Raw genomic sequence first — 57,671 nt, forward strand, 5'->3', positions numbered from 1 at the left:
AACGTAAATCCTCAGCAAGACGTTCATCTTCTATTTGTTGCTTAATTTCATCCGTCAATAACCATGCATAAGTTAACTTATAGTCATTATCTTTATCATGATAAAATTGACTGTCAGATGATCGATATAATGAGATAAAAGGCAACCAAACAATAGGAAACTCTAGCCCTTTTGATTTATGAATTGTAATAATTTTAACTAAGTTTTCATCACTCTCAAGACGTTGCTCGTGATTTTCTAAATTAAGATCTGGACTGACTATTTGTTTAGTCAACCAACGAACTAAAGCATGAGGACTGTCTAATTCATCTGCAGCTTCTTGAAGCAATTCTCCTAAATGCATTATATTCGTTAAAGTTCGTTCACCATCTTGACGTGCTAAGATATTTTCAGCTAAATGACGTCGTTTCATCATTCGGCGTAACATGACTAAAACGCCATAATGTAGCCAAATAGCTTGGTATTGCTTAAATTCTTCAACCAAACTTTCCCACTTATCTTGGTCATCTGTAATTTGCTCAAGTTCAGTCATTGTTTGACCGAACAGTGATGTCATTAAGGCTAAGCGCAGTGTTGATTCGTTTTCGGGCATTAACACTGCTTGCAATAGGTTAAGTACATCTTTTGCGTCCGTTGATGAAAAAACACTACTATGATTTGATAAGTAAACACTTTTAACGCCCAACGATGCTAATTTTTGTCTGATGATTTCAGCTTCACGTCCTGTACGTACTAAAACAGCAATATCTGCCGTCATTACCGGACGTTGTTTTTCCTCATTATCCACTAGTATTGAAGAACTCGACAATAAAGTCACAATCTGCTTCGCACAACAACTTGCCATATATTCTTGATAATCAGCATTTGTTGAAATTTCCTGTGGTAATAGATAAGCCGTTAATGCGGAGACTTCTTCATTATTTAATAACAATGCTTTTTTTTGATTTCTTTCTGCCACCTGCATTGGTAAAAAAGGAATCTCATCAAACACAAATGGGTTATCATGATTAGCAAATAGCTGATTAACCGCATTCACCATTGTTGCAGAAGAACGATGATTTACATCCATCGTATAATGATTTTCATCCGTCGATCGTTTAGCTTCCAAATAAGTAAAGATATCAGCACCACGAAAACTATATATAGCTTGCTTTGGGTCACCAATAAATAACAATCCACGATCGGACTGCTGGCTATCATAAATTCGATTAAATATTTGATATTGTAATGGATCGGTATCTTGGAATTCATCAATTAAGGCAACACAATATTGTGACGCAATACTTTTCGCCAGTCGTTTGCCATTTTTTACAAACAGAGCTCGATTAAGTTGCCAAATAAGATCATCAAAACTTATAGCGCCATTTTTTAGTTTTTCCTTATAGATCCCTTTTTGAATGATACCAACAATATCCATTAAGATTTGACTACGTAAATTAAGGGGTTGTTGATAAAGTGACTCGATTTTTTCGAAAATAGAGTGACAAGGAGCACTTTTTACATCTTTGGTTTTTTCGTTTAATACTGATTGACGAAACTTTTCAAGTTCATTAGGTAATTCAAACGTTTGTGTTGCTTTGTTTGCCCATGTCGATACTTTATTTAACCAATTGGGTAAATTCCGGCTACTATAAGATTGTTTACTCACACCAGATTGAGTAATAATTTCGCTCAAATCAGCAACAGCAATCAACCAATCTTGTTTAATCTCTTCTATTTTTTTATGATTTTTTTCATAAAAAGCTTCAATCGTTGCTCTGATATCTGGATTTGATTTATCATCATCCTCGACACCTAATCCCAAATAAGGGTTAATATCTCTCAATAATGTGGCAGGATCTTTCCAAGTATCAATAATAAGATAAGCAAGCGATTTATCTAATGGCGTGAAATAATGACGCCAAAAGTATTGTACTACACGTAATTGCAATTGATATTCATCGGCTACTAACTTTTGTTCGAATAATACTCCAGATTCAAATGCATGGCTGGTTAATATTCGTTGGCAAAAACTATGAATAGTATAGATCGCCGCTTCATCCATTGCCTGTTGGGCATCAGTAAGCTTTTGCACTGCTGACTGGCGATCATCAATTAAATCAATTAATTTTTGATAAATAGGATCTTGATGATGCCCTTGGATTAAACCAAGTCTTAATTCTTGTATATTTTGACGAATACGTGAGCGTAATTCTTGCGTCGCGGCTTTAGTAAAAGTTACAACAAGAATTTGGCTAACATCAAGAGGCTTTGGATAACTATTTTGCCCAATACCAAGTAATAGCCTTAAATAGATAAAGGCGAGTGAATAAGTTTTACCCGTTCCTGCCGATGCTTCAATTAAACTTCTACCGGTTAAAGGTAAATCAAAAAGGTTAAGTTTTTTTACTACGCTTGATGAAACCATTCAAGCTTTCCAGAAGCATCTAATGATAGCTCCACACAAGCAATTGCAGCAGTTGGAAACATAGGTGGCGAAACATGCGGACAAAGTTCATTAACAAGATATCCCACTAATGGTAGATGTGAGACAACAATTACATTATTAACACCATTGGTTACTAGCATCGTTAATGTATCAGCTATATAAGATGCACTACCGCCTGGAACTAAGAATTTATCGGTTGTCACTTTTGCAACACTGACCTGTGATGATAATTCTGTTAACGTCTGTTGTGCTCGTAAATAGGGGCTGACTAAACCTAAATCAAAATGGAAATTTTGCTCTTTAAGCCAAATTCCAGCTTGTTTTGCTTGTTCAATACCATAATCAGTCAAGGTTCGACTTGCATCGGATGAAGCAGAAAATCCTGCTTCACCATGTCTCATAATACAAACTTTCATCAATCTTTTATTAGCGTAATTTTAATTGGAAGATCATGCATTCTGCACCGCAGCAAAAAGTAAATGTTGCAGATAATTTAAAACCATCATTAACTTTTTCTATATTACTATTAATTTCACAAGGTTCCGTTTCAACTGTTTTGGCAGCTTGTGTCAATGATGCTAATTTAGCTTGGGCTTCTGATTCTGTTGCAAAGACATGCTCATACTCAGCGCTGCAATCTTCATTGTCAATAATAGTACCAACATCTACACAACAACACGCTGGGGTTTCATTCGCTTTACATTTGTTTAAAGAATCTGTCATGCTATACCTCTATTTACCGATTAATTTTCCATATAGTATACTCTTAATCATAACTAAGGGCAAAATGTAAAAAGCTTTATCATAACTCAAACTTTTGGGGTATATTAGAACCTTATTTCTATTTTTCTCAATCAATTAAATAATATAATGCAGCAAAATAATCACGTCCGAAAAATGGCGATTTTAGTTGCCGCAACGTTCTTCATGGAAAATCTGGACGCGACGGTAATCACCACTGCAATACCTGCAATGGCAAAATCATTTTTAACTAATCCACAAGATTTATCTATTGGTATTAGCGCTTATATGTTAGCGCTTACAATTGGTTTACCTGCAAGTGGCTGGATAGCAAATCGTTTTACAGCGTATCGGACTTTCTCCATTTCGATTGTATTATTCATGTTAGCGTCAATATTGTGTGCTTTATCGACCAGTCTGACCATGTTTACCATCGCAAGGTTAATTCAAGGATTAGGTGGATCTTTAATGGTACCAGTAGGCAGAACTGTTGTATTAAGTCGAACCGAAAAACAGCATCTGGTTAGCACAATTTCGATTCTAGTTTGGCCCGGCTTAATTGCGCCATTGATGGGACCAATTATTGGTGGATTCTTTGCTCAATATCTCACTTGGCATTGGATATTTATTCTTAATATTCCCTTAGGTTTTATCGCTCTGTTTTTCGCTCATCGACTGTTACCCAAAGAGCAACCTGAAAAGCGTACATTTGATAGTGTGGGCTTTATCGCTTGTGGTTTAGGCTTATTACTGTTTGTTTATGGGCTAGAAATGGTTTCTCATTCAAATCATAGCCTCTGGCTGGGTCTTGCCATTTCTTTTGTCGGTAGTTTAGTATTAATCTTTGCCTATTATCATCTTACGCATACGCAGTGCCCATTAATCAGCCTGTACGCGTTTTCAAAACGCACATTTAGAATGACCTTTTTTGGCGGTTCATTAATACGAATTGGTTTAAACAGTGCACCATTTATCTTACCTCTTATGTTTCAAGTCGGCTTTGGATGGTCGCCATTAACCGCTGGTTCGTTACTACTTTCACTATTTGCAGGCAATATTATCCTTAAAACCGTTAATACTCCATTAATACACAAGTTTGGATTCCGTAAAATTCTTATCGTTAATGGTTTGTTACTGTCATTTAGTTTTGTATTATGTGCTCTTTTCACACCAGAAACACCAATCATATGGATTATATTGGTTCTATTCTTTTCAGGTGGTGCGCGTTCTATCCAATTTACCACAATCACAACACTTAGTTTTTCAGAAATTGATAAAAACGAAATACAAAGCGCCAACATCTTATCAACCATTTTTCAACAATTAAATAACGTACTGGGTATTGTTTTAAGTGCGTTATTTCTATTTATTGCTTCCAGCTATAATGGGCATAGCCAAACGGGTTTAATGGTTGAAGATTTTCAATTAGCGCTGTTTATGGTGGCAGGAATGACTTTACTGGCGATGATTGACTTCATTACTTTACCTAAAAATGCAGGCAACAATCTAAAAGAAAAACAATAAAAAAAACCTCTACCATAAAGATAGAGGTTTGCAACAATCAAAACTAAAAAGTATTAACACTAAAATGTATTAAAACTTAGGCGCTGCTGGACGACCACGTTTTTTAGGTGAACTTTTGTTATCACCAGCATCAGATTTAGTACTTTTACGACTACGCTTAGTTTCCGAAGTATTACCACTAACTAAGCTCATTTTCATCGGTTGGTTAAGTACTCTTACCTTTTCAAAATGTTTTAAGATATCTTTTGGCATACCTTTTGGTAACTCAACAGTTGAGTAAGTTTCATAGAGCTTAATATTACCAATGTAGCGACTACTGATATCTGCTTCATTTGCAATTGCACCAACAATATGACGTACTTCAACACCGTTTTCTTTACCCACTTCAATACGGTACATATCCATTTCACCAACATCACGGCGTTCTCGACGTTTTGGCGTTTCACGATTATCACCACGTAAACGGCGCTCTCCTCCACGATTATCGCGATCGCGCATTTCACGAGACGGCTTAAATACCGGGTCTGGTGGTAAAATTAATGGACGTTCACCTTGAGCTAATTTTAATAACGCTGTAGCAATCGTTTCAAGATCAGCACCACTATCAGCTTGTATTTGCGCTAACAAGGTTTGATATTGTGGTAAATCACTACTTTCAAGTTGTTTTTGAACTTGTTCAGTAAACTTCGCTAAGCGACGCGCTTCAAGCAGATCTTTTGATGGTAAGCCCACTTCTGGAATAGTTTTCTTAATTGTTTGCTCAATATTTTTAAGTAAACGACGTTCGCGGCTATCAACAAATAAAATTGCACGACCGGCACGACCTGCTCGCCCTGTTCGTCCGATACGGTGAACATAAGATTCTGAATCTAAGGTGATATCATAGTTGATAACTAAGCTGATACGCTCAACATCTAAACCACGAGCTGCAACGTCGGTTGCAATTAAAATATCTAAACGACCATTACGTAATCGATCTAATGTTTGTTCACGTAATTGTTGTGTCATATCACCGTTTAAAGCAGCACAGCTGTAACCATGTTTTTCGAGCACTTCTGCAACATCTAAAGTCGCTGATTTTGTACGAACAAAAATAATTGCCGCATCAAAATCTTCAGCTTCTAAAAAGCGAACAATCGCTTCATTTTTTCGCATACCACGAACAAGCCAATAGCTCTGTTCAATATCTGGTGCAGTTTGGTTAGTGCCTTTGATTTGTACTTCTTTAGGATTATGCATAAATCGTTTAGTAATACGACGAATTGGCGCAGGCATTGTCGCTGAAAATAGTGCTGTTTGATGATCTTCAGGAATTGTCGCCATGATGCTTTCAACATCATCAATAAAGCCCATTCTTAGCATTTCATCAGCTTCATCTAGCACTAATCCTTTAAGATTAGAAAGATCTAACGTTTTACGATTTAAATGATCAAGTAAACGTCCTGGTGTACCGACCACAATTTGAGGTCCTTGCTTTAATGCTCTCAATTGAACGTCATAACGTTGACCACCATATAATGCTAATACTTTTATTCCTTTCATATATTTTGAATATTCTGTGCAAGCATCAGCAACTTGAATCGCAAGTTCACGCGTTGGCGCTAAAACTAAAAGTTGTGGTGCTTTTAGGTTTGCATCAATATTCATTAAAAAAGGAATTGAAAATGCAGCGGTTTTACCACTACCTGTTTGTGCCATACCCAATACATCGTTACCTGCTAATAATAGAGGAATACATTCAGATTGGATTGGTGATGGTTTGCTAAAACCAAGATCATTTAATGCGTTAAGGATATCCTCAGATAAACCAAGGTCAATAAAAGAAATTTCTTTTGTCATGTAAACTCGCTTAAAAATTTTGAATATACAAACTTACTTTTGGTTAACCAAATTAAGCATTTTGATCAACGAATGACAGTAATCGTTAAATTATTACTGTTTCAAACAAAGAAAGTTTATATAAATTTATGCCAGCTCACTAAATTGAAAATTTACAACTCACCCCAATAACTAACTGCCGATATTGACTCAACTACAATCCAATGTATATAAAATAAATAAATTTAAAGTTAAATGATATTTATTTAAAAGATGATAAAACTAACTGTATTATCAAATGTTGAGAATATATTTTTTGGCAAATCAGAACTACGCTATAACAATATTTTCACTTTTAAACTGGCATGACCCATGTTACTTTTCATTTTCTTCAAGTAACTTCATTTCATAGAGCGCCTGTTGATGTTCAACAAAGTTATAAATATTATTAGCTAAAGCATATTTAAATAACATTTTAGCACGCTCGTTATTACCTTTACTTTGATAATATTTACCTAAATAAAAGTAGGCTTCGCAAAGACGTTCGGCTAACTGCCGGTTACTTTCAACGCCTTGTTGAAGATTTTGCATTAACTTAGATTCATTAATCTTACCTAAATAAAATGCAATAATATCGCTACTATAAATCGTTTTATCATTTATTAGATCATAACGTTTTTGTAGCTTATTTTGTGCAGCTTCATTATCTATCTCTCTGTCAATCAAATAAAGCCATAAAATTCTGATCGGTTCATTCACATCAAATTGATAGAATTGATATGCATCGCGTTCTGCTGATTGATAATGGCCAGTACGGTATAAAGTAATGGCACGATTTAAATAAGCATAAACATATGTTGGATCAAGTTCAATTGTCGTATTAAAGGACATTAAGGCATTGTCAAAATCCCCTTCACGTAAAGCATAAGTTCCCATGAAATTATAAATGTCTGGAATTTCAGGATTGAATTCCATCAAATAACTAAAATCACTTTGTGCAAATGCTTTAAAGCCTAGTGAATCGTAGACAACGCCACGTTGAAATATAAGCTGTATCCGCGTTACTGCCTCAATATCTTTTTGAGATAACTGTTGACTAATCTGTGCAATTTTCAATTCATCATCATACGAAACTTGCTCAGGAACAGCAAGTAAAGGCTGAGAATTAGAACAACCTGACATAAGAATAATCGCTAATGAAAAGCTTAGAATTCTCATCAGGTTGAACTGTCTCATCTTAACTCCTAGTGAATAATTTTTTATTCGGAAGTTTGAGCTGTTTCTGTCGTTGGTTCAACAGCATCTTTCATGCTCAAACGAATTCGACCTTGTCGATCAATTTCTAAAACTTTAACATTCACTTCTTGTCCGACTTTTAGATAATCAGAAACTTTTTCAACGCGATGGTCGGCGATTTGTGACACATGGACAAGACCTTCTTTACCACCGATAATTGAAACGAAAGCACCAAAATCAACAATTCGTGTTACTTTACCTGTATAAATTTTGCCAAGTTCAACTTCAGCAACTAAATTGTTAATGCGCTCCATTGCATCTTTCGCTTTATTACTGTCTGAAGCAGCAATTTTAACAGTACCATCATCAGCGATTTCAATGGTAGTGCCGGTCTCTTCGGTCAAGGCTCTAATGGTTGCGCCACCTTTACCAATGATATCGCGAATTTTATCCGGATTGACGTTCATAGTATAAATACGCGGTGCAAATTCTGAAATCTCTTGACGAGGTTTATTAATCGCTTGTTCCATCACACCTAAAATGTGTAAACGAGCGCCTTTTGCTTGATTAAGCGCAATTTGCATAATTTCTTTAGTGATACCTTCAATCTTGATATCCATTTGCAATGCACTCACACCTTCACGAGTACCCGCTACTTTAAAGTCCATATCACCAAGATGATCTTCATCACCTAAAATATCCGATAAAACAACAAATTTATCACCTTCTTTCACTAGACCCATTGCGATTCCAGCTACAGATGATTTAATTGGTACACCCGCATCCATAAGAGCTAATGACGCACCACATACAGAGGCCATTGAAGATGAACCATTTGATTCTGTAATTTCAGAAACGACACGAACAGTGTAAGGGAACTCTTCAATGCTTGGCATTACTGCTGCAACACCACGTTTAGCTAAACGACCATGACCAATTTCACGACGTTTTGGCGAACCAACCATACCCGTTTCACCAACTGAATATGGAGGGAAGTTATAATGCAATAAGAAGCGTTCTGTGTATTCACCAGTTAACTCATCAATAATTTGAGCATCACGTTCAGTACCTAAAGTGGCTGTTACTAATGCTTGAGTTTCACCGCGAGTAAATAGTGCACTACCGTGAGTTCTTGGTAATACATTTGTACGAATATCAAGCGCACGAATCATATCTTTTTCACGACCATCGATACGTGGTTCACCAGCAATAACGCGTTGACGAACGATTTGACTTTCTAAATCAACAATAATATTGATGACTTTGTTTTCATCAAGTTCTTCGTCTTGTGCTTTAAGGGCCGCAAGCACATCTTCTTTAATTGTATCGATTTGAGCATAGCGCGCTTGTTTTTCAGTAATTCGATAAGCTTCACCTAAGCGGTCTTTTGCTAATTCAGAAACGGCATTATAAAGCGCTTCATCTTTAACTGGTGCAACCCAATCCCATTTTTCGCAATTAGCTTTGGCGACAAACTCATTAATATTATCAATGACAACTTGTTGTTGGTCATGACCAAATACGACCGCTGCTAACATTTGATCTTCAGTTAATAAATCAGCTTCAGATTCAACCATTAATACCGCACTTTTAGTACCAGCAACCACTAAGTCTAAACGGCTTGTTGCTAGCTCTTTTACTGATGGATTTAAAACAAATTCATCATTAATAAAGCCCACACGTGCAGCACCAATTGGTCCATGGAAAGGCACGCCAGATAAGCATAGTGCAGCAGAAGCACCAATCATCGCAACCAAATCAGGGCTAACATCTGGGTTAACTGATACGACTGTTGCAATGATTTGAATCTCATTAACAAAACCTTCTGGAAATAATGGACGAAGTGGACGGTCGATTAAACGAGCAATTAAAGTTTCACCTTCACTTGGGCGACCTTCACGTTTAAAAAATCCACCTGGAATACGTCCAGCAGCATAAGTACGTTCTTGGTAGTTAACTGTTAAAGGGAAAAAGTCTTGACCTTCTTTAACTTTTTTATCAGCAACAACAGTTACAAATACAGCCGTGTCATCCATATTAACCATTACGGCAGCAGTTGCTTGACGAGCCATAATGCCTGTTTCTAAAGTAACGGTATGACGGCCATATTGAAATTTTTGATATGTCGGATTAAACAAAATAATGTCCTCTTGTAGTAATTTTGTTGAAGTTTAATATTTTGATAGAGAGCAGCACAACTTAAGTTATGATACTGACTTCAACAATGTGGGGATAATCAACAAAAGATTATTTCACTGTCACGACTAATGACAAATCTATAAATTATAGAGCTCTCATTAGTCGCGCGAAACATGAGATATAATCTTTTACTTTTGAGCTCAGCATTATATCAGAGCCCTAATTTTTCACAACGAAAAAGAGGCCTAAGCCTCTTTTCAAGTAGATTATAAATTAGCGACGTAAACCTAATTTTTGAATCAATTGGCTATAACGATCGAAATCTTTACGACGTAAATAATCTAATAATTTACGACGGCTAGATACCATGCGTAACAAACCACGACGGCTATGGTGATCTTTCTTATGTTCAGAAAAATGACCTTGTAAGTCATTAATACGTGCAGTTAAAAGTGCAACTTGAACTTCAGTTGAACCAGTGTCGTTAGTACCACGACCAAAGTCGGCAACGATTTTCGCTTTAGCTTCTACAGTTAGAGACATAATAAACCTCTTAAATTAACATAAAATATGGAATGACCGATCTCTAATTCAGACACTCCTCGATATTCATATATTAGATATATGAATCGTGCGCAATTATACTAGAATTTACTGAAATAGCAATTTGATTTGTTCCTTTTGCATTGGTATTACTTGAGAGTAAAGCCATATTCTTCTTGAATGAGTTTTTTAAGTGCTTCAATGTAATTTTGTGCCGACATACTCAATTGTACTTTTTGAGATGTGATCCATCCTACTAAGATTTTTTCTTTGACTTTGAGCGGTATAGATAAAATATCAGAGCCATTTAAATCCGTGCTCAATACTCCCGTGCTTATAGTATAACCATTTAGCCCATGTAGTAAATTGAACAAAGTTGCTCTATCACTAACATGAATACTTTTTTTATGGTATTCCGTACTCAAAATCTCTTCCGAAAAATAAAACGAATTATACTCACCTTGTTCAAACGATAAGTAAGGATACTCTTCTAAATCATTTAACGTTAGCGATTTCATATCAGATAAAGGATGATTAGTACTGATAAATACGTGAGGATCTGCTTCAAATAATGGGTTAAACGTTAGCCGATGTTCTTTCAATAAACGCAAGATCACCTTTTGGTTAAAATCGTTAATATATAAGATGCCAACTTCACTACGTAAATTAGCCACATCAGTAATAATATCGTAAGTTCGGGTTTCTCTTAAGGTAAATTCATATTCATCTGTGTGATTTTTTTTAATCAAATTAACAAATGCATTTACCGCAAAAGCATAATGCTGAGTTGAAATGCTACACAGCTGTTTAGAGGGCTCTTTTTTAGCATAGTGCTGTTCTAATAGTTCAGCTTGATCCAAAACTTGTTTAGCATACCCTAAAAACTCTACACCATCAGTTGAAAGTGAAACCCCTTTTGATGTTCGAACAAAAATCTCAATACCAAATTCAGCCTCTAACTCTTTTACGGCGGTTGATAAACTCGGTTGAGTAATATATAAATTTTTAGCCGCTTCATTAATTGAACCTGAGCGAGCAATTTCTAAAATATAACGTAATTGTTGTAATTTCATAACATCAAATAAATTATCGTCAAAAGTAAAATAGGTTAAATTAAACAAGCTTTATAATTATTTGCTTATCTAAAATATCCTATACATCATAACTTGCATAGCAAAAATTGTATGTAATGAATTTTATGCCATTTGATTTAAACTTTAGATAATCTTTATCAAAAGATGATTCGATAGAACGTATGAAACATACTATTAATAAATTTTTACTGAAACATAGGCGTGACCTCAAACTTTTTTACAAAAAATAAATAATAGTTAAAAATGAGACTGATAAACGCCGTATTTTTTAAATTAATTATCTGATTTATCTTATTTTATTATTGTTATCCGTTAATAACTGAATTTAATAAAAGTTTTTACTGAAACGTAGGCATGACCTCAAACTTTTTTACAAAAAAATAAATAACAGTTAAAAACGAGACTGATAAATGCCGTATTTTTTATATCAATTATTTGATTTATATTATTATTGTTATCAGTTAATAACTGAATTTAATAAAAGTTTTTTGCTGAAACATAGGCGTGACCTCAAACTTTTTTACAATGGTTCTAAATAGATATATATTGTGAAAAATAAATATTTTCGGCTTATATCATATTTAACTCCGATGACATTATAAAATTATAAGATCGCTTAAAAAACACAAAAAAGTTGTGTGCAAATTTGCATGCTCTATTTTAATAATAAAACAATAAATTATAATTGGTCTGTTACCTATACACATGGGAATAAACCGAGCTGGCGTTGAATGCGGTTAAAAATAATAGCCAGTTCTCTGGGATAAACTCTGGGTTTTATTTAATGTATTCGCTCCCTATTTTATAAGCTAGAAACTCGTCAATTTGTTTTAAATAACAACTTGTAATATAGACTACGGTAAATTTCATTTATTATTTGCAGTAAAGTTTAAAAAATAGTATTGAGAAATTAGAGTAAAAGACAGGATTTAAGAATAATATTGGTTAATTTTAGATTTTTTATTTTTTCGGAAGTTTATTGTTCTAATAATTTATTTAAAATCAATCGACATTTCAATATTAAAACAAGTTAAAAAAGCTGAGTTTATAAACATAATCGCTTTTGCGATTATTGTAGTAAGTTTGTTACTACTTAAATCGCAAACTAATCTTATATAAATTCTGCAATATCTCTTTTTTTGCTGTTATACAGGATTCAACAATTTGAACGACACTTTCTAAAAGAAATTTTCATAAATCAGTTTAATGCTCATAATAGTAGAAACCGTAATAAGCATTGGTCTTATTAATTTACGCCCTTTAGCAATAACCATTTTAGCGCCTAATCTTGCACCAATAAACTGACCAACCAGCATGACAAGACCAATCGACCATACCACTTGCCCGCCCATAATAAAAAATAGTAATCCAGCTAAATTTGAGGTGAAGTTAAGTACTTTAGTGTGGGCGGTAGCTTTGGTTAGATTAAATCCTGCCAATGTAATATATGCTAAAGCATAAAATGATCCGGCACCTGGTCCAAAAAAGCCATCATAAAAACCAATACTTAATGCAGGAATAAGAGCAAATTGGAGAACAGAAAAACGACTTTTACGATCACTTTCTCCAATCGTTGGGGATAATAAAAAATATAACCCTACACTAATCGTTAATATTGGCAGCAATAATTTCAAAAAATCGGTTTGGATATGCATTACCGATATTGTACCGATGGCTGAACCAACAAAAGCCGCTACAATTGCCCATTTTTGTTGGTTTAAATCAACCATCCTTTGCCGTATAAAATAGAGGCTCGCAGAAAATGAACCACCACAACTTTGCAATTTGTTGGTGGCTAATGCACTTGCTGGTGATAAACCAACCGCCAATAATGCTGGTACGGTTAATAATCCTCCACCACCAGCAATTGAATCGATAAATCCAGCTAAAGCAGCAATAGCAAATAATAATAAAAGTAGTTCATAACTCATAATTCATTTACATCATTACACTGAGCGCGATAACGAAGATAGTGATCCATTAAAACAATAGCGACCATTGCTTCAGCAATTGGCACGGCTCTTATACCTACGCATGGATCATGCCTGCCATGTGTTGATACTTCAACACTTTCACCATGAATATTAATTGATTGACCAGCAATTTCAATACTCGGCGTCGGTTTTAATGCAATACTGGCTAAAATAGTTTGCCCTGAGCTAATTCCACCCAAAATACCACCGGCATGATTAGATAAAAAACCTTGTGGCGTTATTTCATCACGGTTTTCACTACCACGTTTATTGATAACATCAAAGCCATCACCAATTTCTACACCTTTTACGGCATTAATACTCATGAGTGCATGAGCTAGTTCGGCATCTAATCTATCAAAAACAGGCTCACCTAAACCAACAGGTACATTTTCAGCAACAATACAAACTTTAGCACCGATTGAATCGCCTTCTTTTTTTAATGATCTTAATAATTGATCTAGCTCATCAAGTTTACTTTCATCAGCACAAAAAAATGGATTTTGTTCAACTTGTTGCCAATCTTTTAATTGACATTTTATCTCACCCATTTGAGCTAGATAGCCACGAATGGTAATCCCTAATTTTTCATGCAAATATTTTTTTGCTATTGCACCTGCCGCAACTCGCATAGCAGTTTCACGCGCGGAAGAACGCCCCCCTCCTCGGTAATCGCGAATCCCATATTTATGTTGATAAGTGTAATCTGCATGACTCGGTCTAAAAATATCCTTAATTTGGCTGTAGTCTTGTGAACGTTGATCGGTATTTTCGATCAATAGGCCGATACTGGTTCCCGTTGTTACTCCATCAAAAACGCCTGATAAGATTTTTACTTGGTCAGCTTCACGCCTTTGAGTGGTATAACGCGATGAACCAGGACGACGACGATCAAGATCATATTGCATATCTGATTCAGTCAAAGCAAGACCAGGCGGAACGCCATCAACAACACAACCTAGCGCAATGCCATGTGACTCTCCAAATGTTGTAACTTTGAATAATTTTCCAATTGAGTTTCCAGCCATAATAATTTTTCCGTATATTAAAAACAGCTTATTTAAAACAGTGTTGATATTGAATTAATTCTTCACGCGTGATAGAAAAAACACCTAATCCGCCACGTTCAAATTCCAACCAATTAAAAGGAACTTGAGGATATTGTTCTTGTAAGCTAACCCAGCTATTTCCTACTTCACAAACTAATATTCCTTGTGGTGATAGATAATTAATTGCATCACTTAAAATTCGTTTAACGATGTCTAAACCATCAAATCCGGCTTCAAGTGCTAATTTTGGTTCATAGGAAAATTCATCAGGCAAATCGTCCATATCTTCATTATCAACATAAGGAGGATTAGTAACAATAAGATCATATTGTTTTGCTGGAATATCATTGAATAAATCAGATAGCATTGGTGTAACTCGAAAATTCATTTCGTGCAAGTCAATATTTTGTTGTGCTACATCCAACGCTTCTAATGAAATATCAGTGATGTCAACTTGTGCCTCAGGAAAAGCATAAGCACAAGCAATACCAATACAGCCGCTACCTGTACAGAGATCTAAAATCTGTTGGGGTGGCTGTGATAATAAAGATTGGAAATGATTATCAATTAATTCACCAATCGGAGAACGTGGAATCAATACACGTTCATCAATGTAAAAACTGTGTCCACAAAACCAAGCTTGATTAGTTAAATATGGCGTTGGCACTCGATCACTAATCCGTTTTTGGATAATATCGAAAAGCTCTTGTTTTTCGTCATTGGTAAGATTTGCAGAATAAAATTCGGTAGGAATAAACAATGATAAACCCAAAGTGGCTAAGATAAGTTGTTTAGCTTCATCGATAGGATTATCTGTTCCGTGACCTAAGAAAACATCTGATAGACTAAGTTGTGATGATGTCCAGCGTATAAAATCCTGAACCGTGCGTAAGTTTTCCATAATGGCTCCAATGATTAAGGAGAGGGAAGGTATTACTCGTCACTTCCGATCACATTATAATGAGGAAATGCACTAAATTAATATTGAAAGTGACTAATAACAATCACGATGAGCAAAAAGGCTTTCCACTTCCAATAACTAAAAATTAATATGGCGGTGAGGAAGGGATTCGAACCCTTGATACGTTGCCGTATACACACTTTCCAGGCGTGCTCCTTCAACCACTCGGACACCTCACCATCTATTTACAACCTGCTTTAGAAGAGCAGGTTGCATACTATAATAATCCCAAGCGAATTAATCAAGCTTTTTTAATTCATGCAAACAATGGCGCCAAACACAATCAAAACCGATACAATTGCAGTTGCAGTCATTAAAGCGTATTTCAAATCTGTACACATGTTTATTATCTCCAATCGTTTTAATATTTATTCATCTAGTTTTTAATAGGTGATCTAAGTGAAATAATCTCTTGAGTTAATTTTTTATCTTCAATATTTGGGTATTTAGATATCAAATCCAACAATATTTCAACTGATTCGTTTAGATAAGCATCGGGTTGCTTATAATCTTTAGGTAAATCTTCTAATTTAGTAATAGGAGGTTTGCCTTCTCGAGCTAAACGTTCATTCATTCTTTTTAAATCGCGATTTTCATAACTTTTTTGTTCTGCTTCACGATTCTTTTTATTGAGAGACACAATATATCGACGATCCTTTTTATCATTAAGCTCTTTAATATCCTGATCAATATAGACAAACTCTGGATTATTTGAAATTCGTGCTAAATGTTCTGATTTCAAATAAGGCAATATTGGTTTTATATTAGTTAGAGTTAAATATTCAGATGATGGAATTTTATCCCACGGCATAGCGTTATCTAAGAAACGTTCACCGGTTTCATCGTCATATTTAGTTTTACTCATTTCAATATCAGGCTCGACACCTTTAAGTTGTGTACTATCACCATTGATACGATAAAATTTTTGCACGGTATACTGAACACCACCGAGCTCAGGCCAATTAGGATGAAGTCTAGCATCAGTTTGATAAGCAATATTTCGAGAGGTTTGCACCGTCCCTTTACCATAAGTTGTTTCACCAACTATTACAGCTCGACCATAATCTTGCAATGCCGCGGCAAATATCTCGGAAGCAGAAGCACTATAACGATTAACCATTACAACAATCGGGCCTGTATATTCGATGCCTTTATTTTTATCATCATAAACAATAACTTTTTGAAGATTATCACGAACTTGAACAACTGGTCCATAATCTATAAAAAGTCCTGTCAAAGAGATAACTTCAGCTAACGAACCACCACCATTATTACGTAAATCGATAACCAGACCTTGTAACTTAGCTTTATTGGCTTCCAACAAAAGTGATTCAACTTTGTCGGTTAAACCCATATAAAAACTTGGTATATCAATAACACCAACTTTTCCTCTTTGATTATCAACAATATTTAATTTTGCTTCACGATCTTCAAAGTGAATCTTATCTCGAGTAAGCTCAATAACTTTTGATTTGCTGTTATTACCGGCAGGTAATATTTCGAGTTTAACCACTGTTCCTTTAGGACCACGAATTTTGTCAACGATATCATCTAAACGCCAACCAATTACATCTTCTATTGGAGAATTACTTTGCCCAACACCAATGATTTTATCACCAACGGCAATCGATTTACTTTTCTCAGCCGGACCACCAGTAACAAAAGACATGATTACTGTATAATCATCTTCTTGGCTAAGCGTTGCACCGATACCTTCAAAAGATAAACTCATTTCAGAATCAAAATCACGCTTTTTACGTGGCGCTAAATAACTGGTATGAGGATCAATTTCACGCGCAAGTGCATTCATAAATACTTGAAAAGCATCTTCATTATTTGATTGTTCAATGGTTTTTAAAACTCGGTTATAACGTTTGGTTAACGTTTCTCGAATTTGAGTTTCATTTTTTCCAGATAAAGATAAACTAAGTTCATCATATTTAACGCGCTTATCCCAATAAGAGTCGAGCTCTTTTTCAGTGGTTGGCCAAGATATATCTTCACGATTAAAATCAATTTCATCGTTAGTAGAAAAATCCATTGGGGATTGTAAAACTTTAAGCGCATACTTATAACGTTCATAACGTTTATACATTGCAAGATTATAAATATCGTAAGCAGTTTTTAAATTACCATCTAATAATTCTTGACCTAATAACTCTTGCCGATTGCGAAAAGTATCGACATCACTTTGAATAAATATCGCTTTACTACCATCTAACATTTTAAAATAGCGATCAAAAATTTTAGCTGAAAATGCACCGTCTAATGCAAAGTTACGATAATGAGCTTGAGTAAAAAAGTTCGTTACTCGCTTAGCTACGACTTGATGAACATCATCCTGTTTAAGTACTGGTAATGATTCCATGTCAGGCTGTTTGGCATGAACACTCAAACTTAAAATACATAATGCAAGGCTTAATTTAATAGTGCCTTTGAGTAATTTATTCATTCAAATTCTCTATTTAGTAATAATATGTTCTGGTTTAACAGTTAATTCCATTCCAGAGCCAACATTTACTTTGATATGCTCTTTTTCAATATTAATGATTTGTACTCTTAACGGTTTATTGCCTAATATTACTTTAACATAGTCACCCACTTTTAAAGTTTTAGCTTTTTTCACAGGGGGACGTGGATTTTTACGTTTTTCTTTTTGTGTCCGTTCTTTTAAACGCTCTTTTGCTTTCTGCTTACTTTCTTTTAGCTGTTGTTGGGCATATTCCATTTGTTCTTTGCTTATAATCTCATCTGGATTTCCATCTAAATCAATACGATGAGCACCTTCTTTAATGCTGTATAAATAACGCCAACTCATTGTATAAGCGCGTAAAGCAACGCGAAGTTTTGTTTTACTTAGTGCTTCACTATCCAATCGTGAAAGGATATCTTGAAAAATTCCAATTTTTAGAGGTTTCGCTTCACCTTCGAGAGTAAAACAATTTGGAAATTGTTGAGTTAAATATGCAATAATATCTTTACTATTTGTTAATTGAAACTGACTTTCCATTGTTTATTCCATAGCAACTAAATTGATTTTTTACTAGCGTTAGAGTATATCGCAGCTTGGGCAATAACACTAACTATCTTTTTTATGTTTATTGATAAAACTTATAAAATCTTTAATACCATTTCGCATCAACCATGATATAACAATTGACTTTTCATCAACAGATAACTGTTCAAATGCTGTCATCCATATTTGCAATGGGTCAATTGGCGGAACAACATAAGTTGCACTTTCTTCCTCAAGATACAATGCTCTTTTGACACTAAGAGGTAAGCTATTTATATGATATTCTAAAGCCTTTCCTCGAACACCTGTTCTTTTGCGTGCAGTCCAATTTTCAGATCTTGCTTTACGATTAACACCTTGTATCGTTGATGGCATCCCGGCAATACTTAATAGCTCTTTTGATGAGAACCATTCTTTCATTTTTATTATCCCATTTCAACACAATAAGAAAAAAATACAGAAATTAAAGAAACTTTGATACAATAAATAAGAAACAAGAAATCATAAATAACTATAGTTAGATTATAAACTTACTTGTTTTAGTAACATCAAAGCATAACATAGATATACAAGGTTATAAACAAAGAGGAAATAAAAAATGAAAATAAATTCTAGTGATTGGCATCCTGCAGACATTATTGCCGCACTAAAAAAGAAGGGGACAACTCTTGCTAATCTATCTCGACAATCAGGTCTAAGTTCATCAACGCTTAGTAATGCTTTAGCTCGACCTTGGACAAAAGGAGAGTTCATTATTGCCCAAGCGCTAGATTTAGAGCCTAATGAAATTTGGCCAAGCCGTTATATTGATTCAATCACCAACGAACCGATAAAACGCGTATTACGACTTACAACCACCACAAAGAAGAAGAAAAAACGAAAATCAACGAGTAAACGAAAAAAAATTAATAAAGAATGATGAAACTATGGAAACATATAGAAATAAAATATTTTCTATATTCATTATAGATTAAATTTTAGTTGATCTTGAACGTTACCAAACATATGGTATCATTCACATACATGGAGAAAAAACATTAATTATCAGGCTACAATATAATGAAAAATGTTAAGAAGTTCTTTATCGCTTTATTCTCAATAATAATATTATCGAGTTGTTCACAAAATAATTTTATAGAACAAGGTACACCACTAAGTAAAGACAAAGTTAGTAGTATAGTTGAAGGTTCAACAACTGAGTCACAAATAATATCATTATTTGGTGAACCAGTAAGTAAGAAAGTGATTAATTCTGATGAAGTACAATGGACATACAAATATATTAGAAAGATTTCAACCAGCCATTTAATTATTGGCGAAACCCAATCTAATACTATTAGCGGAACACTGGAAGTTATCATTTCGAAAGGTGTTGTAACTTGGTATAATTATAATGAAAATCATGAACAAAAAAGATGGTAGTTAAACTTACTTTATCTAATACCGATAGCACATTGTTATAATGTGCTATTAGAGTGAGCAAGTTAATTAATTGATGCATCATCAAGTATGATCCTACCTTTTCCGGCAATATCTGTATAAAAAAGTATATACTTTATCCACCTGCCTATTCAAAAACCGACATTACTGGACAAAATCATACATTAAGTTATACTCATTGATGAAATTAACCAGACAATCGCTGCTTTGTTGTAGTCCTTTGTAAAAAGGAGACAAACAGAGGGGAGGAAAGTCCGGGCTCCATAGGGCAGAGTGCCAGGTAACGCCTGGGGGATGTTGGCGTGAGCAAACATTCACGACTAGTGCAACAGAAAGTATACCGCCGATGACTTATTTATAAGTACAGGTAAGGGTGAAAGGGTGCGGTAAGAGCGCACCGCGCAACTGGTAACAGTTGTGGCACGGTAAACTCCACTCGGAGCAAGGTCAAATAGGGATTCATTGGCGCGGCCCGCGTTGAATCCGGGTAGACTGCTTGAGCTAATGCGTGAGTATTAGCCTAGAGGAATGATTGTCCACGACAGAACCCGGCTTATCGGTTAATTTCGCCCTCTTCTTTATAAATTTATCTTTAATATTAAAATTGCTTCTTCTTTGCAGACCAACGTTTAAATGCTAGCCATAAAGAGAAAATTAATCCTAATACCAATAGAAAAACTGGAATCAACATAAGAAGAGACATTATTTGTTTTTCATATTTATTAAAGAATGGAGATAAACCAAATAAATAACCTAATGTTACAATTAAGAAAATCCATAATGTCGCACTGATCCAGTTATAAATATGAAATTTTCGACTATGCAGTCCTGATAATCCCGCCATCATTGGTAATAATGTACGTACAAAAGCAATAAATCGCCCAATAAATAGAGCTTGCAATCCATATTTATGAAATAACATTTCTGATTTTTTATGATATTTTTCAGGAATATGCTCCATCCAGCCCTGTACTAGCTTAGTGTTGCCCAACCAAAGACCTTGTATATAACCTAACCAAGTACCTAAAGCAGCTCCTGCAATTAAAATAACATTTATTAAACCAAAATGAAAAACATCAAGACTAATCAATACACCAGTTAAGAATAATAAACTATCGCCCGGTAAAAATGCTGCGGGTAATACACCATTTTCTAATAAGATGACAACAAATAACATACCATAAAGCGTCCAAAGCACATTAGGATTTGATAAAGTTGCAATATCCATATTAATAAAAGCATGATAAAGATTGATGATTGTTTCCATCTATTTAATTTCCCATTTTATTTATAGTTTTTAATTATTAATCGTTCCACCAACGGTTAAATTATTCACTTTTAAAGTGGGCTGTCCTACACCTACCGGAACACTTTGTCCTGCTTTACCACAAATACCAACACCTGAATCTAATGTGAGATCATTCCCTACCATCGATATTTGTTGCATGGTTTCAATGCCGGAACCAATTAATGTTGCGCCCTTAACTGGCGTAGTTATTTTTCCTTTTTCAATTAAATAGGCTTCTGATGTTGAAAATACAAACTTACCAGAAGTGATATCAACCTGACCTCCCGAAAAATTAGGTGCATAAAGGCCATAGTCAACGCTATTGATAATATCGTCGAAAGTTGATTCCCCTGCTAACATATAAGTGTTAGTCATTCTTGGCATAGGTAAGCATGCATATCCTTCACGACGACCATTGCCGGTTGAATGTGTGTTCATCAATTTAGCATTAGTCTTATCAAACATATAACCTTTTAAAATACCATTTTCGATAAGAACGGTTTTTTGACTTACGGTACCTTCGTCATCAATTGATAATGACCCCCTGCGATTTTCAATTGTTCCATCATCTACAATGGTACAGAGTTCTGACGTGACTTTTTCACCAATTTTTCCTGAGAATACCGAGCTGTTTTTGCGATTAAAATCACCTTCTAAACCATGCCCTACCGCTTCATGAAGTAGTACTCCTGGCCAACCCGCACCTAAAATTACAGGCATTGTACCTGCTGGGGCAGCTTTAGCTGACAATGAAACTAATGCTAATCTCACTGCTTCTCGAGTATAACTATCAGCAAAGCTTTCAGACGTTTTAGGATTAATATTTAAAAAATACTCATAACCAAAACGACCCCCACCGCCACTACCACCACGCTCACGTTTCCCGTCTTTTTCGACAATGACCGATACAGATAAACGTACTAATGGACGGACATCGGCGCATAGTGTACCATCAGTACCTGCAATCAAAATATCTTCATAACTACCAGTTAAACTGGCTGATACTTCAATTACATTTTTGTCAATTGACCTTGCTAACTGATCAATGTGTCGTAACAATGCAATCTTTTGCTCTTGAGAAAAAGAGTTAATTGGATTGATTGATGCATATATTGGTACCGTTTTAGCCGTTTTAAAAGGTGTGACAACAATTGGCGTTTGCTGTTTAGTGATTGAATTGGCTGCTAATACACTCTGCTCTAAACGATTTAAAGAGAACTGATCAGTATAAGCAAAACCGGTTTTTTCGCCAACAACTGCACGAACGCCAACACCTTGATCACGATGGAACGAAGCATTTTTAATAATGCTATCTTCCAGTACCCAGCTTTCATAATAACCAGATAAAAAGTATAAATCACCAAAATCAATTTGTCTTGAACTTAACATATCAAGCAAATGTGAAATATCACGTTGGTTTAAGTTATTAGGGTTGAGTAGCCGTTCACTCACTTGAGTTACTATCATAAATTCCTTAAATGTTAATTTATAATGCTATATTTTTGATATAAATCCATTATTATGTTATTTTTATACTGAAACGTATGTTTAACCTGAAACTTTTTTACACGTTATTGCTTTACATTAATACCACATCATATTGTTCTTGAATATAAAGTGGTTCAATTTTCACTTCAACTCTTTTACCAACAAAGACTTCAACTTCAGCAAGTGCATGTGATTCATCAATCGTTAAAGCATTCGCAACAGCAGATGACGCATAGACTAAAAAATATTCAGAACGATGAGCTTTATACACTCTAACAATTTCACGTAAAATTTCATTGCAAACAGTTTCAACTGATTTAACTATTCCTCGCCCCTTACAAGCTGGACATTCTTCACATAAAATATGCCCAATACTTTCACGAGTTCGTTTACGTGTCATTTCTACTAATCCCAATGTAGAAAATGAATTAATTGTCGTTCTGGCTCGATCTTTCGATAAAAAATCCTGCAATGATTGTAATACACGTTCTCGATGCAAATTTTCTTGCATATCGATAAAATCAATAATAATAATACCACCTAAATTGCGTAATCTTAATTGACGCGCAATAGCAATGGTTGCCTCTATATTAGTGTTAAAGATTGTCTCTTCTAAATTTCGATGACCAACAAATGCACCAGTATTAATATCAATTGTTGTCATGGCTTCGGTTTGGTCAATAATTAAATAACCACCCGATTTCAGTTTAACTTTGCGGTCTAATGCTCGTTGAATCTCATTTTCAGTATCATATAGATCAAATATTGGGATATTACCACGATAATGAAAGAGTTTATTAGTGACTTCAGGCATAAACTCTTGAGTAAAATCGACGAGAAGATCGTAAGTCAATTTAGAATCAACTAAAATACGTTCGATTGGATCACCAACAAAGTCTCTTAACACTCGCTGTGATAAAGCTAACTCACCATAAACTAGATTTTTACTGGTAGGACGAGCCATTCGTTCTTGAATTTTAGCCCATAGCCGTTTTAAAAAATTTGCATCTTGCTCAAGCTCATGAGCATTTGCACCCTCGGCAGCAGTTCTAACAATAAAACCACCGTCTGGGGTTACATATTGTTCAACAATATGTTTTAGCCTTTGACGCTCTTCTTCACTTTCTATGCGTTGAGAAGTAGCTACATGTGCAGAATTTTGACCTGGCATCAACACTAAATAACGTGATGGTAAAGTAATATCAGTTGTGAGTCGAGCGCCCTTAGTTCCTAAGGGATCTTTAACAACTTGTACCATTAAATCTTGTCCTTGACGGACTAGTTCAGAAATATCTTTTACTTGGAATTGCTCTTGTTCTGAATCTGACACACATTCAGTATGTGGCATGATATCTGATGCATGTAAAAATGCAGCCTTTTCAAGTCCAATATCGACAAATGCGGCCTGCATACCAGGTAAAATACGAATAATTTTTCCTTTATAAATATTACCGACAATACCTCGACGTGATTCACGATCAACGTGAATTTCTTGCAATACACCATCTTCAATATAAGCAACTCGTGTTTCAGACGGAGTTACGTTCATTAATAATTCAACAGACATACAGAAATATTCCCCTAATTAATTGCAAAGTTTTGTTTTATGCTTTGCAATAGCAGATATATCCATATCCATAAAAAGCCATCAACACAACTTGATAATAGTATATAAGGTGACATAGTAATTGTATGATAAATACTTACCTGAAATATAAAGATTAAAGCATTATAACATACCGAAATACCAAATAAGATAAAAGCCTGTTGCCATAAAGCTAAATTACTCAATAATTGGTATTTGAATACAAGTAAATAGGCAATTAAAGAATAGATGAAAGCATGTACACCTAATATTGTTCCCGAACATAAATCTATTATTAAACCGAAAACAAATGCAGTACCTATGCCAATCTGATAAGGAAGAGTAATTAACCAATAAGCGATAATTAATAAAAACAAATGTGGTTTAAATATATCATATGAAGGTGACCAAGGTATAATTTGAAAAAATAAGCCTATTAACAAAGTTAACCAAATAATTAATATGCTATTACGAGCCCTCATGTTTTACTCCTTGATCTCCCCATAGTAATAATAGATAGCGTAAACGTTTTAGATCGGCTGTCGGCGTTGCTGAAATAACCGGAGTTGAATCGCTAATATCAAGTTTGACAGAACTTACTACTGCAACAGGATAACCCTCAGGAAAACGACCATCTAGTCCAGAAGTTACTAATATGTCACCGACTTTGATATCAACATTATTTGGTAAAAAATCGAGCGTTAAATCATTACTGCATCCATTACCTACTGCCACCATAGAAATATCATTTCTTAATATTTGTACAGGTATTGCATGTTGATAATCACAAACTAAAATTGCCCGACTGGTTTTTTGAGCTGTTTCATAAATTTGTCCAACGATACCTTTATCATCAACGACAGGTTGACCAATATAAACACCGTCATTTTTACCTTTATTAATAACTACCTGATAAACATAAGGATCTGTATCAGCTAATATAACTTGAGCTGCCATTTTATGTTCATCATGTCTTAAAGGCGATCCTAGCAATTCTCTTAATCGATCGTTTTCATGTCTAAGATGCTCAAGCAATAACAGGTCTGTCTTTTTTTCAAGCAGTATATTATTTAAATTTGCATTTTCTTTTTCTAACGCTTCACGTGTCTTTGACATCTCATAAAGTGTGTCATAAGTCGCTTTTGGTGCATTTGAAATGTAATACAATGGCGAAATCATTGTATCTAAATAGTAACGAACCTCTTTAAACGGACGATAATTTAAATCTAATATTATCAATATAATAGATAATAGCAAAGATATAAATAACTGCACACTAAGAGGAGAACGTTTAGAAAAAAGTAATTTCATTATCCAGTACTTACCTGTTATATGCTTAAAATCTAATTAATTCAAGATATGACTCCGCCGACTATGTCGGCGGAAAAAGTGAAATGTTTATTAATTATCGATTTCATAAAAATTAAATTAATCAATAACTAGACAATAATTACTCTTCACTAAAGAGATCTCCTCCCTCCATATCAACCATATCAAGAGCTTTGCCACCACCTCGTGCTACACATGTAAGAGGATCTTCAGCAACAACCACATGAATACCGGTTTCAGCCGCTAGTAATTTATCAATATTACGTAATAGAGCACCACCGCCAGTTAACACCATACCATGTTCTGAAATATCGGAGGCCAGTTCAGGAGGACACTGTTCTAATGCAACTTTAACGGCACTTACGATACCACTTAGCGGTTCTTGAAGCGCTTCTAGAATTTCATTGGAATTTAAAGTAAAGCTACGAGGCACACCTTCGGCAAGATTTCGACCACGCACTTCAATCTCAAGAACTTCATCCCCTGGATACGCGCTTCCAATAACATGTTTAATTCGCTCAGCGGTTGCTTCACCAATTAACGCACCATAATTACGACGAACATAATTGATAATTGCCTCATCAAAACGGTCACCACCAATTCTTGCCGATGCAGAATAGACAACACCATTTAACGAAATAACAGCAACTTCAGTGGTACCACCGCCAATATCAACCACCATTGAACCAGTTGGCGATGAAACGGGTAAATCAGCACCAATAGCTGCTGCCATCGGCTCTTCAATTAAGTAAACTTCACGGGCACCTGCTCCTAATGCAGACTCACGGATAGCACGACGCTCAACTTGTGTTGCACCAACTGGCACACAAACTAAAACGCGAGGACTTGGTCTTAAAAAGCTATGACTATGCACTTGACGAATAAAATACTGTAACATCTTTTCAGTCACGGAAAAGTCAGCGATTACACCATCTTTCATTGGTCTAATCGCAGCAATATTGCCTGGAGTACGTCCTAACATCTGTTTCGCAGCCTGCCCAACAGCAGCGACACTTTTAGGTGTGCCTGTGCGATCTTGACGAATAGCGACAACTGAAGGTTCGTTTAGTACAATACCTTGACCTTTTACATAAATAAGGGTGTTAGCTGTACCTAAATCAATCGATAGATCATTTGAAAACAAGCCACGAACTTTTTTGAACATAATAAAAACTCTTCCTAGAAATAATCTTGTTTAAGTGTTAGTGAGTACTTGAAGCAAACTATAGGATAAAATACTTAATTTTAATTTTATATCGTATAAAATAGTATTCTAGTTATTTTTTAAAACCTGTTTGCTTCAATAACAATTAGGTTTATATATTGTATCGCAATTCTAAAATAATACCTAGAAAATAGTATAATAACAGTTTGTAAAGGAGAGATATATAATGACAAAATCTATTTTACAGTGTATGCTTCCGCGTTAATGTTGAGTTACTGCCTTATTATCACTTTAAAAGATTACTTTTTAGATATTAAGGATGCATTAAATTAATTGTTACTTATATCAAATAAACACGGTGTAATTCATGGATATACGCAAAATTAAAAAATTAATTGAATTAGTTGAAGAGTCAGGTATTTCAGAAATTGAAATCTCTGAAGGTGAAGAATCGGTTCGAATTAGTCGATCAATACCTACAACAAACTATTCAGCGCCAATACAAAACATTCAAATCCCTCAAGCAGCACCAGTTGTTGTTGCTCCTAACTCAGTTAGTGAAAGTGTGGCTGAAGCGGATCCTATTGCTCCAGCTCCAACAGGTACAACTATAAAATCACCAATGGTTGGAACGTTTTATCGCACGCCAAGCCCAGAGTCGAAAGCTTTTGTAGAAGTTGGTCAAACTGTCAATGTCGGTGATGTACTTTGTATCGTTGAAGCGATGAAAATGATGAACCAAATTGAATCTGAAAAAGCGGGTACAATTAAAGCTATTTTAGTTGAGAATGGTCAACCTGTTGAATTTGATCAGCCACTATTCATCATTGAGTAATATTAACTTATTTATAAGATTAAGAGATCGAATATGCTTGATAAAATTCTTATTGCTAACCGTGGAGAAATTGCTCTACGTATCCTACGAGCATGTAAAGAACTTGGAATTAAAACTGTCGCTGTTCATTCTTCGGCAGATAAAGATTTAAAACATGTATTACTTGCAGACGAAACTGTCTGTATTGGTCCAGCAGCTTCCGCTAAAAGCTACCTCAATATCCCCGCATTAATTTCTGCCGCCGAAGTTACTGGTGCAGCAGCAATTCATCCTGGATATGGTTTTTTATCAGAAAACGCTGACTTCGCCGAGCAAGTGGAACGTTCTGGATTTGTTTTTATTGGACCAAAACCTGAGACTATACGGTTAATGGGTGATAAAGTGTCAGCAATTCATGCCATGAAAAAAGCTGGCGTACCTTGTGTACCGGGTTCTGATGGTCCTTTAAGTAATGATATTGAAAATAATAAGCAGATCGCTAAACAAATAGGCTATCCGGTTATTATCAAAGCGTCCGGTGGTGGCGGTGGTCGTGGTATGCGTATTGTTCGGGAAGAAAAAGATCTTGAACAAGCAATTAAAATGACCAAATTAGAAGCAAAAACCGCTTTCAATAATGATATGGTTTATATGGAAAAATTCCTTGAAAATCCTCGTCATATTGAGATCCAAGTGCTTTCTGATGGTCAAGGTCATGCTATTTATTTAGGTGAACGTGATTGTTCAATGCAAAGACGTCACCAAAAAGTTGTTGAAGAAGCACCAGCGGTTGGCATTACCTCTAAAATGCGCAAATTCATTGGTGAACGCTGTGTTAATGCATGCATTGAAATTGGTTATCGTGGTGCAGGAACATTTGAATTCTTATTTGAAAATGGTGAATTTTATTTCATTGAAATGAATACGCGTATTCAGGTTGAACATCCAGTTACTGAAATGATAACAGGTGTGGATTTGATTAGAGAACAGATCTTAATTGCCGCAGGCAAACCTCTATCAATCAAACAAAGTGATATTGAAATCAAAGGTCATGCTATTGAATGCCGTATAAATGCCGAAGATCCTAAAACATTTATGCCTTCGCCTGGGAAAATTACTCGCTTTCATGCACCAGGTGGTTTTGGTATTCGTTGGGAATCACATATCTATGCAGGTTACACAGTACCACCTTACTATGATTCAATGATTGGTAAGCTAATTGCTTATGGTGAAACTCGTGATGTTGCTATTGCACGAATGAAAAACGCATTAGCTGAACTAGTGATTGATGGTATTAAAACAAATATTGATCTTCACATTGAAATTATGAATGATAAAGGTTTCCAAAGAGGTGGAACAAACATTCATTATTTAGAGAAAAAATTAGGCATTTATGAGTAACAAAAATAATCCCTATTATTTAGGGATTATTGCTTTTAATAAAGATGGATAGATACAAATGAAAAACTGGAAAAGAAGTGCTGAAGAAATTCTAACTATGGGGCCTGTTGTTCCTGTTATCGTTATTGAACGACTAGAAGATGCAGTACCATTAGCAAAAGCTTTAATTGCTGGTGGTGTAAAAGTTCTTGAAGTTACCCTACGAACAGAATGTGCGCTTGAAGCAATTAAAAAAATCATTAAAGAAGTTCCAGAAGCTGTAGTTGGTGCGGGTACAGTAACAAGTGTTGAGCAACTTAAACAAGTAACCGAAGCGGGAGTTGAATTTATTATTACTCCTGGCATAACTGACGCTATTTTAAAAGCAGCAGTTGAAGGACCTGTTCCAGTCATTCCCGGTATTGCGACTATTTCTGAATTATTAACAGCCCAAGAATATGGCTTAACTGCATTAAAATTCTTCCCAGCAGAAATCAATGGCGGCGTAGCTGCATTAAAAGCTTTTGCTGGTCCTTGTGGATATATGAAGTTTTGCCCTACTGGTGGTGTAAACCCTAAAAATTATCGAGACTATTTAGCGCTCAATAATGTACTTTGTGTTGGTGGAACTTGGTTTATTCCAACTGATGCTATTGCTAATGGTGATTTTGCTAAAATTACTCAACTGGCAAAAGAAGCAGTTGCTGGTGCCAAGTAATTATTTTCCGCCGATTTTATTCGGCGGTTGTTTTTCTAGTTAATTTAACTTCTTAGCCCTCGTCCACTTTCAATGAGTCGCCATGCAATTATATAGAGCACGGTAACAAACAAAATTAACATTAAAAATGTGATCCATAGTGATACGTCGGTCACACCTAAAAAACCATAGCGAAAACCATTAATCATATAAACGATTGGATTTAGTTTTGATACCCATTGCCAAAAAGTGGGTAACATGGTTATTGAGTAAAATACCCCGCCAAGATAAGTTAATGGCGTTAATACAAATGTTGGAATAATACTAATATCGTCAAAAGTCTTAGCAAATACGGCATTTAGTAAACCTGCTAATGAAAACAAAATTGAAGTTAATAATAAAGTGCAAATAACAAAGAGCCAAGAATGCACTTCAAGACGAACAAAAAATAACGATACTATCGTCACTAAAATTCCAGTTAAAATTCCACGTATCACACCACCACCAACATATCCCCAAATCAAAATATGCGTTGGTACTGGTGCAACCAATAATTCCTCAATATTACGTTGAAATTTAGCACTAAAAAATGAAGAACAGACATTGGTATAAGAATTTGTAATTACAGACATCATGATTAAACCAGGAACAATAAATGACATATAACTAAAGCCACCCATATTCCCCACACGAGAGCCAATTAAATTACCAAATATAATAAAATAAAGTGACATAGTGATAACTGGCGGTATCAATGTTTGCAGCCAAATTCTTAAAAATCTTGTCACCTCTTTACGCCAAATACTTTTTAAGGCAATCCAATATAAATTACACATTATCAGCTCCTTTTGGATTATTATTGCGCAATAAATCAACAAATAACTCTTCTAATCGATTAGTCTTATTACGCACGCTAATCACTTTGACGTTTTGATAATTAAGTTGCTCAAACAACTGATTTAAGCCTCGTTGTTTATCAACTTTAACTTCTAACATGCCCGTATCAACATTTACATAGCTATAATCTGTTAAAACAATGGGTTCATCTGTTGGTACATAATCAATAATAATAGTTTCAGATTGGCTATTAGCTAATAATTCACGCATAGAAGAGTTCGCTATTAATTGGCCATGTTGAATTATACCAATATTGCGACATAGCATTTCTGCCTCTTCTAAATAATGGGTAGTTAATATAATGGTAATGCCTTGACGATTGATTTCACGTAAAAAATCCCACATTGAGCGCCGCAACTCAATATCAACCCCCGCGGTTGGTTCATCAAGAATCAGTAATTTAGGCTCATGAACTAGTGCTCTTGCAATCATTAAACGTCTTTTCATACCACCAGATAACATGTTTGCTCGGCTATGGCGTTTATCCCATAAATCTAAAATTCTTAGATATTTTTCTGCACGTTCTAATGCTAATTTACGCGGCAATCCATAGTAGCCTCCTTGATTAGTGACAATCTGAATCACTTCTTCAAATTGGTTAAAATTAAATTCTTGTGGTACTAAGCCTAATTGCCTTTTGGCATTGACAATATCAGTATCTAAATCATAACCAAAAATTCGCACTTCACCTGAAGTTTTGGTTACTAGTGAGCTAATTATGCCAATAGTTGTTGATTTTCCGGCACCATTTGGACCAAGCAATGCATAAAAATCACCTGCTTGAACCGTTAAATCAATACCTTTTAATGCTTCTACACCATTTTTATAAATTTTTTTAAGCGCGACCAATTCAAGCGCAGGAATAGATGACATGGTAAAATCCTAATTGAATAAGTTATGATTGAAATTATGTAAACTCAATTATTAATGAGCAGCAATATTGACAACATAATCAGCGGTTGTAAAGGTCTTTTTAGTTTTCTTTATATTGAATATAAATGAGTTATAATTTTCAACTTTTAGCGTACATTAATTTTAGCGAATCATTGGCCATATATATGTGGTCTTAATTTCTAATTAATATAGATAAATAATCACCTAAGGAATAAGTACTATGTTCAAAATTGGTTTAGTTTCTGTGTCTGATAGAGCGGCAAAAGGGATCTATAACGATGAAGGTATTCCATCATTAATATCTTGGTTACAATCAGCATTGAAAACTCCGTTTATTACCGAAAATCGAATAATTCCAGATGAACAACCTATTATTGAACAAACATTATGTGAATTCGTTGATAAACTACATTGTGATTTGATTCTAACTACTGGCGGTACAGGACCTGCCATTAGAGATGTCACCCCTGATGCAACTTTAGCAATAGCTGATCGAGTTATGCCAGGATTTGGTGAACAGATGCGTCAAATTAGTTTGCATTTTGTACCTACTGCCATTCTTTCCAGACAAGTTGGCGTTATTCGCAAAAAATGTTTAATTTTGAACTTACCGGGTAGACCAAAATCGATAAAAGAGACACTTGAAGGTGTAAAAGATAGTGATGGCAAAATAATTGTTAATGGCATTTTTGCCAGTGTTCCTTATTGCTTAGAGTTATTAGAAGGACCTTACATTGAAACGCATGAGCAAATAGTAAAATCTTTTCGCCCTAAAAGCAGTAATAAATTGAATATTTGATTTTATGCAAATCTTATGCATAATTATGTTTAAAGAATTTAAAGTCTAAAACTTAGTAGTTTGATACTCAATTCATTTTAAAAAAATGTTTATAAAACTCACTAATTAACTTAGATTTTTTACCGATATATTAAGCAACATAAAATTATTGCTGCTTTCACCCAAAACAGCAATCAATTAATCCTAAAGGAAAAATATGAAACAAGAAGATCTTACTAAAGCTTTTAAAGAAATGCTTCTACAAGAAAAGTTTAGTTCTCAAATAAGCATTGTGCAAGCTTTACAAGAGCAAGGATTTGATAACATTAATCAATCCAAAGTTTCACGGATGTTAACCAAATTTGGCGCGGTTAGAACGCGCAACGCAAAATCAGAAATGGTCTATTGCTTGCCGGCTGAAATGAGTGTGCCAACGGCCAGTAGTCCATTAAAAAATTTGGTTGTTGATATTGATTATAATAGCTCAATGGTAGTCATTCGTACCAGTCCAGGAGCTGCTCAACTTATCGCTCGCTTACTTGATTCAATTGGTAAATCAGAAGGCATTTTAGGTTCAATTGCAGGCGATGATACAATTTTTAGTACACCGACCAAATCTTGTACGGTCAAAAGTTTATATCAAACTATTATTCAACTATTTGAACAAGAATTATAACTATTGATATAGCAATTTAATATTTAATAAATAATTTTCCTATTTAACCTATTGACACATTTAGTAAAATCGTTAATTCTATATGGCACTTAAATTGTAACTTACGTTACGAGAACGAAGAGGCGCATTGCTCAGGTAGATTATTTTAGATACTGGAATCGGTGATAAATGATTGAGGGGATGCAATGCCGAGGTTTGATTGAGTATCCAGAAAGCAATCAAATCGACTGCAAGGGCTGAATCCCTTGGGTTGTCACCTTAACAGGTGGAGCGCTTCGCGGTTTGTACTTTTTAAATTATAACTGTAAATTGCACATACCCTCGCTCTAACTCTGTTAAAAATAAAATTTTTAATATGAGGAATCCATGGAAACATCATTTGTAATTGCTAAATTTGGTGGTACTAGTGTTGCTGATTATTCAGCAATGGTAAACAGTGCTAATATTGTTATTGCTAACCCTAGTGTAAAAGTTGTTGTATTATCCGCTTCTGCCGGTATTACGAACTTATTAGTTGCATTAGCTGAAGGCCGTGATGCGGAGGTTCGAGCTCAGCATTTAGCCAAAATTCAATCAATTCAATACAATATTTTAGAGCAACTCCCTGAAAACCCTACATTAAGAGCTGAAATTGATCGAATCATTGCAAATATAGCCTCTTTATCGGAAGCTGCAAGTTTAGCAACGTCACCAGCATTAACTGATGAGTTAGTCAGTCATGGTGAAATTATGTCTTCAAAACTTTTTGTTGAGATATTAAGAGAAAAACAAAAAAGTGCCGTATGGTTTGATGTACGTAAAGTTATGCGTACTGATGATAAATTTGGTAAAGCTCAACCTAAAATTGAAGAAATCAAACAACTTTGCTGTGCACATTTAAAATCTTTAAATACTAATGCGCTAATTGTTACTCAAGGTTTTATTGGCAGTGAAAGTACAGGTAAGACAACAACGTTGGGACGAGGCGGAAGTGATTATACAGCAGCGTTACTTGGTGAAGCATTAAATGCAACGCAAATAGACATTTGGACTGATGTTGCAGGGATTTATACCAATGACCCACGTATTACGCCAGCGGCAAAAAGAATTGATGAAATATCTTTCGCGGAAGCTGCAGAAATGGCAACGTTTGGAGCAAAAGTTTTACATCCAGCGACGTTGGTTCCAGCAGTACGAAGTAATATTCCTGTTTTTGTTGGTTCAAGCAAAGCTCCACAAGATGGTGGCACAATTGTTTATAACACGAATAGTATCACATCAAAATTACCTGTGTTTAGAGCGCTAGCATTACGACGCAAACAGACATTACTAACCTTAACCAGTTTAAATATGCTGCATGCTCAAGGGTTTCTTGCTAGAGTATTTACTATATTAGCTAAACATAATATATCCGTTGATTTAGTTACCACATCCGAAGTCAGTATCGCTTTAACGATTGATACTACAGGCACTTGCACTAATGGTAACAGTTTATTAACAAAAGAATTATTTGATGAACTTTCAACTCTTTGTCATGTAGATGTTGAGGAAGATTTAGCTCTTATTGCCATCATTGGCAATAATCTAACGACGACAAAAGGTATAGCAAAAGAAGTATTCGGCGTATTAGATGATTTTGTTATAAGACTTTGTTGTTATGGCGCAAGCACTCACAATCTATGTCTGTTATCAAAAAGTAATGATGCAGAAGCAATTATCAAAATTTTACATAAATCTATTTTTGAATAACAACTCATTCAAAGGGAGAATTAATCTCCCTTCGACTTAAATCAAAGTGATTATTTAAAAGAAGCATGTTAAAAGTTTGAAAACGCAATAAAAGACCTTAACTTTTGTTACAAATAATTATAGAATATTCATCAATTACTATATGAATACGCTTTTATGCACTCAATTCATATAGTCATTCTTTAGTCTTAGGATTAAATCTTCTATCTCCATTTTATGACTGTTATTTATTAATATTTTTAAATTTTGATTTATTAATTTTAATCAATATTGTTAAAGCTATTACATTAAATATCAACATTTCTTAGATTTTTAAACTGTGTTTGTAAACTAAATTTAACCTTAATCAAACAAAGGAAATTATCATGGGTATTTTAAGTTGGGCTATTCTAGGATTAATTGCCGGTTGGATTGCAAAGTTTTTTATGCCACTTGGACGCGTAGGAGTATTTAAAACGATTTTATTAGGAATTGCAGGCGCCATCGTTGGTGGATATATAAGTACATTCTTTGGTTGGGGCTCTGTGACAGGATTTAATTTCCCTAGCTTGTTTATCTCAGTCTTAGGTGCAATATTGCTTATTTATATCTACCGCCTAATGAAATAATACTTTGTTTTACACAAAATTGGCGGGGATTACCCGCCAATTATTTATTAAAAAGTAAATTGAGATTATAATCGACTAGATACTTTCAACCATTTATTTCTGTAAACTTTAAGTTATATTTTACATTTCTTAAAATCTTTAATGAAGCGCCATATACCCTAACAAAGAGTTATAATGAAGAATGAAAGTAAAGATGAAATGAAAAATAAGAACAAACCATCTGTTATAGTAATAGGCCACTTAAATATTAAGTGAGATACAAACACAACAATATTTAAAATAATAAAAGAAGTCCAATATAGTTTTCTTTTAAAAGTATCTTTTGACCCACCTAATTCCAAAAATCCTCTACCAATTTCTTCAATGATAGATTCTACAATGTTAACAATAAATTCGCCGGGCATATGATAAATTTATAATTACAGTACATAGAAGCATTATAATAAATAATTTCGCGATAACCATATTTTTGTTATATTATTTAACAAACTTCATTAAACTAAACCTAAAGATTGTAATGTTAAAAATATTCAATACATTAACTCGAGAAAAAGAAACCTTTAAATCAATTCATCCCAATAAAATTGGACTCTATGTTTGTGGTGTCACAATTTATGACCTTTGTCATATTGGTCATGGTCGCACCTTTGTCGCATTTGATGTTGTAACACGTTATTTGCGCTTTTTAGGTTATCAATTAACTTATGTGCGCAATATCACCGATGTGGATGACAAAATTATAAAACGTGCTCTAGAAAACGGTGAAACCTGTGAACAACTAACCGAACGTATGTTACAAGAGATGTATGCCGATTTTGATGCACTCAATATTAAGCGCCCTGATGTCGAACCTCGTGCTACGCAGCAAATGCCACAGATTATTCAATTAATAGAAGAATTAATTGCAAAAGATCATGCTTATATTGCCGATAATGGTGATGTAATGTTTTCAGTTGATAGCGATCAAAATTACGGTATTTTGTCGCGTCAAAATTTGGAGCAACTTCAGGCTGGAGCGCGCGTTGATGTGGTTGATGTTAAACGTAATCCAATGGACTTTGTACTTTGGAAGATGTCAAAACCTAACGAACCGAACTGGGATTCCCCATGGGGTAAAGGACGTCCAGGTTGGCATATTGAATGTTCTGCGATGAACAGTTTTCAACTAGGTAATCACTTTGATATTCATGGTGGGGGTTCAGATTTGATGTTTCCTCATCATGAAAATGAAATTGCTCAATCTACATGTGCCCATGATGGACAATATGTTAATTATTGGATGCATTCAGGGATGGTGATGATAGACCAAGAAAAGATGTCAAAATCACTTAATAATTTTTTCACTATTCGCGATGTATTAAAACACTATGACGCTGAAACTGTCCGTTACTTTTTACTATCGGGTCATTATCGTAGTCAGCTTAATTACAGCGAGGAAAATTTAAAACAAGCACGAATGGCTTTAGAACGCCTTTATACAGCACTTCGTGATACTGATGCAGATTATCCATATACGACAAAAGAGAGCGATTATTACCGTCAATTCTGTAATGCGATGAACGATGACTTCAATACTCCTGAAGCTTATTCAACCTTATTTGATTTAGCCCGAGAAATCAATAAAGCTAAAGCTGATAACGATATGTCATTTGCCAACGAATTAGCGGCTGAATTACGTTATTTAGCAGCCGTACTTGGTTTACTTGAACAAGATCCAATAAAATTCTTACAAGGTAATCAGCAAGATGACGCCGATGCAGAATTAATTGAAGCATTAATAAAACAACGTAATGAAGCTCGTGCTAACAAAAATTGGGCTCAAGCTGATGAAGCGCGTGATAAACTTAACGCAATGAATATTGTGTTGGAAGATGGAGCAAATGGTACAACTTGGCGGAAAAAAAGTTAATCCATTAAGTTAACCTTACCATAATCGGTTATTATTTAAAAATACCCACTCTTTTGTGGGTATTTATTTTCATGCCTAAAAATTATAACTTTTTATCAATCGACGTTAGAATACCACGTAAAATATTCAGTTCTTGTTGTTCAATACGTGCCCGAGTAAATAATCTTCGCAAACGCCCCATAATTTGACCTGGATGATTGGCATTGATAAATTCTGTTTGCAATAAAGTTTGCTCTAAATGCTGATAAAAACGCTCAACATCGATATCTTTAGGGTATTCGGATGTATGTGTATTTAAATTTGATTGCTCTGATTGATTATCCTGCAAGTTTAGCATTGACATGCGAATTTCATAACATAATACCTGTACTGACATAGCTAGATTCAGAGAACTGTACTGAGGATTAGCTGGAATACCAACATGAAAATGGCATTTTTGCAATTCATCATTGGTTAACCCCACTCGTTCACGACCAAAAACCAACGCAACTTGGGCATTAACAGCCTCACCAATGATTTTATCGCCGCACTCTTTGGGTGTTAAATTAGGCCATTGTAAAGTGCGAGGACGAGCACTAGTACCTATCACAAGTGAACAATCAGCGATTGCCTCTTCTAAAGATGAAAAAATTATTGCATTTTTAATAATATCACTAGCACCTGCCGCTAATGAAATTGATTGTGAATCAGGCTTTATCACTGGATTGACTAAGCAAAGATTGGATAAACCCATGGTTTTCATTGCTCTGGCGGCAGACCCCATATTACCCGTGTGGGATGTTTCAACCAAAACAATCTTAACATTATCTAAATAGCTCACATCTTCCTCATTAATAGATCTTATAAAATAAATAAAAATAGTAGTTACCTACAGTATATAGTAAAGCAAAGCAAAATGCAGGTTCATAGTCATATAGTCATAAAACACATGATTAATAAAATCTTTTTTTTAGATTTAAATCACAAAAACTCATGTTAATAGCAAAGTTCTTATTGACGAAATAAAAATAATTTGCCAATGTATTAAAGGAAGCTTAAAAAATCAACTTAGTTGTTTGAAATTATAAAGGAGGTCGATTATGGCTTTAAGTATTACCAGTAAACAAATGGATATTACCCCCGCAATTCGTAGTTATTTAGAAGATAAATTTTCGAAGTTGGATAAATGGAGAGCGCTGTTAATCAATCCTCATTTTATATTATCTAAAGAGCCCGATGGATTTATCATTGATGCAACAATTGCCACCAAAGGAGCGCCACTAGTCGCATCGGCAAAACATATTGACATGTATGCAGCTATTAACGATCTTATTGGTAAACTTGAAAAACAACTGAATAAAATTCAACATAAAGGTGAAGCTCGTCGAGCAACGGAAAGTATTAAAGGCGCAATTTTGGAAGAAGAAATCTAATAAATAAAAAGCTCTATTTTTTTAAAAGGTACTACTTTAAGTAGTACCTTTATTTGTAGCTTGCTATAATACCGTTAACCTTTTAAAAAAATCTAATAAAAATGAAAGTAGATCACTTATTACCTTTACGAGATAAAATTAACGAACTTGATATAACTCTTTTAGAACTGATTGCTAAACGTCGTGAGCTTTCGACACAAGTAATTAATACTAAAATTAAGGCAAATATACCCGTACGCGACATGGAACGTGAGCGTTCATTGATTAAATCACTAATTGAACACGGTAAAAAGTATCATCTCGATGATATTTTTATCAAACACTTATATCAAATAATTATCGAAGATTCTGTACTTTTACAACAAAAAATCCTACAAGAAAAAATAAATCATGGTTCTATTACGACCGCAAAAATTGCTTTTCTAGGACCCATAGGTTCTTATTCTCATTCAGCTGCTCGACGCTATGCTAGCGCCCATTTAGAACAGATAGTTGAATCAAGTTGTGCGACTTTTAAAGATGTTTTCGAACAAATAGAGAAAGGCATTGTTGATTATGGTGTTGTACCAATTGAAAACTCCAGTTCCGGATCCATTAACGAAGTTTATGATTTACTACAAAAAACGAATTTGCATATTATCGGAGAGTTATCACTACCGATTGATCACTGTATTTTGGCGCTGCCAAATACTCAATTAGATCAAATTGACACTGTATATAGTCACCCACAACCATTCCAACAATGTTCTCACTTTTTGGAAGGATATCCGCATTGGAAAATTGTCTTTTGCGATAGCACTTCATCAGCAATGGACATGGTTGCTAAGTCAAACAAGCCTAATTTTGCAGCTATGGGTAATAAAGATGGCGGTGAACTTTATGGATTACAAGTTCTTGAACATAGTTTTGCTAATCAAAAAGAGAATATCACTCGATTTATAGTGTTATCTCGTAAGCCAGTTCATGTATCTGATCAAATCCCAGCTAAAACCACAATATTAATGAAAACAGGTCAGCAAGCAGGTGCACTCGTTGATGCTCTTTCTGTGTTACGTAATCATAATATTGTCATGACTAAACTTGAATCTCGTCCAATTCATGGTACTCCATGGGAAGAGATGTTCTATATTGATCTACAAGGTAATCTTTATTCTGAAGAAATGCAAAACGCATTAAAACAGTTAGCAAAAATTACCTTATACACAAAAGTATTGGGTTGTTATCCAAGTGACACAATTACTGCTGTAATGTAATGCCTGTAACAATGCCCCCCTTTGCAAAGGCTGTATTAAAATGGTATGAACAATACGGCAGAAAAACGCTACCATGGCAGATTGAGAAAACGCCTTATCATGTGTGGTTATCAGAAGTAATGTTGCAACAAACACAAGTTGCAACTGTTATCCCCTACTTTAATCATTTTATTAAGCTATTTCCAAAAATAACGGATTTAGCAAAAGCACCTATTGATGATGTATTGCATCTTTGGACAGGGCTTGGTTATTATGCTCGTGCTCGTAACTTACACAAAGCAGCACAAGTTATTAATAATAAGTTTAATGGGCTATTTCCAACCAAATTTGATGAAGTTGTGGCTTTACCAGGAATTGGTCGTTCAACCGCTGGAGCAATTTTATCGCTTTCACAAAATCAACATTACCCAATTTTAGATGGTAATGTAAAACGTGTTTTAACTCGATATTTTGCTGTTGAAGGATGGCCAGGTAATAAAACAATCGAAAATAAACTTTGGCAACTAAGCGAACAAGTTACGCCTGAACAAAATATTGCTAAATTTAATCAAGCAATGATGGATATTGGGGCAATGGTTTGTACTCGTACAAAGCCTAAGTGCACACAGTGCCCATTGCATGAAGATTGTATTGCTTATAAAACAGAAAGTTGGCAAAAATATCCAACACCAAAACCTAAAACAACCAAGCCAGAAAAAACCGCTTATTTTTTAATGCTAGAATATAATCGTGCCATTTGGTTAGAAAAAAGACCACCAACAGGTATTTGGGGAGGCTTATATTGCCTACCAGAATTTTCAAGCGAACAAGAGCTAAAAGCGTGGTTAGAAAAAAAAGGAATAGTATCAACTGAACCTAAACCATTAAAATCGTTCAGACATACATTTAGCCATTTTCATTTAAATATTGTTCCAGTTTATTGTGTTATTACCAATTTCACAAAATGTTGGGATGAATCTTCTGGCTATTGGTATAAACTCGAATCAGATAATGCCAAAATTGGACTTGCTACACCCGTTTATAACTTACTAAAACAATCTGCTTAAAATTACTATCAAGCAGAAGCAATCTTATTTTTAATATATAATTCATCATTATTTTTTTGAAACATTTATTTTATGCAAAGCAAACAATCTCAAGGTTTATCCAGCTGGTTAGTTTTTTTAATGGCATTTGCTATTGGTGTAACTATTGCCAGCAATTATTATGCTCAACCACTACTACATTCAATTACTCATGATTTAAATATTGCAGTTGAGCACGCTGGCTCAATCATAATGGCAGCACAGTTTAGTTATGCTGTTGGTTTACTTTTTATCACACCTCTTGGTGATAAATTTGAGCGAAAACACTTAATTATTATTTTAATGGTATTATCCACCTGTGGGCTTATCGTTAGTGCTTTATCAAAAAATTTATGGATGCTAATAATAGGTACATCCATAACGGGGCTATTTTCAACCGTTGCACAAGTTTTAATTCCTTTTGCAGCTACCCTATCCAAACCGGAAAACCGTGGTAAAATCGTTGGCACTTTAATGAGTGGAATGTTACTTGGCATTTTACTGGGTAGAACTTTTGCTGGCGCTATTTCAACTATTGCCGATTGGCATTACGTATATTGGATTGCCACAAGTATCATGGCTATTGTTACCCTATTACTTTGGATTTCACTGCCTACTTACCGTAATACAATTAATATCAATTATTTTCAACTATTATGGTCAATTGGCTCATTATACAAACAAGAACCTATCCTTAGAATTCGTTCATTGTTAGCAGTTATATCATTTGCATTGTTTTCTTTATTATGGACACCACTTGCTTTTTTATTAAGTAATGATCCTTATCACTACTCAGACTTTATTATTGGTCTATTCGGAATTGCTGGGGCGGCGGGTGCATTGGGTTCGCCTATAGTAGGTAAATTATCAGACAAAGGTAAAGGTTGGCTTTCTACCACAATAGGATTAGGTTTATTGCTGTTATCGTGGTTACCACTTTCATTGGCGCAATACTCAATCATTGCATTAATTTTAGGTGTGGTTATATTAGATTTTTCAGTGCAAGTCACACATGTTTCAAATATGAGTGCAATTTACCAAATAAGGCCTGAAGCTCGTAGCAGAATGAATACAGGTTACATGGTCTGTTATTTTATTGGTGGAATGCTTGGCTCTGTTGGTTCAACCTATTTATTTAGTCATTATGGCTGGATAGCAATTGTGGCATCAGGAACAATATTGGGGTTGATGGGGATCATTTGTTGGCTATTTTATACTAAAACGTATAGTTAACCTGAAACTTTTTTACAAATGAATTGATAATTAAATTATCATTTAGTTTCTAACTTTAAGTACAAGTAATTTATTATTCCTTGAAAAAAATTATTAGGCGTTGAGGGGAAAGTAGAAATGATAACAAAAACTTCTTTTCAAATAAGTAAACAAATGACCAAAATATCACATTTTTTTAATTTAAGTGCTCTTACATTTTACTCATTGAAATTGATAAAAAATTCTAAACTCAATTGAATTAAAACATTAATATTTACTTTTACTGATGAATAAACTAACTTAATACTTTTATTAAGTTACCTAAGGAGTCATTTATGGCTAAAATCTCTTTTCTCAATACTCCCTTTAGTATCAAAAATTTATCACTAAAAAATCGCATCGTAATGCCCCCTATGTGCCAATATCAAGCTACCGATGGCATGCCTAATGATTGGCATTTTGTTCACTATGTATCTCGAGCAATTGGTGGGGTAGGCTTAATTATTGTTGAAATGACGAATGTAGCGCCTAATGGTCGTATTTCACCAAATTGTCTTGGGTTATGGAATGATGAGCAGCGTGATCAATTTAAACGAATTGTTGATGCTGTACATGCTCAAAATGGTAAAATTGCTATCCAAATTGCTCATGCAGGTCGAAAAGCTTTAGGAGCTTCAGATGTTGTCTCTTGTTCACCTATTCTTTATGATGGTTCCAACGAAGCTAATCCAAAATGGCAGTATCAAATGCCAAGAGAATTATCAAAAGATGAAATTATTGATATCATTCAAAAGTTTAAAGAATCAACAAAACGGGCAGTTGAAGCAGGTTTTGACGCCATAGAAATTCATGGCGCTCATGGGTATTTAATTCATCAATTCAGCTCACCAAAAACTAATCACAGAACCGATGAATACGGTCAAGATAAATTATTATTTGGTGAACAAGTTATACAAGCAGTTAAATCTGTAATGCCTAGCAATATGCCACTTATTATCCGTTTTTCTGCGCAAGAGTATAGTAAAAATGGCTATGATATAGAATATGGACGTAAAATAGCAAAACGTTTCGCTGATGCAGGCGCTGACATTTTGGATGTAAGTGGTGGTGGCGATGGGCAATTAGATCCAGCTCATACACCGCAGTTTCATGCTGGATATCAAGTATATTTGGCTCGTGCGATCAAACAAGCAATCAATTTACCTGTAATAGCTGTTGGTATGTTAGAAGATCCATACCTAGCAGATTATGTATTAAGTACTGGGGATGCTGACTTAGTGGCAATTGGACGAGGATTATTAAAAGACCCATATTGGGCGATACATGTACCCTCTTCACCATTTGTACCAACTTCTTATCAAGTTGCTTTCAAATAACTCAATTATTATTAAATCCTGTAAAAATTTTGCAGGATTTAAATATTTGGATTCGATTAAATATGCATTGCGTATTTAATAAGTTGTTTTTTCAAGGGTGAACAATTGTTTATAGCATTCATGCCCGCAGTTCTTAACATTTTTTTCAAAACGTTATCACCATTAAACATGTCTTGAATAGTTCGCATCGCAGTTAACATTACTAACGTATCTTTACGGCGAGTAAATTGGAAAGATTTTAAATTATCAGCAAGTCCTATATCTTTGTGTTTATCATGTAATTGCTTAATTGTCGAAACTAATAAAGCTGAATCTTGAAAACCTAAATTCACTCCTTGCCCTGCCAAAGGATGAATAGTATGTGCGGCATCACCAATAAGCACTGTTCGATGTTTAACGAATTGTTTGGCAAAACGCGCTTTTAGTGGAAAAACCATCCGTTGATTAATTAATTGGCATTTACCTACTTTATCGCCCGTTAATTTAAACAGTTTTTGGCAGAACTCTGATTCTGTAAGCGATGTTAAAGTTGTTGCTTGGTTAGGTTTAGTTGACCATACCAAGCAACTTTTATTTGCTTGCCAAAGAGGTAAAAAAGCAACAATACCATTTGGATAAAAAATTTGTTTAGCACAAGATTGGTGAGGATACTGAGTTTCAACGGTTGTAATTACTGCGTGATGAAGATAGTTACGTTCAAAAAGTGAAATTTTTTCATGTTTACGCAACCAAGAGTGTGCACCATCAGCGCCAATAATAAGTTTAGCTTGTAAAATAGTATTATCTGCCAAGGTTAAAAATGCATAATCATCATTATAGCAATTATCAATGGCAGCAAGATTATAAATGGTTATATTGTGATTTTCTTTAGCAAAGTGATACAAACAGTGAGAGATCAGATTATTTTCGATGATATAGCCTAGATTTGGATAACCATAATCTTTTGCGTGAGCTGAAAGATGTGCTATACCGTTTTTTTCCCATACACCTATTTCGGTAAAGTCTTGCACACGATGACTATTTAATAAATCATCCCAAATGCCTATTTGAGAAAAATACCTTTGGCTAGCACCATTAATTGCTGAAGCCCTTATGCCGATTTCATTTTGTAGAAAAGATTCATTATGATGAACCTTAGCATCTATAATCGCTATCTTCAAATCATATTGACTAAGTGCACAAGCTGTTGCTAGCCCAACTAAACCACCGCCAACGATTACAATATCAAAGTGAGTATCCATACTAATCAATCGTTACTTATTATCTTTCTTTAATTCAATTTCATCGTCATTCATCGCTTTTTTGAAGCTTTTTAATGCGAAACCAAGATCTGAACCTAAATTACGTAATTTTTTAGTACCAAATAATAGAACGACCACAGCAAGAAACACTAAAAGGTGTGGGATACTAAATGACATAATAAAATCCTCTTAATTAACTACTCTTATCTATTTAAACTTTATTCTTAGACGTAAGTTTTAACGGGATTTCATTATACTCTTTTTGTGAAAGGATTTCATAACTAGATTATGGATAAAAAAAAGACCTGTATAAAACTATACAGGCCAACATGAAATATAAGGAATATAAGGAAAGAAAACAATGAAAAATCCTTACCCTGCTTATTATCCATTTTTTTTCGCTTTAGTCAACGTTTTTATTTGTTTTTTTGTTTTATAAAAACGAATCGCTAAAAAAACGAACAAAATATTAAAAATCATGTCACTAAAATGGATTACCAATAAAATTCAGCTCATTCATTAATTAGATAAATATCAAAAAAAAGGAAAAAAAACGTTATTACTCATAAAAATAATATAAATATCGTGCAAAACTACAGATTTAAAGCGGAAAAAAACTATTCAAAAGTTTTTTTCTAAATACTGGTTCAAAAACCCAAAACCGTAAAAAAAAGGATTAATCGCGATATAACACGAATCAAAAACATTAAATCGAAGAAAAACACATTAAAACACACATTATTCCCAATACCGTGTATATAAAAGTTAAAAAATATGCACTATAATTACCATACGGATGAAAAAAAGAAAAACGAGACAGAAATGAATATGATCAAAAATAAAAATGTCAAAACCTTCAAAGACAGACTATATAATTCAATGCAAGGTTTATCTGTTTCTGCTTTTGCGAAGAAATGTGATATGTCAGAAACTGTTATCAGGGATTATTTATCAGGAAAAACCTATCCCTCACTTACTCGTCTAGAGGTAATTGCTGAGAAATGTAATGTTTCATTTAACTGGCTTGCCACGGGTTACAGACTTGAAGTATTTGACCCAAAAGACGATGACGATGATGTATATAATGAAAATATTTACCGTATTCCTGTTTATAAAAAACAATTACCAACCAAAGAAGAAGCACAATATCAACGCTATATTAGAGAAACACCACCTGTAATGAATTACCCAATTGTGGAAGGTTGGGCATCTCATCGTGGTTTAGATATAAAAAAATTAATTATCTATTGGGCAAAAGGTGATTTAATGTCTCCTGAAATTGAAAATAATAACGGACTTATTATAAACACGGATATAACGGAGATGGTTGATGGAGCAATATATTTAATCGAATATGAAAATTTTACCTTGTTAAGAAAAATACGCCTAACTTTGAGTAGTTGGATTTTAATATGTAATAATGAACAATATCCAACAATAGAAGTACCTAAAGCACATTTTGATAAGTACAATATAGTTGGTCGTGTTGTACAAATAATTAAAGACGTTTTTTAAACCAATAAATAGAAATCTACTGTTTTTCAATATATAATTGCTAAAGTGAGGAAATATTAACCAGACATATTCCTCACTATTTTTTTATGTTCATAAATCCTTTAATGACAGGTAGATAGCTAAGCAATGTTTATTTAAAATTTCACTTAAATTTGGGCACCAGGATGAATTATATCCATTAGCCCTAATCTCATATTCCATATATCATTGATATATTTACCAATAAAATATCATTTTACTAATTAGGTCTATTATGTATCGATTTTTTGAAAAATTGGTGTCACCTTATCCTAAAGATGATCCTCAACCAGCGGCTAAAAACTTTTTTAGTTTTATATGGCAATCAACCAAAGGCACTCGCGTGTTTATGCTGTTATTAATCATACTAAGTGGATTAAGTGGTGCTTTTGAAGCCTTTTTATTTGCTGCATTAGGTAAAGTGGTTGACTGGCTTGCAGAAGTTGAACCATCTAAATTTTGGCAGCAAGAAAAAACCACATTAATTTTATTAGCTTTAATAATTTTAGCCAGTACGCTAATCATCAGTTTACAAACGATTATTAAACATCAATGTCTTGCTGGCAATTTCCCAATGAGAATGCGTTGGAATTTGCACAGATTAGTTCTTAATCAAAGTATGCGCTTTTTCCAAGATGAATTTGCAGGAAGAATATCAGCAAAAGTTATGCAAACAGCGCTTGCGGTTAGAGATACTTGTTTTTTAGTCGCAGATATTTTTATCTATGTACTTATTTCCTTTATTACCATGGCGGCTATCATTGGACAATTAGATCTTTGGTTATTAATGCCTTTTCTTGGTTGGACTGTGCTTTATGGGATTGCAATGTACTATTTTATTCCACGCCTAGGTAAAGTTGCCAGTATGCAAGCCGATGCACGTTCTACCATGACAGGACGAGTCACCGATGCCTATACCAATATCATGACAGTTAAACTGTTCTCACATGCAGGTAATGAAGCTAAATACGCTCAAGAATCAATGGATGAGTTTTTAGTTACTGTTAATCGACAAATGCGTTTAGTCAGCAGTTTTGAAATTGTTAACCATCTTTTATCCATTACATTAATACTCTGCACGACTGGTGTTGCTTTATGGTTATGGACAGATCATTTAGTTGGTGTTGGAGCAATCGCAACAACTACCGCAGTCGCATTACGATTAAACAGTTTCTCTCATTGGATCATGTGGGAAATGGCTGCTCTATTTGAAAATATTGGTGTAGTGAAAGACGGTATCAATACCTTTTCTTCAACTAAAACAGTTAATGATCAACCTAATGCAACTGAACTTGTTGTAAAACAAGGTAAAATTGAGTTTCAACACATTAACTTTAATTATGATGCCAAAAGACAAAACTCTATCATTCAAGATTTGGATTTAACGATTAATCCAGGTGAAAAAATAGGGTTAGTAGGTCGCTCTGGGGCAGGTAAATCCACGCTTATTAATTTATTATTACGCTTTTATGATTTACAAAGTGGTAAAATTATTATTGATGGACAAGAAATTACAACCGTTACCCAAGAAAGCTTACGCGCCCAAATTGGTATGGTAACTCAAGATACGTCCCTATTACACCGCTCCGTACGAGAAAACCTACTCTATGGTAACAATCAAGCTACTGAAGAAGAGATGATTATAGCAGCAAAAAAAGCTCATGCTGATAGCTTTATTCATACACTTATTGATGTAAACGGTAGAACAGGCTATGACGCATTTGTAGGAGAGCGAGGCATAAAATTATCAGGTGGACAACGACAGCGCATTGCAATTGCCAGAGTTATATTAAAAAATGCCCCAATTCTATTATTAGATGAAGCGACCAGTGCGTTGGATTCTGAAATTGAGCAAGCTATTCAAGAAAGTTTATATACTTTAATGGAAGGTAAAACCGTTATTGCCATTGCTCACCGATTATCAACCATCGCGGCAATGGATAGATTAGTTGTTCTTGATCAAGGAAAAATTATTGAACAAGGAACTCATCAAGAACTGCTTGATAAAAATGGACTGTACGCACAACTTTGGAAACACCAGAGTGGTGGATTCTTAGGTGAAAACATTTAATTATTGATTTATCGGAACAAAAAATAGTAGGACACATATAAGGCTAGTACCAATATATGTGTCCTTAATTTCTTTATTAATCAATAAAATTCTTATAAAATTCTGATTCGAACCGCATTATTGCCCCATTTTTCGGTTCACCTTGTGTATCAGCGTGATATCCTGATAATAACTGCACAAACGCCAAATATTGACCATCGGATTTTTGAATAAATCCAGCTAAATTATAACTACCTTGAATATAACCTGTTTTAGCTCGAATGGTTTCCTTAAAGGGTAATTGATTAAAGCTTTTACGATTTTGCAACGTTCCATCAACGCCAGCAATGGGTAACATCTCAATAATCCCTAATTGCGCATTATTCGCCGAAATATATTGTAATATTTCCATTAATTTGTCTGCACTAACTAAGTTTAATCGGGATAATCCTGAACCATCCACAATGACTAAATTTTCAAGATTAATACCCGCTTTTTTAAGTAAAATTCGTTTAACTGCATCGCTACTATTACGCCAAGTTCCAGCAATGTTGTAATGATGTGCTCCGAGTGTTCTAAAAATAGCATCAGCATATAAATTATTTGATTTTTTTAACATAACAGTCAGTAATTCAGAAAGTGGCGCTGACTCACTGGAACTTAATAAAGTCAGTTGTGAACTGTTTTTTTGGTTTTTCTCTAAAATTTTACCTGTATAAACTATTTTTTGTAATTTGAGTTCTTTTTTTAATATTGCAGAAAAATAAGCTGTTCCATCAAGTACCGCAAATTTTAATGGTATTTTATTATTTCCAGAAGCAACACATCCAGATAGATGATAACGATTTTTATCAAAATAGCTTACATCTAACTCACAATATTTATCATTTAAATCTTTACTATTGGCGGCAATTGTTTTGATATCAGCAGATACCACTACTGGAATATAAGATGCGACTGAAACAGATGCTTTAGAGCCTACCTTTCCTGGTGTGATTGTTGCATAAAAACAATTATCGTTTATGATTGCTGCGAATGGAGGTGCATTATAACAAGCAGTTAAGTTATTCCATGACCAACCAGCGGCTTTATCATGACTGGCAAAAACTGAAGTATCTAAAATGATATTTCCTGCAATTTTTTCAATACCTTTTTGCCGCAGTTCAGTAAGCATTATTTTTAATCTATCACTTGAAAAGGTGGGATCGCCACTTAATTGAATGATAAGGTCACCATTCAACTGTTTATTACTTATTGAACCATTCGTTTTCATAAGCGTTTTAAAGCGAAAATCACTACCTAATTCAAGTTGTGCAGCTAAAGCCGTAATAACTTTTTGAGTACTAGCCGGTTGTTTAAATTGATCACTCTTATATTTTGCTAATGTTTTCGGATTACTACCAACAGATTGAACCAGAATGGATAAATCGCTTCCTTTAGGTAACGTTGATAAATAAGGTTCTACCGATTGCGCATGTAAAAATCCTGATACAAAAGGAAGAATACATAAAATAATTATCCTGATATTTGTCATGAAAATTGGCTCAAAATGTTAATTAATTATAATTGTTAATGGGGGGATTCAAATATAACTTTTTTTGATTTAGCTAGCAATATATACTGTACCACTTTTATAATTACATGATACCGTTTATATTAAACAGTATTTCCCATTCAAATTATCTGTATATCAAAATTATAACTAGGTCACATAAATATGATTCAACATTCATTAGGATTTCCAATAGAAACAGTATTAGTATTTGTTGGGTTATCCCTAGCTGCAATTATTATCGACTTATATGCTCACCACAATGATAAACCGATTAGTTTAAAAAATGCAATTGGATGGTCAATTTTTTGGATAGCAGTCGCCTTAGGGTTTGCACTATTTTTATATATTCATCATGGTAGTACAGCTGCAAGTTTATTTATAACTGGTTATGTTCTTGAAAAAGCGTTATCAGTCGATAATTTGTTTGTTATTATGGCAATTTTTTCATGGTTTACCGTACCCAATAATTACCGTCACCGCTTACTTTACTGGGGAGTTATTGGTGCCATTATATTCCGAGGAGTTTTTGTAATAATTGGTACAAGTTTATTATCCTTAGGACCGTGGATGGAGTTAGTTTTCTCCGTTATGGTTGCTTTTACGGGAATAATGATGTTAAAAAATCAAAACAGTGATGATGAAATTAAAGATTATTCCAATCATATTGCCTTTCGCATAGCGAAACATATTTTTCCCTCATACCCTAAAATTGTAGGACACTCTTTTTTATTGACTCAAAAACAAGTAGACAGCGAACTTGAAAAACCAGAAAACAGCGATTTAATTGGCAAAATTTCTAAAAGTGCACTTTATGCAACACCGTTATTTTTATGTATTGTTGTTATTGAACTTAGTGATGTTATGTTCGCTTTTGACTCAGTCCCTGCGGTAATTGCGGTTAGCCAAGAACCATTAATTGTTTATAGTGCCATGATTTTTGCTATTTTAGGACTTAGAACGATGTATTTTGTTTTAGAGGCTATGCGACAATATTTGCTGCATCTAGGTAAAGCTGTTATCTGTTTACTATTTTTCATTGCTGGTAAATTAGCTTTAAATGCCAGCCATCATCTGTTTGGTTATGGACTTGATATTAGCCCAAGCATGAGTCTTTACATCGTGTTAGGAATTTTAGTTTTAGGTATTATTGCAAGCTTTATCTGGCCAGCAAAAAATGATGAATAATTAAAAGAGAATTGGCAGGATATGCCTGCCAATATTTAATTTACATATTATCTTTTCAATGAACGGAAATAATAACTTATTCCTAATATTACAAACCAAATAGGTGTTGCGATTAAAGCTTGGCAAGTATCAGCTTCGAAAGTAAGCAACACAATTACAAATGCAAAAAAGGCCAAACAGACAAAACACATCAAAATACCGCCAGGCATTTTAAAGTCAGATTGCTCATGCAAATCAGCTTTCTTACGACGATAAGCAATATAAGAAATTAAAATCATCGACCAAATAAACATAAATAAAATAGCCGAAATCGTCGTAACTATGGTAAAGGCCTCCATAACATTAGGCACAAGGTAAATCAATACCACACCACCAAATAAGCAGAGACAAGAAAATAACAAACCATTAGCTGGAACAGAGCGACTTGATAGTTTTCCGAAAGGCTCTGGTGCATCTTGCTTTTTTGCAAGTCCAAATAACATACGACTCGTTGAGTAAATACCGCTATTAGCAGAAGAGGCAGCTGATGTCAGCACTACAAAATTAATAATGCTTGCCGCAGCAGGTAAACCTATTAAGGTAAATAATTCCACAAACGGACTTTTATTTGGTGAAATTAATGTCCAAGGTGTAACACTCATAATTATGATTAAAGCAAACACATAAAAAAAGATAATCCGAGCAGGTACAGAATTAATTGCTCGTGGTAAATTTTTATTTGGGTCGACAGTTTCTGCTGCGGTAGTACCAACTAGCTCAATTCCCACAAAAGCAAAAATTGCAATTTGAAAGCCAGCAAAAAAGCCCATACTACCATTAGGGAAGAGCCCCCCATATTGCCATAAATTTGAAAACGCTGCTGTTGTATCAGTTTGGGTAGAATGATATGAGATTAAAATTAATATACTCCCAATAACAATTAATCCAAGAATCGCAACGATTTTAATCATTGAAAACCAAAATTCCGTCTCACCAAACATTTTTACGGTTAATAAATTTAGAGTTGCTAATAAAATAACCGTCAAAAACATTGGTATCCATGCCTGTAAGTCAGGAAACCAATGTTGTGCATATCCCGCAATGGCAACAACGTCTGCAATTCCGGTAATTACCCAACAAAACCAATAAGTCCATCCTGTAAAAAAACCAGCCCAAGGCCCTAAAAGGTCATTCGCAAAATCACTAAATGATTTATACTTTAAGTTTGAAAGTAGAATTTCACCCATTGCACGCATAACAAAAAACAGGATAAAACCAATTACCATATAGACAAAAACGATTGAAGGTCCAGCCAGACTTATCGTTTTACCTGACCCCATAAATAAGCCAGTACCGATTGCACCACTAATGGCAATTAACTGAATATGTCGGTTAGAAAGGTTTCGCTTTAGATCATGGTTAGAGGATTTAATGCTCATTGCTATTATTACCTTTTATTTTCACAATTTTCCGATTCACTAGAATATAGGACTATAAAGTCTATAGAATCAAAGCGCAAGCTGAATTGTTATGAAAACTTTTTATGGGTACATAATAATTATCTATAGTTTCTTATAATAGAATTGTGTAGCATAATCCACTATACTTTATAACTTATTACAATAAATAATTAACATGAAACAAAAGAAACGCTGCTTTTACTTATCTGTCTTATACATTTTGGTTATTCTATCAGTATCAACTGGTTGCCAAAGTCATTTAAATAAAAATCCTAAACAGGATGAACAATACATGGATGGTAAGTTGCTATTAACTTCTAATGTATCATATCCCCATTTAAGCGCACCTGTTAATATTTCCGATTATGTTCTTCAAGTTGCAATGATTGAATCTTCATGCCCTGAGTTGTATCGTGAAAATGAACATATTTATACCGCTATTAATAACTGGATTAACAACTTATTAGATTTTGATGAATTTTATAAAGTTGGATTAAATAGTTATAGAATGATTGGGCAAGATGGCTATGGTAATGTACATTTTACGGGTTATTATACACCAGTCATTAAAGCAAGACATACTCCAACATCAGAATTCAAATACCCTATTTATAAGATGCCAACCCTAACTGAAGGACAATTTCCAAGCCGTGAACAAATTTATAATGGTGCATTAGCTGGCAAAGGACTGGAAATAGCTTACAGTAACTCTCTAATGGATAACTTTATTATGGAAGTTCAAGGAAGTGCTTATATTGATTTTGAAGATGGTGAGCCCTTAGTATTTTTCAGTTATGCTGGAAAAAATGGTTATAGTTACTCAAGTATCGGGCAATTGTTAGTAAAACAAGGTGAAATTAAAAAAGAAAAATTATCAATGCAAGCAATAAAAGATTGGTCTAAAAATAAAAGTGAAGAAAAACTTAAACAATTGCTCATACAGAATCGTTCTTTTGTCTTTTTTGAACCAAAATATAATGCAGAAGTAAAAGGTGCGGCTTCGGTTCCCTTAATCGCTAATGCATCAGTTGCTTCTGACAAGTCTTTAATTCCCATTGGTACAGTAATCTTAGCCGATGTGCCACTTCTTGATGAAGATGGTCAACATCGAGGTAGAAGAGAGACTCGATTAATGGTCGCACTAGATGTAGGGGGGGCCATTAAAGGTCAACACTTTGATCTTTATCTAGGCATTGGTGAAAAGCCTGGAGAACTGGCTGGTTTTTATAATCACTATGGACGAGTATGGGTGCTAAAACCTTAATTTGCGGACATCGACGACATTAAAAGAACCTGCTAGAATAAACTAATATAAGTTGCATTAAGGATAACTCATGAGATTATGCGATCGAGATATCGAAACGTATTTACAAAATGGTAAATTAAAAATAACCCCTCAACCAGCGCCAAGCTGCATCAATGGTGCAACTATTGATGTTAGATTAGGCAATAAATTTCGTACGTTTAGGGAGCATACTACACCTTATATTGATTTGAGCGGTCCTAAAGAAGAAGTATCTGCGGTATTGGAAAAAGTGATGAGTGATGAAATAGTATTACCTGAAGGTGATGCGTTTTATCTTCATCCAGGTGAATTAGCATTAGCCGTCACTTTAGAATCTGTCACAATTCCTAATGATTTGGTTGGCTGGTTAGATGGACGATCATCTCTTGCTAGACTTGGGCTTATGGTACACGTAACAGCTCATAGGATCGATCCTGGCTGGCAAGGACAAATTGTACTAGAGTTTTTTAATTCTGGAAAAATTCCGTTAGCACTTAGACCAGGAATGACTATAGGAGCACTTAGCTTTGAAACACTAACCGGTCCAGCAGCTAGGCCGTATAATAGTAGACAAGATGCAAAATATAAAGATCAACATGGCGCAGTCGCTAGCCGTATTGATAAAGACTAAATCACTCAGTAGTTTTTATTCTGAAGGAATATTAACATGATCAAAAAAATATTGATTACTCTTTTAGTTTTAATTCTTCTTACTGCCATTGGTATCGTATCTCTTATTATTTTTGTTGATCCTAACAATTATAGAGGTTTTATTTCTGATACAGTTAAAGATAAAACAGGTTATGAATTAACTATTGACGGTAATTTACGATGGCACATCTGGCCACAAGTAAGTATATTAACTGATTCAGTTAAACTGTCTGACATTGATGCCAAAAAGCCAATTTTAACAGCGGATAATATGCGCCTTGATGTAGAGCTATTTCCTTTATTTTCAAAAAAATTAGAGGTTAAAAATGTATTTATAAAATCGGCTATCATCAATATTACCGATGACAGTAAAGGACAAGTTTATAAACATAAAGCTGAACAGCTACCCTCTGCAGATGAAAGTCAGACTACACAAACTAAGCAGCAGAAAGACTCATCAACAAAATGGGCATTTACCTTAAATAAACTTGAAGTTTCTGATAGCACTGTTGTTTTACAAAATAAAGATGATTTTATCAACTTTAGAAATATTAACCTTGCTATCATCCAAAAGGCTGATAAAAAGATTGCTATTGATGTTAAAGGCAATATCGATCGTAATCAACAAAATTTTTCTTATGTGGCTGATGCAGATGTTGATTTAGCACTATTCCCAGAAAAAGCCATAATTGATCTGAAGAAATTTGATTACACCTATAAGGGCGTAGCTATTCCTACCAAAGAACTAAAAGGCAATTTGAAAGGTGTTATTAATTATCTACACAATTCAAAACAATTAACAAGCAAGGATTTATCTTTTTCAGTTAATGAAAATTATTTTTCTGGTGCCGTTAATGCTAATTTTGATAAAAAGCCTTATATCGATTTAACAGTAACAAGTAATGAGTTAAATCTTACTCCTTTTTTAGAGAAAGACAAAAAAACAAATGAAAACATTACAATACAACAAACTCCGCCTGTTGTATCTAATGTTACAAAAGTAGATAACGAACTAAGCTTTCTGAATAGTTTTAACGCTAAAGCAAAACTAGACATTAAAAAATTAAATATTAATAAGATGATATTAAATAATATCAATGTAGCTTTAGCCAATAATGATGGAGTTGCAACATTCCAAAATATTAGTTTTGACTTCGCTAAAGGTCACATAGCAGCTACGGGTATGGCAAATGGTAAACAAAAATATACTCAAATAAAACTAATTCCAAAAGTTACTAATATTGATTTAAATACATTTTTCAACCAGATGGAAACACCTAATGATTTGGAAGGATTATTTAATGCAAGCGGAGATATAGAAGTAAATACATTATCTGGAAATAAGTTATTAGAAAATTTAAAAGGTAATTTATCAATTAATGTAACTAATGCGAAATTAAATAAAATCAATATAAATAGTATCATTCAGAATGCTGCAACTAAATATACTAAAGATGTTTCAGCAACTGAAAATATGAAAAATTATACAGAATTTTCTAAAATTAGTACTGATGCCTATTTAAATAGAGGAGATCTGGAATTAACAACATTAAATGCCCTTTCACCAACCCTTGAAATAGTTGATGGTTCGGGCAAAGTTGGGATGATTCAAAAAGATCTCGATATTAACATGAACATTAAAATTCTTGGTGGTTGGAACGGAAAAAGCGAAACTATTGCCAAACTACAAAAACTAGTAATTCCACTGCGTATTTACGGGCAATTTTCTAAACTTCATTATCAACTTGATATAGGTCAAGTGATTAAAGATCTCTTTAATGATAAGTTACAAGAAAGTTTAGATAAATTTCGCAACAAATTAGAAAATCGCAGCTCAAAAGATGGCTCAAAATCAAATTCCAAACAAAAAGCCGTTGATATGTTAGAAAATTTATTGAGCAAATAACAAGCTAAATTAACTAACAAGCATAATAAAAAAAGGTGAGTTAAAAACTCACCTTTTTTATTGTTAGTAAAATCCTACTCTATTTATTATAGAATAAACTTACTTAGATCCTCATCTGCTACAAGTTTATCTAAATGGTCACTTACATATTTAGCATCAATAGTCACTGTTTTGCCATTAAGTTCACTTGCATCAAATGATACTTCTTCCATTAGACGTTCAAGCACAGTGTGTAACCTACGAGCACCGATATTTTCATTTTGCTCATTTACTTGCCAAGCTGACTCAGCAATTTTACGAATACCGTCAGGTGTAAAGTCGATATTCACCCCTTCAGTTACCATTAATGCTTTATATTGCACAGTTAATGATGCATTCGGTTCAGTTAAAATTCTTTCGAAATCTTCGCTAGTTAACGCTTGTAATTCAACTCGAATTGGTAAACGCCCTTGAAGTTCAGGAATTAAATCTGATGGATTTGCAGTTTGGAATGCACCAGAAGCGATAAATAAAATATGATCGGTTTTTACCGAGCCATGTTTAGTTGAAACAGTACAACCTTCAACAAGTGGTAATAAATCACGCTGAACACCTTCACGCGAAACATCTGGTCCAGAGGAATTACCTCTTTTACACACTTTATCAATCTCATCAATAAACACAATACCATTTTGTTCAACTGCTTCAATTGCTTCATGTTTAAGCTCATCAGGGTTAACCAATTTTGCTGCTTCTTCTTCAGTAAGCTGCTTGAAGGCATCTTTAATCTTCATTTTGCGAGCTTTAGTTTTTTGCCCACCTAAATTTTGGAACATTGACTGCAATTGATTAGTCATTTCTTCCATTCCTGGTGGCGCCATAATTTCAACGCCAATATTAACACCAGCAACTTCGATTTCTATTTCTTTATCGTCAAGTGAACCTTCTCGTAATTTTTTTCTAAATGCTTGTCGAGCAGTCGAATCATTATTATTTTCAACTTGCCCCCAACCATCTTTAGCAGGCGGTACAAGCACATCTAAAATACGTTCTTCAGCTAGTTCTTGAGCTCTATTTCGGTTTCTTTCAATTGCTTCTTGCCGAATCATCTTAACAGCAGAGTCAGTTAGATCTCGAATGATTGAGTCAACTTCTTTACCTACATAGCCAACTTCGGTAAATTTTGTTGCTTCGACTTTAATAAATGGAGCTCTAGCAAGTTTAGCTAATCTTCTTGCAATTTCTGTTTTACCAACACCCGTTGGACCTATCATGAGAATATTTTTTGGCGTAACTTCATGACGTAATGCTTCATCAAGTTGCATTCGACGC

51 protein-coding genes, 1 tRNA gene, 1 other RNA gene and 1 riboswitch (2 of these 54 cut by a window edge) are annotated in these 57,671 nt (G+C 34.4%); of the genes, 23 read left to right on the top strand and 30 right to left on the bottom strand.

The genetic code is table 11. The annotated features are described in order from the left end of the window. The 3 genes in view from recB to AC5LW9_RS11380 are tightly spaced (at most 25 nt apart) and all read right to left on the bottom strand, a layout consistent with a single transcriptional unit that may run on beyond the window. Positions 1-2,407, bottom strand: partial view of an exodeoxyribonuclease V subunit beta gene (gene recB, locus AC5LW9_RS11370; RefSeq protein WP_493455921.1) — the 5' portion only. It extends 1,055 nt beyond the left edge of the window; 2,407 of the gene's 3,462 nt are visible here — the first part of the coding sequence; the start codon lies at positions 2,405-2,407; the stop codon falls past the left edge of the window. Then, positions 2,389-2,829, bottom strand: coding sequence for a phosphohistidine phosphatase SixA (gene sixA, locus AC5LW9_RS11375; RefSeq protein WP_198227058.1), 441 nt, complete (start codon positions 2,827-2,829; stop codon positions 2,389-2,391). Before sixA ends, recB begins: the two co-directional genes overlap by 19 nt. A gap of 25 nt (positions 2,830-2,854) precedes the next feature. Beyond that, on the bottom strand, positions 2,855-3,151 hold the full coding sequence (locus AC5LW9_RS11380) for a YfcZ/YiiS family protein (protein ID WP_086326658.1): 297 nt from the start codon (positions 3,149-3,151) through the stop codon (positions 2,855-2,857). Between the two features lie 174 nt (positions 3,152-3,325). Between AC5LW9_RS11380 and AC5LW9_RS11385 the strand changes: the two genes are divergently transcribed. Next, a complete protein-coding gene (locus AC5LW9_RS11385; protein WP_493455922.1) occupies positions 3,326-4,693 on the top strand; it encodes an MFS transporter in 1,368 nt (455 codons plus the stop codon). A 69-nt stretch (positions 4,694-4,762) separates the two neighbouring features. On the opposite strand, the gene AC5LW9_RS11390 is transcribed toward AC5LW9_RS11385, so the two are convergent. The 13 genes from AC5LW9_RS11390 to AC5LW9_RS11450 form a co-directional block, all read right to left on the bottom strand. Next, complete coding sequence (locus AC5LW9_RS11390; RefSeq protein WP_493455923.1) at positions 4,763-6,532, bottom strand: DEAD/DEAH family ATP-dependent RNA helicase; 1,770 nt, start codon at positions 6,530-6,532, stop codon at positions 4,763-4,765. A 354-nt stretch (positions 6,533-6,886) separates the two neighbouring features. Further along, positions 6,887-7,747, bottom strand: coding sequence for a lipoprotein NlpI (gene nlpI / locus AC5LW9_RS11395; protein WP_493455924.1), 861 nt, complete (start codon positions 7,745-7,747; stop codon positions 6,887-6,889). Positions 7,748-7,770: 23 nt separating this feature from the next. Next, positions 7,771-9,885, bottom strand: a complete 2,115-nt coding sequence (pnp, locus tag AC5LW9_RS11400) for a polyribonucleotide nucleotidyltransferase (RefSeq protein WP_086327163.1) — start codon at positions 9,883-9,885, stop codon at positions 7,771-7,773. Positions 9,886-10,159: 274 nt separating this feature from the next. Then, positions 10,160-10,429, bottom strand: a complete 270-nt coding sequence (gene rpsO, locus AC5LW9_RS11405; protein ID WP_025316125.1) for a 30S ribosomal protein S15 — start codon at positions 10,427-10,429, stop codon at positions 10,160-10,162. A gap of 149 nt (positions 10,430-10,578) precedes the next feature. Beyond that, positions 10,579-11,502, bottom strand: coding sequence for a LysR family transcriptional regulator (locus tag AC5LW9_RS11410; RefSeq protein WP_493455925.1), 924 nt, complete (start codon positions 11,500-11,502; stop codon positions 10,579-10,581). A 1,199-nt stretch (positions 11,503-12,701) separates the two neighbouring features. After that, complete coding sequence (locus AC5LW9_RS11415; protein ID WP_198235729.1) at positions 12,702-13,454, bottom strand: TSUP family transporter; 753 nt, start codon at positions 13,452-13,454, stop codon at positions 12,702-12,704. Continuing rightward, the gene (aroC, locus tag AC5LW9_RS11420; protein WP_086308149.1) at positions 13,451-14,524 is read right to left on the bottom strand and encodes a chorismate synthase; all 1,074 of its coding nucleotides are present in this window, start codon (positions 14,522-14,524) and stop codon (positions 13,451-13,453) included. The genes AC5LW9_RS11415 and aroC overlap by 4 nt, the downstream gene beginning before the upstream one ends. A 28-nt stretch (positions 14,525-14,552) precedes the next feature. Then, positions 14,553-15,446 carry a 50S ribosomal protein L3 N(5)-glutamine methyltransferase gene (gene prmB, locus AC5LW9_RS11425; protein ID WP_198227050.1) on the bottom strand — a complete coding sequence of 298 codons (894 nt, stop codon included), beginning with the start codon at positions 15,444-15,446 and terminating at the stop codon, positions 14,553-14,555. Between the two features lie 151 nt (positions 15,447-15,597). Further along, positions 15,598-15,685: transfer RNA gene (locus AC5LW9_RS11430), tRNA-Ser, on the bottom strand. 72 nt (positions 15,686-15,757) lie between these two features. Next, positions 15,758-15,847, bottom strand: coding sequence for a cytochrome bd-I oxidase subunit CydH (gene cydH / locus AC5LW9_RS11435; RefSeq protein WP_493455926.1), 90 nt, complete (start codon positions 15,845-15,847; stop codon positions 15,758-15,760). 35 nt (positions 15,848-15,882) lie between these two features. Continuing rightward, positions 15,883-17,958: a carboxy terminal-processing peptidase gene (gene prc / locus AC5LW9_RS11440; protein ID WP_198235728.1), complete on the bottom strand. Its 2,076-nt coding sequence runs from the start codon at positions 17,956-17,958 to the stop codon at positions 15,883-15,885. Positions 17,959-17,967: 9 nt separating this feature from the next. After that, positions 17,968-18,516 carry an RNA chaperone ProQ gene (proQ, locus tag AC5LW9_RS11445; protein WP_198227046.1) on the bottom strand — a complete coding sequence of 183 codons (549 nt, stop codon included), beginning with the start codon at positions 18,514-18,516 and terminating at the stop codon, positions 17,968-17,970. A 69-nt stretch (positions 18,517-18,585) separates the two neighbouring features. Next, a complete protein-coding gene (locus AC5LW9_RS11450) occupies positions 18,586-18,942 on the bottom strand; it encodes a DNA-binding protein (protein WP_198227044.1) in 357 nt (118 codons plus the stop codon). 178 nt (positions 18,943-19,120) lie between these two features. Here AC5LW9_RS11450 and AC5LW9_RS11455 point away from each other — a divergent pair, with 178 nt between their 5' ends. The 3 genes from AC5LW9_RS11455 to rnpB all read left to right on the top strand — a co-directional run bounded on the left by AC5LW9_RS11455 (position 19,121) and on the right by rnpB (position 20,534). Next, positions 19,121-19,441 carry a helix-turn-helix domain-containing protein gene (locus AC5LW9_RS11455; protein ID WP_198227042.1) on the top strand — a complete coding sequence of 107 codons (321 nt, stop codon included), beginning with the start codon at positions 19,121-19,123 and terminating at the stop codon, positions 19,439-19,441. A 140-nt stretch (positions 19,442-19,581) separates the two neighbouring features. Beyond that, the gene (locus tag AC5LW9_RS11460; RefSeq protein ID WP_198235726.1) at positions 19,582-19,944 is read left to right on the top strand and encodes an outer membrane protein assembly factor BamE; all 363 of its coding nucleotides are present in this window, start codon (positions 19,582-19,584) and stop codon (positions 19,942-19,944) included. Positions 19,945-20,145: 201 nt separating this feature from the next. Beyond that, positions 20,146-20,534: RNase P RNA component class A (gene rnpB, locus AC5LW9_RS11465), an RNA gene on the top strand. 26 nt (positions 20,535-20,560) lie between these two features. On the opposite strand, the gene AC5LW9_RS11470 is transcribed toward rnpB, so the two are convergent. The 6 genes from AC5LW9_RS11470 to AC5LW9_RS11495 all read right to left on the bottom strand — a co-directional run bounded on the left by AC5LW9_RS11470 (position 20,561) and on the right by AC5LW9_RS11495 (position 26,817). Then, the gene (locus tag AC5LW9_RS11470; RefSeq protein WP_198227037.1) at positions 20,561-21,229 is read right to left on the bottom strand and encodes a DedA family protein; all 669 of its coding nucleotides are present in this window, start codon (positions 21,227-21,229) and stop codon (positions 20,561-20,563) included. 30 nt (positions 21,230-21,259) lie between these two features. Beyond that, the gene (gene tldD, locus AC5LW9_RS11475) at positions 21,260-22,717 is read right to left on the bottom strand and encodes a metalloprotease TldD (RefSeq protein ID WP_493455927.1); all 1,458 of its coding nucleotides are present in this window, start codon (positions 22,715-22,717) and stop codon (positions 21,260-21,262) included. 112 nt (positions 22,718-22,829) lie between these two features. Next, the gene (gene rng / locus AC5LW9_RS11480) at positions 22,830-24,305 is read right to left on the bottom strand and encodes a ribonuclease G (RefSeq protein WP_198227033.1); all 1,476 of its coding nucleotides are present in this window, start codon (positions 24,303-24,305) and stop codon (positions 22,830-22,832) included. A 14-nt stretch (positions 24,306-24,319) separates the two neighbouring features. Continuing rightward, positions 24,320-24,805: a rod shape-determining protein MreD gene (gene mreD, locus AC5LW9_RS11485; protein ID WP_198227031.1), complete on the bottom strand. Its 486-nt coding sequence runs from the start codon at positions 24,803-24,805 to the stop codon at positions 24,320-24,322. Then, positions 24,792-25,634 (bottom strand): rod shape-determining protein MreC, encoded by an 843-nt coding sequence (gene mreC / locus AC5LW9_RS11490; protein WP_065738691.1) that lies wholly within the window; start codon positions 25,632-25,634, stop codon positions 24,792-24,794. Before mreC ends, mreD begins: the two co-directional genes overlap by 14 nt. Positions 25,635-25,773: 139 nt before the next feature. Next, a complete protein-coding gene (locus AC5LW9_RS11495) occupies positions 25,774-26,817 on the bottom strand; it encodes a rod shape-determining protein (protein ID WP_198227029.1) in 1,044 nt (347 codons plus the stop codon). 367 nt (positions 26,818-27,184) lie between these two features. Here AC5LW9_RS11495 and accB point away from each other — a divergent pair, with 367 nt between their 5' ends. From accB to AC5LW9_RS11510, 3 genes are read left to right on the top strand one after another with little or no spacing between them, the layout of a single operon-like run. Further along, entirely contained in the window at positions 27,185-27,652 is a 468-nt protein-coding gene (gene accB, locus AC5LW9_RS11500) for an acetyl-CoA carboxylase biotin carboxyl carrier protein (protein ID WP_039127285.1), read from the top strand. Positions 27,653-27,685: 33 nt separating this feature from the next. Beyond that, positions 27,686-29,032, top strand: coding sequence for an acetyl-CoA carboxylase biotin carboxylase subunit (gene accC, locus AC5LW9_RS11505; protein ID WP_493455928.1), 1,347 nt, complete (start codon positions 27,686-27,688; stop codon positions 29,030-29,032). 58 nt (positions 29,033-29,090) lie between these two features. Beyond that, positions 29,091-29,729: a bifunctional 4-hydroxy-2-oxoglutarate aldolase/2-dehydro-3-deoxy-phosphogluconate aldolase gene (locus AC5LW9_RS11510; RefSeq protein ID WP_144091540.1), complete on the top strand. Its 639-nt coding sequence runs from the start codon at positions 29,091-29,093 to the stop codon at positions 29,727-29,729. Positions 29,730-29,773: 44 nt separating this feature from the next. Here the strand turns inward: AC5LW9_RS11510 and AC5LW9_RS11515 are convergent, their stop codons facing one another. After that, the gene (locus AC5LW9_RS11515; RefSeq protein ID WP_198227027.1) at positions 29,774-30,544 is read right to left on the bottom strand and encodes an ABC transporter permease; all 771 of its coding nucleotides are present in this window, start codon (positions 30,542-30,544) and stop codon (positions 29,774-29,776) included. Beyond that, positions 30,537-31,478: an ABC transporter ATP-binding protein gene (locus AC5LW9_RS11520; protein ID WP_493455929.1), complete on the bottom strand. Its 942-nt coding sequence runs from the start codon at positions 31,476-31,478 to the stop codon at positions 30,537-30,539. The genes AC5LW9_RS11515 and AC5LW9_RS11520 overlap by 8 nt, the downstream gene beginning before the upstream one ends. Before the next feature lie 241 nt (positions 31,479-31,719). On the opposite strand from AC5LW9_RS11520, the gene mog reads away from it, so the two are divergent. From mog to cysS, 5 genes are all read left to right on the top strand, one after another. Then, positions 31,720-32,298, top strand: coding sequence for a molybdopterin adenylyltransferase (gene mog, locus AC5LW9_RS11525; RefSeq protein WP_334322064.1), 579 nt, complete (start codon positions 31,720-31,722; stop codon positions 32,296-32,298). Between the two features lie 196 nt (positions 32,299-32,494). Next, positions 32,495-32,953, top strand: a complete 459-nt coding sequence (argR, locus tag AC5LW9_RS11530; RefSeq protein ID WP_039127302.1) for a transcriptional regulator ArgR — start codon at positions 32,495-32,497, stop codon at positions 32,951-32,953. 109 nt (positions 32,954-33,062) lie between these two features. Next, positions 33,063-33,237, top strand: a riboswitch (Lysine riboswitch). Positions 33,238-33,319: 82 nt separating this feature from the next. Beyond that, positions 33,320-34,681: a lysine-sensitive aspartokinase 3 gene (gene lysC / locus AC5LW9_RS11535; protein WP_086327596.1), complete on the top strand. Its 1,362-nt coding sequence runs from the start codon at positions 33,320-33,322 to the stop codon at positions 34,679-34,681. 365 nt (positions 34,682-35,046) lie between these two features. Continuing rightward, positions 35,047-35,289, top strand: coding sequence for a GlsB/YeaQ/YmgE family stress response membrane protein (locus tag AC5LW9_RS11540; RefSeq protein ID WP_039127307.1), 243 nt, complete (start codon positions 35,047-35,049; stop codon positions 35,287-35,289). A gap of 517 nt (positions 35,290-35,806) precedes the next feature. Further along, a complete protein-coding gene (cysS, locus tag AC5LW9_RS11545) occupies positions 35,807-37,198 on the top strand; it encodes a cysteine--tRNA ligase (protein WP_493455930.1) in 1,392 nt (463 codons plus the stop codon). A gap of 82 nt (positions 37,199-37,280) precedes the next feature. On the opposite strand, the gene trmJ is transcribed toward cysS, so the two are convergent. After that, positions 37,281-37,961, bottom strand: a complete 681-nt coding sequence (trmJ, locus tag AC5LW9_RS11550; protein WP_493456622.1) for a tRNA (cytosine(32)/uridine(32)-2'-O)-methyltransferase TrmJ — start codon at positions 37,959-37,961, stop codon at positions 37,281-37,283. Between the two features lie 316 nt (positions 37,962-38,277). Between trmJ and raiA the strand changes: the two genes are divergently transcribed. The 5 genes from raiA to AC5LW9_RS11575 all read left to right on the top strand — a co-directional run bounded on the left by raiA (position 38,278) and on the right by AC5LW9_RS11575 (position 43,515). Beyond that, positions 38,278-38,610, top strand: coding sequence for a ribosome-associated translation inhibitor RaiA (gene raiA, locus AC5LW9_RS11555; protein WP_086326699.1), 333 nt, complete (start codon positions 38,278-38,280; stop codon positions 38,608-38,610). 101 nt (positions 38,611-38,711) lie between these two features. Further along, complete coding sequence (gene pheA, locus AC5LW9_RS11560; RefSeq protein ID WP_493455931.1) at positions 38,712-39,863, top strand: bifunctional chorismate mutase/prephenate dehydratase; 1,152 nt, start codon at positions 38,712-38,714, stop codon at positions 39,861-39,863. A gap of 11 nt (positions 39,864-39,874) precedes the next feature. After that, on the top strand, positions 39,875-40,909 hold the full coding sequence (gene mutY, locus AC5LW9_RS11565) for an A/G-specific adenine glycosylase (protein WP_493455932.1): 1,035 nt from the start codon (positions 39,875-39,877) through the stop codon (positions 40,907-40,909). Between the two features lie 72 nt (positions 40,910-40,981). After that, positions 40,982-42,160, top strand: a complete 1,179-nt coding sequence (locus tag AC5LW9_RS11570) for an MFS transporter (protein WP_493455933.1) — start codon at positions 40,982-40,984, stop codon at positions 42,158-42,160. Positions 42,161-42,474: 314 nt separating this feature from the next. Beyond that, positions 42,475-43,515, top strand: coding sequence for an NADH:flavin oxidoreductase/NADH oxidase (locus tag AC5LW9_RS11575; protein WP_198235718.1), 1,041 nt, complete (start codon positions 42,475-42,477; stop codon positions 43,513-43,515). Between the two features lie 56 nt (positions 43,516-43,571). Here the strand turns inward: AC5LW9_RS11575 and AC5LW9_RS11580 are convergent, their stop codons facing one another. Both AC5LW9_RS11580 and tatA read right to left on the bottom strand, forming a co-directional pair. Continuing rightward, a complete protein-coding gene (locus AC5LW9_RS11580) occupies positions 43,572-44,756 on the bottom strand; it encodes an FAD-dependent monooxygenase (RefSeq protein ID WP_493455934.1) in 1,185 nt (394 codons plus the stop codon). Positions 44,757-44,768: 12 nt separating this feature from the next. Next, positions 44,769-44,933 carry a twin-arginine translocase TatA/TatE family subunit gene (gene tatA, locus AC5LW9_RS11585; RefSeq protein WP_051516275.1) on the bottom strand — a complete coding sequence of 55 codons (165 nt, stop codon included), beginning with the start codon at positions 44,931-44,933 and terminating at the stop codon, positions 44,769-44,771. A gap of 645 nt (positions 44,934-45,578) precedes the next feature. On the opposite strand from tatA, the gene AC5LW9_RS11590 reads away from it, so the two are divergent. Further along, the gene (locus tag AC5LW9_RS11590) at positions 45,579-46,271 is read left to right on the top strand and encodes a LexA family transcriptional regulator (RefSeq protein WP_493455935.1); all 693 of its coding nucleotides are present in this window, start codon (positions 45,579-45,581) and stop codon (positions 46,269-46,271) included. 253 nt (positions 46,272-46,524) lie between these two features. Then, positions 46,525-48,360 (top strand): ABC transporter ATP-binding protein, encoded by a 1,836-nt coding sequence (locus AC5LW9_RS11595; RefSeq protein WP_493455936.1) that lies wholly within the window; start codon positions 46,525-46,527, stop codon positions 48,358-48,360. A 76-nt stretch (positions 48,361-48,436) separates the two neighbouring features. Here AC5LW9_RS11595 and dacB read toward each other — a convergent pair whose 3' ends face one another. Beyond that, the gene (gene dacB, locus AC5LW9_RS11600) at positions 48,437-49,873 is read right to left on the bottom strand and encodes a serine-type D-Ala-D-Ala carboxypeptidase (RefSeq protein WP_493455937.1); all 1,437 of its coding nucleotides are present in this window, start codon (positions 49,871-49,873) and stop codon (positions 48,437-48,439) included. 183 nt (positions 49,874-50,056) lie between these two features. On the opposite strand from dacB, the gene AC5LW9_RS11605 reads away from it, so the two are divergent. Further along, positions 50,057-51,079 carry a TerC/Alx family metal homeostasis membrane protein gene (locus AC5LW9_RS11605; protein ID WP_493455938.1) on the top strand — a complete coding sequence of 341 codons (1,023 nt, stop codon included), beginning with the start codon at positions 50,057-50,059 and terminating at the stop codon, positions 51,077-51,079. Positions 51,080-51,126: 47 nt separating this feature from the next. On the opposite strand, the gene cycA is transcribed toward AC5LW9_RS11605, so the two are convergent. After that, entirely contained in the window at positions 51,127-52,497 is a 1,371-nt protein-coding gene (cycA, locus tag AC5LW9_RS11610) for a D-serine/D-alanine/glycine transporter (protein ID WP_065738674.1), read from the bottom strand. Positions 52,498-52,693: 196 nt separating this feature from the next. On the opposite strand from cycA, the gene mltA reads away from it, so the two are divergent. The 3 genes from mltA to asmA all read left to right on the top strand — a co-directional run bounded on the left by mltA (position 52,694) and on the right by asmA (position 56,360). After that, positions 52,694-53,782, top strand: a complete 1,089-nt coding sequence (mltA, locus tag AC5LW9_RS11615) for a murein transglycosylase A (protein WP_493455939.1) — start codon at positions 52,694-52,696, stop codon at positions 53,780-53,782. Positions 53,783-53,852: 70 nt separating this feature from the next. Beyond that, positions 53,853-54,434, top strand: coding sequence for a dCTP deaminase (dcd, locus tag AC5LW9_RS11620; RefSeq protein WP_198227001.1), 582 nt, complete (start codon positions 53,853-53,855; stop codon positions 54,432-54,434). A 36-nt stretch (positions 54,435-54,470) separates the two neighbouring features. After that, on the top strand, positions 54,471-56,360 hold the full coding sequence (gene asmA / locus AC5LW9_RS11625) for an outer membrane assembly protein AsmA (protein ID WP_493455940.1): 1,890 nt from the start codon (positions 54,471-54,473) through the stop codon (positions 56,358-56,360). A gap of 86 nt (positions 56,361-56,446) precedes the next feature. On the opposite strand, the gene hslU is transcribed toward asmA, so the two are convergent. Next, positions 56,447-57,671, bottom strand: the 3' portion of a protein-coding gene (hslU, locus tag AC5LW9_RS11630; protein WP_493455941.1) for an ATP-dependent protease ATPase subunit HslU. The gene runs 104 nt beyond the window's last position; 1,225 of the gene's 1,329 nt are visible here — the last part of the coding sequence; the start codon falls outside the window, past its right edge; it ends in the stop codon at positions 56,447-56,449.

This window comes from Gilliamella sp. LMG 34360 (assembly GCF_984568995.1).

Excerpts from the sequence above, each read along its gene's own strand:
- raiA (WP_086326699.1), top strand. The coding sequence starts at position 38,278 with ATGGCTTTAAGTATTACCAGTAAACAAATGGATATTACCCCCGCAATT.
- mutY (WP_493455932.1), top strand. The coding sequence starts at position 39,875 with ATGCCCCCCTTTGCAAAGGCTGTATTAAAATGGTATGAACAATACGGC.
- AC5LW9_RS11460 (WP_198235726.1), top strand. The coding sequence starts at position 19,582 with ATGAAAAATGTTAAGAAGTTCTTTATCGCTTTATTCTCAATAATAATA.
- proQ (WP_198227046.1), bottom strand. The coding sequence starts at position 18,516 with ATGGAAAGTCAGTTTCAATTAACAAATAGTAAAGATATTATTGCATAT.
- AC5LW9_RS11595 (WP_493455936.1), top strand. The coding sequence starts at position 46,525 with ATGTATCGATTTTTTGAAAAATTGGTGTCACCTTATCCTAAAGATGAT.
- prmB (WP_198227050.1), bottom strand. The coding sequence starts at position 15,446 with ATGGAAAACTTACGCACGGTTCAGGATTTTATACGCTGGACATCATCA.
- AC5LW9_RS11605 (WP_493455938.1), top strand. The coding sequence starts at position 50,057 with ATGATTCAACATTCATTAGGATTTCCAATAGAAACAGTATTAGTATTT.
- tldD (WP_493455927.1), bottom strand. The coding sequence starts at position 22,717 with ATGATAGTAACTCAAGTGAGTGAACGGCTACTCAACCCTAATAACTTA.
- rng (WP_198227033.1), bottom strand. The coding sequence starts at position 24,305 with ATGTCTGTTGAATTATTAATGAACGTAACTCCGTCTGAAACACGAGTT.
- AC5LW9_RS11415 (WP_198235729.1), bottom strand. The coding sequence starts at position 13,454 with ATGAGTTATGAACTACTTTTATTATTATTTGCTATTGCTGCTTTAGCT.
- AC5LW9_RS11580 (WP_493455934.1), bottom strand. The coding sequence starts at position 44,756 with ATGGATACTCACTTTGATATTGTAATCGTTGGCGGTGGTTTAGTTGGG.
- mreD (WP_198227031.1), bottom strand. The coding sequence starts at position 24,805 with ATGAGGGCTCGTAATAGCATATTAATTATTTGGTTAACTTTGTTAATA.
- AC5LW9_RS11575 (WP_198235718.1), top strand. The coding sequence starts at position 42,475 with ATGGCTAAAATCTCTTTTCTCAATACTCCCTTTAGTATCAAAAATTTA.
- AC5LW9_RS11515 (WP_198227027.1), bottom strand. The coding sequence starts at position 30,544 with ATGTGTAATTTATATTGGATTGCCTTAAAAAGTATTTGGCGTAAAGAG.
- AC5LW9_RS11520 (WP_493455929.1), bottom strand. The coding sequence starts at position 31,478 with ATGTCATCTATTCCTGCGCTTGAATTGGTCGCGCTTAAAAAAATTTAT.
- dcd (WP_198227001.1), top strand. The coding sequence starts at position 53,853 with ATGAGATTATGCGATCGAGATATCGAAACGTATTTACAAAATGGTAAA.
- AC5LW9_RS11385 (WP_493455922.1), top strand. The coding sequence starts at position 3,326 with ATGGCGATTTTAGTTGCCGCAACGTTCTTCATGGAAAATCTGGACGCG.
- AC5LW9_RS11450 (WP_198227044.1), bottom strand. The coding sequence starts at position 18,942 with ATGAAAGAATGGTTCTCATCAAAAGAGCTATTAAGTATTGCCGGGATG.
- pheA (WP_493455931.1), top strand. The coding sequence starts at position 38,712 with ATGAAAGTAGATCACTTATTACCTTTACGAGATAAAATTAACGAACTT.
- asmA (WP_493455940.1), top strand. The coding sequence starts at position 54,471 with ATGATCAAAAAAATATTGATTACTCTTTTAGTTTTAATTCTTCTTACT.
- argR (WP_039127302.1), top strand. The coding sequence starts at position 32,495 with ATGAAACAAGAAGATCTTACTAAAGCTTTTAAAGAAATGCTTCTACAA.
- prc (WP_198235728.1), bottom strand. The coding sequence starts at position 17,958 with ATGAATAAATTACTCAAAGGCACTATTAAATTAAGCCTTGCATTATGT.
- AC5LW9_RS11495 (WP_198227029.1), bottom strand. The coding sequence starts at position 26,817 with ATGTTCAAAAAAGTTCGTGGCTTGTTTTCAAATGATCTATCGATTGAT.
- AC5LW9_RS11390 (WP_493455923.1), bottom strand. The coding sequence starts at position 6,532 with ATGACAAAAGAAATTTCTTTTATTGACCTTGGTTTATCTGAGGATATC.
- accC (WP_493455928.1), top strand. The coding sequence starts at position 27,686 with ATGCTTGATAAAATTCTTATTGCTAACCGTGGAGAAATTGCTCTACGT.
- dacB (WP_493455937.1), bottom strand. The coding sequence starts at position 49,873 with ATGACAAATATCAGGATAATTATTTTATGTATTCTTCCTTTTGTATCA.
- AC5LW9_RS11455 (WP_198227042.1), top strand. The coding sequence starts at position 19,121 with ATGAAAATAAATTCTAGTGATTGGCATCCTGCAGACATTATTGCCGCA.
- accB (WP_039127285.1), top strand. The coding sequence starts at position 27,185 with ATGGATATACGCAAAATTAAAAAATTAATTGAATTAGTTGAAGAGTCA.
- rpsO (WP_025316125.1), bottom strand. The coding sequence starts at position 10,429 with ATGTCTCTAACTGTAGAAGCTAAAGCGAAAATCGTTGCCGACTTTGGT.
- tatA (WP_051516275.1), bottom strand. The coding sequence starts at position 44,933 with ATGTCATTTAGTATCCCACACCTTTTAGTGTTTCTTGCTGTGGTCGTT.
- sixA (WP_198227058.1), bottom strand. The coding sequence starts at position 2,829 with ATGAGACATGGTGAAGCAGGATTTTCTGCTTCATCCGATGCAAGTCGA.
- cydH (WP_493455926.1), bottom strand. The coding sequence starts at position 15,847 with ATGTGTACAGATTTGAAATACGCTTTAATGACTGCAACTGCAATTGTA.
- cysS (WP_493455930.1), top strand. The coding sequence starts at position 35,807 with ATGTTAAAAATATTCAATACATTAACTCGAGAAAAAGAAACCTTTAAA.
- mreC (WP_065738691.1), bottom strand. The coding sequence starts at position 25,634 with ATGAAATTACTTTTTTCTAAACGTTCTCCTCTTAGTGTGCAGTTATTT.
- aroC (WP_086308149.1), bottom strand. The coding sequence starts at position 14,524 with ATGGCTGGAAACTCAATTGGAAAATTATTCAAAGTTACAACATTTGGA.
- trmJ (WP_493456622.1), bottom strand. The coding sequence starts at position 37,961 with ATGGGGTCTGCCGCCAGAGCAATGAAAACCATGGGTTTATCCAATCTT.
- AC5LW9_RS11570 (WP_493455933.1), top strand. The coding sequence starts at position 40,982 with ATGCAAAGCAAACAATCTCAAGGTTTATCCAGCTGGTTAGTTTTTTTA.
- cycA (WP_065738674.1), bottom strand. The coding sequence starts at position 52,497 with ATGAGCATTAAATCCTCTAACCATGATCTAAAGCGAAACCTTTCTAAC.
- AC5LW9_RS11380 (WP_086326658.1), bottom strand. The coding sequence starts at position 3,151 with ATGACAGATTCTTTAAACAAATGTAAAGCGAATGAAACCCCAGCGTGT.
- AC5LW9_RS11470 (WP_198227037.1), bottom strand. The coding sequence starts at position 21,229 with ATGGAAACAATCATCAATCTTTATCATGCTTTTATTAATATGGATATT.
- AC5LW9_RS11540 (WP_039127307.1), top strand. The coding sequence starts at position 35,047 with ATGGGTATTTTAAGTTGGGCTATTCTAGGATTAATTGCCGGTTGGATT.
- lysC (WP_086327596.1), top strand. The coding sequence starts at position 33,320 with ATGGAAACATCATTTGTAATTGCTAAATTTGGTGGTACTAGTGTTGCT.
- AC5LW9_RS11410 (WP_493455925.1), bottom strand. The coding sequence starts at position 11,502 with ATGAAATTACAACAATTACGTTATATTTTAGAAATTGCTCGCTCAGGT.
- nlpI (WP_493455924.1), bottom strand. The coding sequence starts at position 7,747 with ATGAGACAGTTCAACCTGATGAGAATTCTAAGCTTTTCATTAGCGATT.
- AC5LW9_RS11590 (WP_493455935.1), top strand. The coding sequence starts at position 45,579 with ATGAATATGATCAAAAATAAAAATGTCAAAACCTTCAAAGACAGACTA.
- AC5LW9_RS11510 (WP_144091540.1), top strand. The coding sequence starts at position 29,091 with ATGAAAAACTGGAAAAGAAGTGCTGAAGAAATTCTAACTATGGGGCCT.
- mltA (WP_493455939.1), top strand. The coding sequence starts at position 52,694 with ATGAAACAAAAGAAACGCTGCTTTTACTTATCTGTCTTATACATTTTG.
- mog (WP_334322064.1), top strand. The coding sequence starts at position 31,720 with ATGTTCAAAATTGGTTTAGTTTCTGTGTCTGATAGAGCGGCAAAAGGG.